This is a genomic window from Lactobacillus sp. ESL0785 (genome assembly GCF_029395455.1).
In the GTDB taxonomy this organism is placed as follows: domain Bacteria; phylum Bacillota; class Bacilli; order Lactobacillales; family Lactobacillaceae; genus Lactobacillus.
Genome location: NZ_CP113916.1, coordinates 57672 through 115342, shown reverse-complemented (window position 1 = coordinate 115342; position 57671 = coordinate 57672). Strand labels below are relative to the sequence as shown.

Annotated in this window: 49 protein-coding genes, 3 tRNA genes, 3 rRNA genes and 1 riboswitch (2 of these 56 cut by a window edge); of the genes, 23 read left to right on the top strand and 32 right to left on the bottom strand. The window is 38.2% G+C overall.

Going from position 1 to position 57671, the window contains the following annotated elements; translation table 11 throughout:
• From OZY43_RS00560 to htpX, 3 genes are all read left to right on the top strand, one after another.
• On the top strand, nt 1-433 hold the 3' portion of the coding sequence (locus OZY43_RS00560; protein WP_277164961.1) for an SLC13 family permease. 668 nt of this gene lie to the left of the window's left edge; the window shows 433 of its 1101 coding nt (coding positions 669-1101); the start codon falls outside the window, past its left edge; the stop codon is at nt 431-433.
• Between the two features lie 105 nt (nt 434-538).
• Nucleotides 539-1099 (top strand): LemA family protein, encoded by a 561-nt coding sequence (locus OZY43_RS00555; RefSeq protein ID WP_277164959.1) that lies wholly within the window; start codon nt 539-541, stop codon nt 1097-1099.
• Nucleotides 1100-1117: 18 nt separating this feature from the next.
• The gene (htpX, locus tag OZY43_RS00550; protein WP_277166290.1) at nt 1118-2014 is read left to right on the top strand and encodes a zinc metalloprotease HtpX; all 897 of its coding nucleotides are present in this window, start codon (nt 1118-1120) and stop codon (nt 2012-2014) included.
• A gap of 179 nt (nt 2015-2193) precedes the next feature.
• On the opposite strand, the gene OZY43_RS00545 is transcribed toward htpX, so the two are convergent.
• Nucleotides 2194-3567 (bottom strand): hypothetical protein, encoded by a 1374-nt coding sequence (locus OZY43_RS00545; RefSeq protein ID WP_277164957.1) that lies wholly within the window; start codon nt 3565-3567, stop codon nt 2194-2196.
• 192 nt (nt 3568-3759) lie between these two features.
• Complete coding sequence (locus OZY43_RS00540) at nt 3760-4692, bottom strand: helix-turn-helix transcriptional regulator (protein WP_277164955.1); 933 nt, start codon at nt 4690-4692, stop codon at nt 3760-3762.
• 122 nt (nt 4693-4814) lie between these two features.
• Nucleotides 4815-4904: riboswitch (TPP riboswitch) on the top strand.
• 49 nt (nt 4905-4953) lie between these two features.
• Between OZY43_RS00540 and OZY43_RS00535 the strand changes: the two genes are divergently transcribed.
• The gene (locus tag OZY43_RS00535; RefSeq protein WP_277164953.1) at nt 4954-6315 is read left to right on the top strand and encodes an ABC transporter ATP-binding protein; all 1362 of its coding nucleotides are present in this window, start codon (nt 4954-4956) and stop codon (nt 6313-6315) included.
• Between the two features lie 9 nt (nt 6316-6324).
• Nucleotides 6325-6978 (top strand): energy-coupling factor transporter transmembrane component T, encoded by a 654-nt coding sequence (locus OZY43_RS00530; RefSeq protein WP_277164951.1) that lies wholly within the window; start codon nt 6325-6327, stop codon nt 6976-6978.
• 260 nt (nt 6979-7238) lie between these two features.
• Here the strand turns inward: OZY43_RS00530 and rlmH are convergent, their stop codons facing one another.
• The 7 genes from rlmH to yycF form a co-directional block, all read right to left on the bottom strand.
• Nucleotides 7239-7718: a 23S rRNA (pseudouridine(1915)-N(3))-methyltransferase RlmH gene (rlmH, locus tag OZY43_RS00525; protein WP_277164949.1), complete on the bottom strand. Its 480-nt coding sequence runs from the start codon at nt 7716-7718 to the stop codon at nt 7239-7241.
• Between the two features lie 490 nt (nt 7719-8208).
• Nucleotides 8209-9426, bottom strand: coding sequence for a trypsin-like peptidase domain-containing protein (locus tag OZY43_RS00520; RefSeq protein ID WP_277166287.1), 1218 nt, complete (start codon nt 9424-9426; stop codon nt 8209-8211).
• 66 nt (nt 9427-9492) lie between these two features.
• Entirely contained in the window at nt 9493-10290 is a 798-nt protein-coding gene (locus tag OZY43_RS00515) for an MBL fold metallo-hydrolase (RefSeq protein WP_277164947.1), read from the bottom strand.
• Nucleotides 10291-10304: 14 nt separating this feature from the next.
• Complete coding sequence (locus OZY43_RS00510) at nt 10305-11129, bottom strand: two-component system regulatory protein YycI (protein ID WP_277164945.1); 825 nt, start codon at nt 11127-11129, stop codon at nt 10305-10307.
• 16 nt (nt 11130-11145) lie between these two features.
• The gene (gene yycH, locus OZY43_RS00505) at nt 11146-12471 is read right to left on the bottom strand and encodes a two-component system activity regulator YycH (protein WP_277164943.1); all 1326 of its coding nucleotides are present in this window, start codon (nt 12469-12471) and stop codon (nt 11146-11148) included.
• On the bottom strand, nt 12452-14299 hold the full coding sequence (gene walK, locus OZY43_RS00500; protein ID WP_277166284.1) for a cell wall metabolism sensor histidine kinase WalK: 1848 nt from the start codon (nt 14297-14299) through the stop codon (nt 12452-12454). Before walK ends, yycH begins: the two co-directional genes overlap by 20 nt.
• A gap of 68 nt (nt 14300-14367) precedes the next feature.
• Nucleotides 14368-15084, bottom strand: a complete 717-nt coding sequence (gene yycF / locus OZY43_RS00495) for a response regulator YycF (protein WP_277164941.1) — start codon at nt 15082-15084, stop codon at nt 14368-14370.
• 139 nt (nt 15085-15223) lie between these two features.
• Between yycF and OZY43_RS00490 the strand changes: the two genes are divergently transcribed.
• The 3 genes from OZY43_RS00490 to OZY43_RS00480 all read left to right on the top strand — a co-directional run bounded on the left by OZY43_RS00490 (nt 15224) and on the right by OZY43_RS00480 (nt 16137).
• Nucleotides 15224-15296: transfer RNA gene (locus tag OZY43_RS00490), tRNA-Lys, on the top strand.
• Nucleotides 15297-15458: 162 nt separating this feature from the next.
• Nucleotides 15459-15531, top strand: a tRNA-Lys gene (locus tag OZY43_RS00485).
• A 117-nt stretch (nt 15532-15648) separates the two neighbouring features.
• Nucleotides 15649-16137, top strand: a complete 489-nt coding sequence (locus OZY43_RS00480; protein ID WP_277164939.1) for a hypothetical protein — start codon at nt 15649-15651, stop codon at nt 16135-16137.
• A gap of 149 nt (nt 16138-16286) precedes the next feature.
• Here OZY43_RS00480 and OZY43_RS00475 read toward each other — a convergent pair whose 3' ends face one another.
• A complete protein-coding gene (locus OZY43_RS00475) occupies nt 16287-16910 on the bottom strand; it encodes an SdpI family protein (RefSeq protein ID WP_277164937.1) in 624 nt (207 codons plus the stop codon).
• Nucleotides 16897-17172, bottom strand: a complete 276-nt coding sequence (locus tag OZY43_RS00470; RefSeq protein ID WP_277164935.1) for an autorepressor SdpR family transcription factor — start codon at nt 17170-17172, stop codon at nt 16897-16899. The genes OZY43_RS00475 and OZY43_RS00470 overlap by 14 nt, the downstream gene beginning before the upstream one ends.
• Before the next feature lie 180 nt (nt 17173-17352).
• Here OZY43_RS00470 and OZY43_RS00465 point away from each other — a divergent pair, with 180 nt between their 5' ends.
• From OZY43_RS00465 to OZY43_RS00425, 9 genes are all read left to right on the top strand, one after another.
• Nucleotides 17353-17679, top strand: a complete 327-nt coding sequence (locus OZY43_RS00465; RefSeq protein WP_277164933.1) for a PadR family transcriptional regulator — start codon at nt 17353-17355, stop codon at nt 17677-17679.
• Nucleotides 17660-18310 (top strand): DUF1700 domain-containing protein, encoded by a 651-nt coding sequence (locus OZY43_RS00460; protein WP_277164932.1) that lies wholly within the window; start codon nt 17660-17662, stop codon nt 18308-18310. Before OZY43_RS00465 ends, OZY43_RS00460 begins: the two co-directional genes overlap by 20 nt.
• Before the next feature lie 3 nt (nt 18311-18313).
• Complete coding sequence (locus OZY43_RS00455; protein WP_277164930.1) at nt 18314-19342, top strand: DUF4097 family beta strand repeat-containing protein; 1029 nt, start codon at nt 18314-18316, stop codon at nt 19340-19342.
• Nucleotides 19343-19446: 104 nt separating this feature from the next.
• On the top strand, nt 19447-20532 hold the full coding sequence (locus tag OZY43_RS00450) for a DUF4097 family beta strand repeat-containing protein (protein ID WP_277164928.1): 1086 nt from the start codon (nt 19447-19449) through the stop codon (nt 20530-20532).
• A gap of 181 nt (nt 20533-20713) precedes the next feature.
• Nucleotides 20714-21478 (top strand): 1-acyl-sn-glycerol-3-phosphate acyltransferase, encoded by a 765-nt coding sequence (locus OZY43_RS00445; RefSeq protein WP_277164926.1) that lies wholly within the window; start codon nt 20714-20716, stop codon nt 21476-21478.
• A gap of 12 nt (nt 21479-21490) precedes the next feature.
• A complete protein-coding gene (locus OZY43_RS00440) occupies nt 21491-22330 on the top strand; it encodes a glycosyltransferase (protein ID WP_277164924.1) in 840 nt (279 codons plus the stop codon).
• Nucleotides 22331-22349: 19 nt separating this feature from the next.
• Nucleotides 22350-23297, top strand: coding sequence for a glycosyltransferase family 8 protein (locus tag OZY43_RS00435; protein ID WP_277164922.1), 948 nt, complete (start codon nt 22350-22352; stop codon nt 23295-23297).
• A complete protein-coding gene (locus OZY43_RS00430) occupies nt 23294-24154 on the top strand; it encodes a lysophospholipid acyltransferase family protein (protein ID WP_277164920.1) in 861 nt (286 codons plus the stop codon). The genes OZY43_RS00435 and OZY43_RS00430 overlap by 4 nt, the downstream gene beginning before the upstream one ends.
• Before the next feature lie 99 nt (nt 24155-24253).
• Nucleotides 24254-24484 (top strand): cytochrome b5 domain-containing protein, encoded by a 231-nt coding sequence (locus OZY43_RS00425; RefSeq protein ID WP_277164918.1) that lies wholly within the window; start codon nt 24254-24256, stop codon nt 24482-24484.
• Nucleotides 24485-24531: 47 nt separating this feature from the next.
• Here OZY43_RS00425 and OZY43_RS00420 read toward each other — a convergent pair whose 3' ends face one another.
• Nucleotides 24532-25677 (bottom strand): glycerate kinase, encoded by a 1146-nt coding sequence (locus tag OZY43_RS00420; RefSeq protein ID WP_277164916.1) that lies wholly within the window; start codon nt 25675-25677, stop codon nt 24532-24534.
• 97 nt (nt 25678-25774) lie between these two features.
• Between OZY43_RS00420 and citG the strand changes: the two genes are divergently transcribed.
• Nucleotides 25775-26596 carry a triphosphoribosyl-dephospho-CoA synthase CitG gene (citG, locus tag OZY43_RS00415; RefSeq protein ID WP_277164914.1) on the top strand — a complete coding sequence of 274 codons (822 nt, stop codon included), beginning with the start codon at nt 25775-25777 and terminating at the stop codon, nt 26594-26596.
• A 58-nt stretch (nt 26597-26654) separates the two neighbouring features.
• On the opposite strand, the gene OZY43_RS00410 is transcribed toward citG, so the two are convergent.
• A complete protein-coding gene (locus tag OZY43_RS00410) occupies nt 26655-28535 on the bottom strand; it encodes a flavocytochrome c (RefSeq protein ID WP_277166281.1) in 1881 nt (626 codons plus the stop codon).
• A gap of 116 nt (nt 28536-28651) precedes the next feature.
• Between OZY43_RS00410 and OZY43_RS00405 the strand changes: the two genes are divergently transcribed.
• Nucleotides 28652-29578 carry a LysR family transcriptional regulator gene (locus tag OZY43_RS00405; RefSeq protein WP_277164912.1) on the top strand — a complete coding sequence of 309 codons (927 nt, stop codon included), beginning with the start codon at nt 28652-28654 and terminating at the stop codon, nt 29576-29578.
• Nucleotides 29579-29621: 43 nt separating this feature from the next.
• Here the strand turns inward: OZY43_RS00405 and OZY43_RS00400 are convergent.
• The 5 genes from OZY43_RS00400 to OZY43_RS00380 all read right to left on the bottom strand — a co-directional run bounded on the left by OZY43_RS00400 (nt 29622) and on the right by OZY43_RS00380 (nt 35477).
• Nucleotides 29622-29694 (bottom strand) — tRNA-Asn (locus OZY43_RS00400).
• Nucleotides 29695-29705: 11 nt separating this feature from the next.
• A 5S ribosomal RNA gene (gene rrf / locus OZY43_RS00395) occupies nt 29706-29822 on the bottom strand.
• A gap of 83 nt (nt 29823-29905) precedes the next feature.
• Nucleotides 29906-32816: ribosomal RNA gene (locus OZY43_RS00390) — 23S ribosomal RNA — on the bottom strand.
• 217 nt (nt 32817-33033) lie between these two features.
• A 16S ribosomal RNA gene (locus OZY43_RS00385) occupies nt 33034-34601 on the bottom strand.
• Together the 16S, 23S and 5S rRNA genes with 1 tRNA gene alongside form the textbook arrangement of a ribosomal RNA operon.
• A gap of 465 nt (nt 34602-35066) precedes the next feature.
• A complete protein-coding gene (locus OZY43_RS00380; protein WP_277164910.1) occupies nt 35067-35477 on the bottom strand; it encodes a peptide deformylase in 411 nt (136 codons plus the stop codon).
• Nucleotides 35478-35720: 243 nt separating this feature from the next.
• Here OZY43_RS00380 and OZY43_RS00375 point away from each other — a divergent pair, with 243 nt between their 5' ends.
• Entirely contained in the window at nt 35721-36785 is a 1065-nt protein-coding gene (locus OZY43_RS00375) for a serine hydrolase domain-containing protein (RefSeq protein ID WP_277166409.1), read from the top strand.
• Between the two features lie 108 nt (nt 36786-36893).
• On the opposite strand, the gene OZY43_RS00370 is transcribed toward OZY43_RS00375, so the two are convergent.
• The 3 genes from OZY43_RS00370 to OZY43_RS00360 all read right to left on the bottom strand — a co-directional run bounded on the left by OZY43_RS00370 (nt 36894) and on the right by OZY43_RS00360 (nt 42364).
• Nucleotides 36894-39734, bottom strand: coding sequence for a DEAD/DEAH box helicase (locus OZY43_RS00370; protein ID WP_277164909.1), 2841 nt, complete (start codon nt 39732-39734; stop codon nt 36894-36896).
• A gap of 917 nt (nt 39735-40651) precedes the next feature.
• The gene (locus OZY43_RS00365) at nt 40652-41479 is read right to left on the bottom strand and encodes an exodeoxyribonuclease III (protein WP_277164907.1); all 828 of its coding nucleotides are present in this window, start codon (nt 41477-41479) and stop codon (nt 40652-40654) included.
• A gap of 42 nt (nt 41480-41521) precedes the next feature.
• Complete coding sequence (locus OZY43_RS00360; protein WP_277164905.1) at nt 41522-42364, bottom strand: fructosamine kinase family protein; 843 nt, start codon at nt 42362-42364, stop codon at nt 41522-41524.
• A 149-nt stretch (nt 42365-42513) separates the two neighbouring features.
• Here OZY43_RS00360 and OZY43_RS00355 point away from each other — a divergent pair, with 149 nt between their 5' ends.
• Complete coding sequence (locus OZY43_RS00355; protein WP_277164903.1) at nt 42514-43524, top strand: D-2-hydroxyacid dehydrogenase; 1011 nt, start codon at nt 42514-42516, stop codon at nt 43522-43524.
• Nucleotides 43525-43617: 93 nt separating this feature from the next.
• On the opposite strand, the gene treC is transcribed toward OZY43_RS00355, so the two are convergent.
• Both treC and treR read right to left on the bottom strand, forming a co-directional pair.
• On the bottom strand, nt 43618-45279 hold the full coding sequence (gene treC / locus OZY43_RS00350; RefSeq protein ID WP_277164901.1) for an alpha,alpha-phosphotrehalase: 1662 nt from the start codon (nt 45277-45279) through the stop codon (nt 43618-43620).
• A 9-nt stretch (nt 45280-45288) separates the two neighbouring features.
• On the bottom strand, nt 45289-46014 hold the full coding sequence (gene treR, locus OZY43_RS00345; protein ID WP_277166407.1) for a trehalose operon repressor: 726 nt from the start codon (nt 46012-46014) through the stop codon (nt 45289-45291).
• A gap of 197 nt (nt 46015-46211) precedes the next feature.
• On the opposite strand from treR, the gene OZY43_RS00340 reads away from it, so the two are divergent.
• A complete protein-coding gene (locus OZY43_RS00340; RefSeq protein WP_277164899.1) occupies nt 46212-48134 on the top strand; it encodes a PTS glucose transporter subunit IIABC in 1923 nt (640 codons plus the stop codon).
• Nucleotides 48135-48206: 72 nt separating this feature from the next.
• Here the strand turns inward: OZY43_RS00340 and OZY43_RS00335 are convergent, their stop codons facing one another.
• From OZY43_RS00335 to OZY43_RS00325, 3 genes are all read right to left on the bottom strand, one after another.
• Nucleotides 48207-48971 carry a pyrroline-5-carboxylate reductase dimerization domain-containing protein gene (locus OZY43_RS00335; RefSeq protein ID WP_277164897.1) on the bottom strand — a complete coding sequence of 255 codons (765 nt, stop codon included), beginning with the start codon at nt 48969-48971 and terminating at the stop codon, nt 48207-48209.
• Nucleotides 48972-48995: 24 nt separating this feature from the next.
• Nucleotides 48996-49859 (bottom strand): aldo/keto reductase, encoded by an 864-nt coding sequence (locus tag OZY43_RS00330; protein ID WP_277164895.1) that lies wholly within the window; start codon nt 49857-49859, stop codon nt 48996-48998.
• Between the two features lie 90 nt (nt 49860-49949).
• Nucleotides 49950-50645, bottom strand: a complete 696-nt coding sequence (locus OZY43_RS00325) for a YjjG family noncanonical pyrimidine nucleotidase (protein WP_277164893.1) — start codon at nt 50643-50645, stop codon at nt 49950-49952.
• 141 nt (nt 50646-50786) lie between these two features.
• Between OZY43_RS00325 and OZY43_RS00320 the strand changes: the two genes are divergently transcribed.
• Entirely contained in the window at nt 50787-50972 is a 186-nt protein-coding gene (locus OZY43_RS00320) for a hypothetical protein (protein ID WP_277164891.1), read from the top strand.
• 53 nt (nt 50973-51025) lie between these two features.
• On the opposite strand, the gene OZY43_RS00315 is transcribed toward OZY43_RS00320, so the two are convergent.
• The 6 genes from OZY43_RS00315 to OZY43_RS00290 form a co-directional block, all read right to left on the bottom strand.
• A complete protein-coding gene (locus OZY43_RS00315; protein WP_277164889.1) occupies nt 51026-52876 on the bottom strand; it encodes a cation:proton antiporter in 1851 nt (616 codons plus the stop codon).
• 185 nt (nt 52877-53061) lie between these two features.
• Complete coding sequence (locus tag OZY43_RS00310) at nt 53062-53925, bottom strand: NAD(P)-dependent oxidoreductase (RefSeq protein ID WP_277164888.1); 864 nt, start codon at nt 53923-53925, stop codon at nt 53062-53064.
• 84 nt (nt 53926-54009) lie between these two features.
• Nucleotides 54010-55359 (bottom strand): hypothetical protein, encoded by a 1350-nt coding sequence (locus tag OZY43_RS00305; RefSeq protein ID WP_277164886.1) that lies wholly within the window; start codon nt 55357-55359, stop codon nt 54010-54012.
• An 18-nt stretch (nt 55360-55377) separates the two neighbouring features.
• The gene (locus tag OZY43_RS00300) at nt 55378-55638 is read right to left on the bottom strand and encodes a SemiSWEET family transporter (RefSeq protein ID WP_277164884.1); all 261 of its coding nucleotides are present in this window, start codon (nt 55636-55638) and stop codon (nt 55378-55380) included.
• A 603-nt stretch (nt 55639-56241) separates the two neighbouring features.
• Nucleotides 56242-57036 carry a TraX family protein gene (locus OZY43_RS00295; RefSeq protein ID WP_277164882.1) on the bottom strand — a complete coding sequence of 265 codons (795 nt, stop codon included), beginning with the start codon at nt 57034-57036 and terminating at the stop codon, nt 56242-56244.
• Nucleotides 57037-57336: 300 nt separating this feature from the next.
• Nucleotides 57337-57671, bottom strand: the final stretch of a protein-coding gene (locus OZY43_RS00290) for an alpha/beta hydrolase (RefSeq protein ID WP_277164880.1). It continues 505 nt past the right edge of the window; 335 of the gene's 840 nt are visible here — the last part of the coding sequence; its start codon lies beyond the right edge, outside the window — the gene reads right to left on this strand; it ends in the stop codon at nt 57337-57339.

Below are 57671 nucleotides of genomic sequence, written 5' to 3'. Positions count from 1 at the left end.
TATTCTAGCTTTGTTAATTAATCCGCGAATTTTACTTAAAATTGATTTCGCTCTGTTATTAACTTTTACCTGCTTTTTTATTTTTATCAGCGATATCCAACAAATTCCGATTGTAGTTGCCATTATTCATACAATGATCAATTCGGAAAGTTCAACGTATTTTACTTCCATTTTATCAAGTCAGATCATTAGCAACGTACCCGCAACTATCTTAGTTGGTAAGTTCACACCTTACGCTGAAGCATTGTTCTTAGGCTCTAATATTGGCGGTTTTGGTTCACCAATTGGCTCTATGGCTAACATGCTGGTACTCAAGACTTTTACTCAAAACGCAACTGTTTCAAGAAATGAATTTTTCAAGAAATGGTCCATGATGCAGTTTATCGGTTTATTCATCTTAACAATTACCGGCTGGCTGTTACTACTAATTTAAAAAGGGCAATTAAACTATTATAGATGCGCAAGTGCATCTTTTTTTAATACCCAAAAAGACAATAATCAGTTATAATTAAGCAATATCTATCAGGAGGTTTAACCTATGTCAACATTAACTTGGATAATTTTAATTATCATTATTTTATTAATTGGAATTTATATTACTATCTATAATGGACTGCAAAAAGCCAAGGTCTACACGGACGAATCCTGGAGCCAAATTGACGTGCAATTAAAGCGGCGCAACGATCTAATTCCCAATTTAGTTGAAACCACTAAGGGCTATGCAAAACACGAAAAAGAAACTTTAGAACACGTTGTTGAACTACGTAATCAGTTAACTAACATTCCAACAGGGGAACGAACAGAAACTCTTAAAGTATCTAATCAAATTTCGGATGCCTTAAAGTCAATCTTTGCTTTGCAGGAAAACTATCCTGATTTAAAAGCTAACCAGAACTTTATGAAACTGCAAGAAGAATTAACCAACACCGAAAACAAGATTGCATATTCACGGCAGCTTTATAATTCATCTGCAGCCTTATATGATCAAAAGCTATTAACCTTTCCATCAAATTTAGTTGCTAGTATCCATGGCTTCAAGAAAGTTGATTACTTGGAAGCTAGTGCAGCTGAAAAAGAAGTGCCTAAGGTTAAGTTTTAAACAATAGGTCGTTAAATGATGTTATTTCAACAAATTACCCGCAACAAACGCAAAACTTACATAATTATGATCTTATTTGCGGTAATTTTAGCACTTGCTGGTGCAGGGTTAGGTTATCTTTTTGGTAACAGTCCTTGGGGTGGTATGATAATCGCCCTCATTATTAGCGCTATTTATCTCTTCATTGTAATGCGCGATCCGGCCAACATGGTAATGAGCTTGAACCACGCTCGCGAAGTTAATGAACAAGAAGAGCCAGAACTTTGGCACATTGTTCAAGATATGGCACTTGTCGGTCGCGTCCCAATGCCGCGTGTTTATATTATTGACGATGCCAGTCCTAATGCCTTCGCAACTGGTCGTGATCCTGAACATAGCGCCGTTGCTGTTACCCAAGGTTTACTCAAAATGATGAACCGCGAAGAACTTGAGGGCGTTTTGGGTCACGAAATTTCCCATATCCGCAATTACGATATTCGTTTATCAACTGTTGCTGCAGTCCTTGTTGGTGTTATTTCTTACTTATCGGGAATTGCTAGCCATTATATTTGGTGGTTCGATGATGACCGCGGTCATGATAACGATGATAATAATAATCTTGTGCTGATTTTTAAAATCATCGCGATTATCTTTGTCCTTATTTTAGGACCATTGTGTGCTGGTTTGGCGCAGATGGCTTTATCACGTAATCGTGAATATCTAGCCGATGCTTCATCAGTTGACCTCACACGCAACCCACAGGGCCTGATTTCAGCTTTAAAAAAGATCGCTGGCAGTAAGCCAATGAAAAAGGCAGATCCTAGCAGTGCCGGAATGTATATCGCAGATCCGTTACATAAAAAACACGGATTTTCTCATCTTTTTGACAGTCATCCCCCAACAGAAGACCGCATTAAGCGTTTAGAAAAAATGTAATGTATCTAAAAAACAGATCAAGAATTCTTTGTTAGAAAACTTGATCTGTTTTTTTGGTTAGTCAAAGTTACTTAAAAGTCACTTTACATACACACTAAGTATTAATAATTGTAATCAAAAAGAACGTCACTTTACTGACGTTCTTTTCAATAGTTTAAATATTAATCATTACAAATTAATTAATTTAAACCTAATTCTTTATTAACTACTGGAGCTGCTACAGATGAAGCAATACCACCAGCACCTAAAATAATCACACGTCTAACTTCATCAAGTACACGTTGAGCCAGATTTAATCCTGAGTGTGCAGTTACTAACAATAGATCACCAACTAATGGGATAATACCAACGCCAGGAATCGCACCTAGAACACCAAGACCTACTTCACCAGCAATAACAGCAACTTCAGTGATTGCATGAGCTATAAACGTAACAACTTGAGTTAACGCATCAATTCCAACAGAAAGCAAAGTTGCAGCTGAGCTAGCAAGACTATCAATTAACTGCTTATTTGCTTCATTAACTTTAGCCTCTGCTGGATCAGGATCTGATGGATCTGTTTCTGATGGTCCTGTCCCTGATGTAGCATCAGTTTGTGATGGATCTGTATTAATTTGGGCTGTAGGGTCAGACAAGTTAGCATCTGTTGCTGCTTGCGCATTTTCCTTATCAGATTCGCAAACTAATGCATTAATACCATTAATTATAGGCCCAAGAATTGAAGCAATTACAGTTGGCGCTAAAACAATTGCCCGCCGTGCTGTACTCCATGCATATTGGAATCCATGCCACAACGTGTTAGCACCAACAACAACTGCATCAGCAATTAAAGGTGCAATTCCCACAACAGGAATCATCCCAGCGATACCTAAAATCATCGTAGCTAGGTAACCTAGCACGTTAATTGGTTCAGCAAGCAAACTTTCACCAGCATCAGCAATACCGTTAATTTCATTGGCAATAATTAACAAATTGGCAATTGCAGTATTCAGATCAGACATAGTCGGCTTAGTTTTATCACCATCAATGGCAGTAGAATTATCTCCTGGCTTAGTTGCATCTGCAGGTTCATCAGAATCTGCTGGTGTAGTTTGACCTGCTTCGTTATTACCAGCAGCATCTGGGTTGTCGGTAGCATTATCAACAGGTGCTTCTGGCTGAGTCGTTTGACCATCATCACCAGTCACCGGTTGTGAAGTCGAATCACCATTACCAGCAGTCACTGGTTGTGAAGCTGAATCACCGTCACCAGCAGCTACTTGATTGCTATCGCTACCCGTATTTGCTACAGGTGCAGTTGCATCAGTATGATCTGTTGTTGCTGCATTAGCGGCTTCTGGTTTCTGACTTACTGAATCATTGTCCTTATTTGTTGCAGGACTTTGATTAGTAGTATCAGAAGCAGTTTTCTCATTCGAGACAACTGCTGTAGTTTGTGCGGCAGAATCATTCGATTCAGCTGCATATACTTTCGTATTTCCATTAGTTACAAAGAGCAGCGACGCACTAAAAAGCGACGCAGCAATAGCTAATGGAATAGCATTATGACGCATTATATCCCTCCTATAAATTTAATCAATTACTATCTTTAAACAACTACATTATGAATAATACAACACCTGTTATTTTTAGTCAAACAGTGAATTAATTATGTCCCAATTAAGAAGTAAAAAATATTAAATTTTTAGCCTTTTTTTCAGCCAAATTTCGTAAATTAAAAAGCAAGGATCATTTTCCTTGCTCAATTACTTCAAATTAATGTTAGCCTGGCGAAATAATTCTGCTCGCATTTGTACTGGTGTTTCATGATAATATTCGCTAAATTTTTTATAAAAAAATGACTTGCCATTATAACCTACACGCGCAATAATCTCCTTAACAGAAATATCTGGCCGCGCCAACAAGTTACGGGCTTCCTGCATGCGCCGTTCATCTACATGTTCGACAAAACTCTTGCCAGTTTTTTGTTTTACTAAACTAGAAAAATAATTAGGATTAAAACCAAAATGCTTTGCCGCTGCAGCCAAAGTAATATTGCTAAAATTAGCATCAATATAACTTTCTAACGTAGCATCAGCAAATTGCTGTGTAGGCTCTGATGCAGCCGCAAAATTCCGATTACGAATTGCAGAAACAAGTAACAGCTGCAGCTGCGCCATAATCACACTTTGACTAAATAAATTATGCTTTAAATATTCATCAATTATTCGTTCAATTATTTGTGCCGGTTGTGCAAGCGGCGTACTTTTCAGATATAAAAGCCGGTTAACCTTTAGGTTATTACGTAATTGTTCTACAATCTGCTTTTCACGTGGTTCATTCGCCGCCAGTTTTATTAATGACTTCTGCACATCAGCCTTAAATTCCAACTTGACCAAAATATCCCGTTTAGCTTGTTTACCAATTTCGTAATCACACTTTGGCATCAATAAAATCAAGTTACCTGTTTCCAATGCAAAAGTTTGCCCATTGACCTGCAAGTTAGTTTGACCACCTGCCGCATAAAGCAGCATAGCGGTAGCTGTCTGATAACGATGTAAGCCTGTATTATGATTTTCAAGATATGTTGTAAATAAATTAAAGTTGCTGCCGGCTTGCAGACACAATTCGTTTGTATCTTCATTGGTTGCACTCAAAATGCTCGCTAAATATTGCTCTAATTTAACCGCTGCCATCATTTCACCTTCTTGTTAATATTTTAATAATTTTATTATATAACAAAAATACATTTTAATGATAATTATTTTTTGTGGCTAATTTAGACAAGTAGACAAAAAAAGTACTTTCATGTACAATCAAATTAATAAGATTGGGGTGCCGCAAGGCTGAGAAGATACCCATTGAACCTGCTATGGATAATGCCAGCGAAGGGAAAATGAATGATTTTTTACGTCGTCAGAGCAGTAGCCCTGACGATTTTTTTAATTTAGGACAGAACATTGACGATTACAAGTAACGATTTAACTTTTTCATACGACCAAAACACTAAAATTCTCGATCACGTTAACTTGAAAATTCCCGCAAGAAAATTTTCTCTCTTAATTGGTCCTACCGGTTGTGGTAAATCAACTTTGCTCAAGATTTTAGCCGGATTATATCCAAAATATGCCGGTAAAGTCACCGGCACCATCAACCTCGGTGGCTTAAAAACCGCAATGATGTTTCAGAATGCGGGTGAACAATTTACAATGGCAACACCGCGTGAAGAAATTATTTTTGCACTAGAAAATTTACAAATTGACCGCTCTCATTATGAAGAACGCTTAACAGCTGGGATTAACTTTGCTCAAATTACTAACTTACTTGACCAAAAGATTAACACCATGTCTGGCGGTGAACAGCAACGTGTAGCTCTAGCTGTCCTAGTTGCCATGGACGTTGATTTACTATTGCTTGATGAACCCTTTGCCAGCTGTGATCCGAAAGCTCGCAGCTTTTTAATTACGAAGCTCGCCCATTTACGTGACCAAGGCAAGACAATTTTATTAAGCGACCATATCTTAAGCGGCTACCGCAATATCTGTGATCATCTGTTTCAATTTAAAAAGCAACAAGTATTTGAAGTATCTCCTACTTACAAGCAACAGCTCCTAGATGTTGAACAACAGCAGTCTAGTTATTCGTTTACCTTACCGGCACCAAGTGAAAATATCTGTTTTAATTTAACTCAAACAGAGTTAATTCACAGACGATGCTTATTGCAACAAGACAACTTAAAAATTATTGCTGGTAAAACCACACTAATTACAGGCGCAAATGGTGTTGGCAAGACTTCGCTTTTCAATGCCCTCACTAAAATGATGCCTTACAACGGCAGTTTAACTTACCACGGTAATGAATTACGTCACCTGAAGACAAGAAAATATCTCCTACATGTTGCACAAATTTTTCAAAATGCACGCGATCAATTTTTAAGCGTTACGGTTAACGACGAATTGGCATTAAGCAAAAAGCAACGCACTAATCACTACTTTACTGACGCTAAAATTGCACAAGCCTTAGATTACCTTGAATTAGACAATCACCTTGACCAAGTAGTTTATTCGTTATCAGGCGGACAACAAAAGAAATTACAAATTCTTTTAATGTTAATTGCAGACCAAGACGTGCTGCTAATTGATGAACCACTAAATGGCCTCGATCACTTATCTAGCCAAAAAGTGATGCATCTACTAAAAGAAAGCCAAAAAAATCGTGGTCAGACCTTATTAATCATCAGCCACGAACTAACTGGTCTTGCCGATTGGTGCGATTACCATCTGGTCTTTGCCAACCAGCAGCTAACTTATACAACTAAGTGAGGTGTTGTTATGAATCCTAGTTTTAAATTTATTTTAGCCCTAATTATTTCACTTGAAATTTCATTCAGAATTAGTTTAACCACTAATTTTCTTATTATTGCTTTAGCACTCATCTATCTCTTAATAAAGCACATTAAACTAGCCAATCTTTTTGCTCTCCTGTTCATACCACTTATTGCAGCAGTTACAATTTTTGCGACACTTTACTGGTTTACACAAACACCGAACCTCAGAAATGCTTGGGGGTTATCCAGCCGGATTTACGTCTATGTTTTAACCATCAGCTGCGTGACTATCGATACCAGTGCCGAAGAATTAGCCCGTTCATTTGAGCAAAACTTCCACTTACCAAGTAAATTCGCTTATGGCGTCTTAGCAGCCCTTAATATTGTCCCTCACATGAAACAAGCCGTGAAGCAAATTCGTACAGCTGGAATGATGCGCGGTACCTACCTTAGCTTTTGGTCCCCAGTTTTATACTTCAAGGCTATCCTTGTTGCCCTTAATTCTGCTGATAATTTAGCCCAAGGCATGGAATCGCATGGCTATCAAGAAGATACCCCACGGTCAACAATTGCGGTTGTACCGATTAAAACTAGCGATTGGCTCGAAAGTATAATATTAATAATTTTGCTTAATCTTGCTTTATTCACATTAAAATAAGTAAGAAGGTATAGTTTAGATGAAACATCAGCTAAAAAATTGGGATGTATTGGAAAAAAACAACCACTAGCTGTCAAAAAGCAGAAAAGAATTTACCTAATAGCAAATACTGACAGCCCAAGAAAAGTATTAAGTTGGTATTTAAGCCTGCGCAAACATTTACTGCTAAAATAACCGCTAATTTAAAATACAAGTAAAAAAGTGCAATCAAAACTGATTGCACTTTTTTATTATTAACGTTTTTTTCCTAAAAATTAATTCTACTTGTGATACGGACTGCCACTATTAATCATAAAGCCACGATAAATTTGCTCAATCAGCACTACTCGCATTAATTGATGAGGCAGCGTCAATTTACCAAAACTGAGTAGATCATCAGCACGTTTATTAACCGCGGAGCTAGTTCCAAGACTGCCGCCAATGACAAACGTAATGTCCGAATGACCATAAGTTGCTAAATCATGCAGCTCACGTGCAAATTCTTCACTGCTGCGCTCTTTGCCCTTAATTGCAGTCACATAAACATATTCTTTGTCTTTAATTTTACTTAAAATCCGGTTACCTTCAATTTCTTTAACTTTTTCCTGTTCCGCCGCACTAAGTTTTTCCGGTGCTTTCTCATCAGGCACTTGAACCAACTGTACTTTAGCAAAGCGACTCAATCGCTTTTGATATTCCGTTATTGCATCCTTAAAATATTTTTCTTTTAATTTTCCCACACAAACAATTTTAATATTCATACTTTCTATTTTATCCCCTAAATCCCAATGTTTCCACTAAGCTTTTCCACACTTGTGTAAAAGCTTAAACTACATTTTGTGGTTATTAATAATTACTAGCCGCTAAATTGTGGTCACAAATTTTTTTGAACTTTTTTATCCAAAATTACCCACACACATACTTTTCACATGTAGATTCACAAACTTTTTGCCTTAGAATACTGTTATTACGTCAAGAACAACTGTTTGAACAAATATTTTTTCACTAATATTTACACACAATTAACAGATTATCCACAGGCATGAAAAAGCTTTTTCAGCTATTTTATGCACAATTCACAGAGTTTTCCACAATTGTTAACAACTTGGATGATTAAAAATTATTCTTGACAACCTCTATTTCCGAATGAAAAAATGTTTCTCATTAAAATTATTAGCAAAAGGGCTATACTCAGCAAAAAAACCGCCTTGTATAGCCCTTTTTATATTTAATTAATGAATATTAACGACTTTAATCAGCTTGTAATTTAACGCGCAAATTAACGGTTTTTCCACTGCGATTAATCGTTAAATTGACGGTATCACCGACTTTATGATTATACAAAATACTGTGTAACGAAGCAACATCAGAAACAGACTTGTTGTCAACTTTAATAATTACATCGCCCACTTTAATTCCAGCAGCTGCCGCTGAACCTTTTTTAGTAACTGAAGCAATATAAATTCCATTCTTCAAGTCTGACTTAATATTTAAGTGCTTGCGATAACTGGCAGGAATCCCTTGCAGAGCAATTACCTTAACCCCTAATTGCGGACGGGTAATTTTACCATTTTTAACTAATTGATTGACAATCGTTACCACCTCATTAGATGGAATAGCAAATCCCATCCCTTCAACTGAGGTACCATCACCTGATTGAGCTAATTTCATCGAATTGATCCCAATTACTTGACCAGCCGAATTGACCAAAGCACCACCAGAATTACCCGGATTAATTGCCGCATCAGTCTGAATTACCGTTTGCTGGTTAGCTGACGAAGTTGTAATACTCCGTGCTGGCGCTGAAATAATCCCTTGTGTAACCGTAGAAGCATACTCACTACCTAAAGGTGAACCAACCGCAATCACTGTTTGACCCGCTTGTAAGCTCTTAGAATCACCAAATTCGGCCGTTTGTGTAACATAACCGCCATCAATTGCTAAAACAGCCAAGTCAGTTGTCGCATCAGTACCAACTATTCGGGCATTAACGGTTTTACCATTTGATAACATCACTTGAACTTTGTCACTGCCTGAAACAACGTGATTGTTAGTAACAATATAGCCCTTGCCATTGGACTTCATATAGATAACGCCCGAGCCTTCACTGTAAGTTTGCAATTTACCCTTACTATTATCATTATTATCGTTATCACCAAAAATATCAAAAAGTGAGTTACTATTATTATTCGACTGACGTTTCATATTAATAACAGACACTACCGCACCCTTAACATCGTTGTATGCAGGTGTCATCGTACCACTATTTTTAGCGCTATTTTTGGATGTTTTCGCACTACTAGAACTGATACTTGTCTGTGCTGCACCATTATTTGAGTTCGCATTGTTAATTTGATCAAGCGCAACATAAGAAGCGCCGCCACCGATAAGTCCGGCAACAACACCCACTACGGCCGTTTTTAAAAAAAGATTATTCTTTTTGCGACCTGAACTTTGTTCTTCCATCATCATATCTCCTTTTGCATATCAAACCTAATATACTAATAATTTTTGAAAAAAGTATGAACAAAATAATTAAATTTGTACTAAATCGGTGGGTTGCTCCGGATTAGTCAGCTTAATCTGAACATCACTGGGTAAATTAGCATCCCCATTAACCAAAACCTGCTTAGCTGCTTCATAAGCAAGCTGAGCAGTATTATTATGCTGACTGCGATGCGCCAGATAAATCTGCTTGGTTTTAGAAGAAACCACATCTAGCAGCGCTTGTCCCGCCTCATCGTTAGATAAGTGCCCCTCATCAGACAAAATTCGCTGCTTAAGTTGCCACGAATATGGCCCATTACGCAACATCATATCATCATAATTAAATTCCATTAGATAGGCATCAGCATCTTCGATTACCCGCTCAACTTTTTGTGATACATAACCCGTATCCGTCAAAAAAGCCATCCTTTTTCCACCACTAGTAAAAACATAATACTGCGGTTCCGCCGCATCGTGACTAGTAGCAAAAGCAGTCACATCAAGATCACCAAAAGTCTGCGTTTGTCCCGGCTCAATTGTATTTATTTGTTCAACTGGCAATTTACCGATTTTATTAGTTGCAATTAAGTACCGCCAAGTGCCGCTATTACTGAAGGCCGCAATTTGTGGATACCGCCGCATAAGAACTCCCAGTCCCTTACTATGATCAGAATGGTCATGACTTAAAAATACCATATCAATCATTGCAATATCTACACCTACTTGTGCCAGCAGCTCCTTGATCTTTTTTCCAGATAAACCAGCATCCATTAAAATCTTATGTTGTGGGGTCTCGATGAGACTGGTATTACCCGTTGAGCCACTAGCTAATATAGAAACTCGCACCTACTTTTTCCTTTCTAATTTTTCTGAACATTATACGAATTACCTGCCTGCAAAATTTGAGCAGTAAAGGCATTAACCCGCTTTACAGTAATATTCTTCGTTGTTTTATTTTCTACCCAAATCAACCAGGTTGGTAATAGTATTGTGCTGCCACGCACCTCTGTCAATTTAGAATACCCCAATTTAATTTGCATTACACGAGAATTATTAGTAATTTCACGATCAGTGTACATTGCTTTAATCGCATGCCATGCACTAATAACTAATTGCGGCTCACGCACTGCACTAACTGGTCCCATATAAGAGAGTGTATAGTTCGTAATTTCTTGATTGTGAACATTAATTATCAGTTGGGCATTACTATCATATATTTGACCATAATCTGTCCCCTGCACAAAATAATACGTATCAGAACTCGACATGCTTGGTTCATACTTAAATTTAGCCCCAAAAGGAACATTTTCTGAATCATTCTTGAAATTCTCAATCTGCTTAAAAACTTGCTTATGATTGCCACTTAATATTATTTGTTCTTTAGGTGTGCCGGTTAATGTATTGTCACTTTTAGAAAAGTGAGTACTAACTTTAGTCAAACTATTCATTTTTTTAGTAAGATAATCATGCTTTTTGGCTGCCAAATAATATCCTGACTGCTGTTTATGCGAAATATGCGGTGGGACATCAATACCATCAGCTCGCATTTCAGAGCGAATACTAGTCATCGGCGTGCCGTCTGTATTACTTAGGCTAATCGGCGATCGCCAGATTTCAATCATCAGATACAGGTCAATTAATAAAAAGATAACCAAAAATAGCCATTCAATTCTTTTACGATCCAACTTAGTTCGCTCCTTCCTACTGATTGTTAGTTTTAGCTACCGGCTGCAAACTTTGCCTTTGCCACTCTGCTAAACTCTTCCATTCATTATTAGCTTTAACATAGTATGTCGGGATCAGGTTCACTAAATGGCCGTGACTATTATCCTTAGTCAGCCTAAAGGCCACAATTATCCGCTGAATTTGCGAACGTTTCATGCCACTAGCAAATAACTTTTGCAAAACAGTATCAGTAGCTGGTAAATTACGCGTTTGGCCATCAAAGGGGATCGGAATTTGCAAATCAATATTGTTAAATGCAACTTGCATCGCCTCTGTCGTCAACATTGTCTTAACTTGAGGTGTATGTTGGCCCAAAAAGACAGGAATTCCTTCAATATAATTAGTGTAACTAGTTGCATCACCATTAGTATCAAAAAATCGTAAATCCTGTTCGCTCAAACCTAATTTGTGAACGTAATTAACACTAGCAAATAAACGTTCATTCTTAGTTACAGCCTTATTCTTTTCATACCGCGTGTACAAAAAATCATGGCGCTTAGTATTGGCCTTGGGCACTCTTAGCTTAGTGTAATAATTAAGCGTATATGTAATCCAACCTTTTTTACTTGACCGCGCAGTTACATTGGCTGTACCTAAAAGCCGCGATACAAAATAAGAATCTGTCTGTGTATTGGTCAAATAACTATAAACGCGCCAGCGACTAGCTTGAGTATAAAAGACTTCATAACAATTCTTCAACCGCACAAACTTAATCGGTGTTTTACTATGCGCCCCACGAGCGTAACTACGTAGTTTATCAAAATTAGCGCGAGCCAAAGCAACACGGTAAACAGTGTAAGTCTTGTCATTGCCAAGATATAACCACCTATTACTACGCGAAATAAAAATCCGACGAAAATGGGCGTTATCATTTTGCAAGTTCTTTCTTGTAAATAAATTAAGACTAATTTCATCAGGAAAAGTTAATTGCAGATAATCTGCATCATTAAGCAGTTGCTCATATTTAAACTGCGTTGTACTAACTTGAGTACTTTTTTTAAATTTAATTCCCCGTAACTCCCGGATAAATTCGAGTGGGATATTCTTTTTAGCATCATATAACCGATAGGGCTGGTCCTCCTTAAATCCGTACGAGCTAGTAGGAATATATAGATCATAAATTGAATTATTTCGGCGGCCACGCGCTTGCTGAGTTAGATTATTAGTTTGACTAATATGGTTAAAGTACTGATCATTAGTCATAATAAAAATCCACAGGATAATCGACAGGACAAAAACCGCCAGTGTACTTAGTAATAACAGAAAGTCTCCTAATTTAAATTTAGACCTCATCCCAATCATCCCCTTCACTCATCGGTTCATATGGTAGTGCAATATAGAAGATTGACCCCTTGCTTTCACTACTGTCAGCCCAAATCTGACCATGATGGGCATCTACAATTTCTTTAGCAATTGCTAAGCCCAACCCTGTACCACCTTGAGCACGCGCCCGAGCCTTATCAACACGGTAAAAGCGATCAAAAATTTTGCCCAAGTCTTCACGGGGAATGCCCAAGCCTTGATCAGCAATACTTAAAATTATTCGGCTCTGTTCTTGCTGCAATCGTACCTTAATCACACCGCCATCAGGAGAATATTTAATTGCGTTATTCATAATATTATCAATTACCTGAGCCATCTTATCAGTATCAATTTCAACCCATAAAGCTTGGGTCCCTAATTTACGCTTAATAGTATATTTCTTCTTGCCCTCTTTTTCATCGGTTTTGACAATCATATCGAAGCGATCCAGAATGTGGGCAACAAAATCATTAAAGTTCACCCATTCCAAATCAACCTTAGACACTCCACGGTCCATCCGCGACAAGCTGAGCAATTCATTAATCATCCTGATCATGCGCTCTGTTTCTTCTTGCGTAACCTGCAAAAATTGTGGCGCTACCTGCGGATCTTTCCATGCTCCCTCATTCAAAGTTTCAATATACGCATGCAAACTGGTTAGCGGTGTTCGCAATTCGTGCGAAACATTAGAAACAAACTGCTTTTGTGAATTTTCGTTTTTCTGCTGCTCAGTAATATCATGCAGAACACAAACACTACCAGAAACAAAACCAGTCACCCGTTTAATCAAGGAAAAACTAGCATGTAAAATTACCTCATCACGCGTTCCCGCATGCAATGTAATTACGATCCCTTTTTGACCAGAAATAAGGTCCTGAGAAGTTTCTTTTAGACCTAATACTGTCGCAATTGGCTTATTAATAATGCGTTCTTTAGTGGTATTCAAAAAATTCAGTGCCATCTGGTTAACAACGCTGACATTGCCATGACGATCTGTTGCTAAGACCCCATCACTCATATGGGACAAGACACTATCAAGCCGCCTTTGCTCACTTTCTGATTCTTCCTGTGAACGCTCAATGCGAACCGATAATGTATTGAATGATTGACCTAATTGTCCCAACTCATCATTAGAATAAATTTTTACTTGGCTTGAATAATCACCATCTGCAATATTTAAGGCTTGGCTCTGCATTTCCTCAATTGGCTTGGTAATCGCATGGGAAACAACTAGTGACAGGATTGCCCCCATCACTGCAGCAATTAACGACGTCACGAGAAACATAAAAGAAATATTACGCAAATTATTAAAAACGCCCTGCATTGAAGCTCGCACATAAATCGCGCCCACTGTGTTAGCCGAACCGTTACTGCCAGTTAACGGTGTTACTTGCACCATATGATCATTAATAACTTTGGTAGCCTCCCGACCAGTCGAAGTTACTTGCTTAACTAAAAAATTATTAACCCGCTGACCAATTCGGCTTTTATCATTCAAGTTAGAAACTGCACGAATAACGTCCTTATTATCAACCACAATAATTTCACTAATTGTATTAGTCCCATTGCTGTAGTCGCTGACAATCCGGTTCAAATTAGTGTTCGCCCGTTTATTATCCCGTAAAAGCTGTACAGATAGCTGGTTAGTAACAATCAATGGGACTTGAATTGACGACTGAAAATTTTCAATACTATTTTGTTCCAACTGCCGCGTAAAATATGCACCAATGACCTCAATGGTGGCAATAATCATCGCCATAAAAACAATGGCCAGAGTTGTATTAATAGAAATAAATAAATGTTTAAATTTGCTTTTGATTTTTTTCATCATTGTACATTATTAGATAGTAAAAAAAGCCGCGCACTAAAAAATAGTCCGGCAGGCTTTTTTCTTCATTATTCTTCATTTGGTTGTTTGACGTAATAACCTACACCACGACGGGTTAATAAAATCTGTGCTTGAACAGGATTATCCTCGATTTTTTCTCGTAAACGGTGAACTGTCACATCAACGGTCCGCACATCACCAAAATAATCATAACCCCAGACAGTCTGCAGTAAATGCTCTCGCGTCATTACCTGTCCCATGTGTTGTGCTAAGTAATAGAGCAATTCGAATTCACGGTGGGTCAATTCGATCTTTTTGCCGTTTTTTTCAACAATATAAGCATCTGGCATAATTACCAAGTTGCCAATTGTAATGTTCTTAGTCACTGTATCTTGATTAGCGTCTTCAACTTTTTTAACAATATCGCGGCGACGCAAATTGGCCTTGACCCGAGCAACCAGCTCACGATTAGAAAACGGCTTGGTCACGTAATCATCAGCGCCCATTTCTAAACCCAAAACTTTGTCAATCTCGGTATCCTTAGCTGTTACCATGATAATCGGCATATCGTGGGTCTGTCTAACTTCACGAGCAACTTCTAAACCGTCTTTTTTAGGCAGCATCAAGTCCAAAATCATTAGATCAGGATTGTATTCATCGACTTTCTTAACTGCTTCTTCACCATCATAAGCAGTGTCAACATCAAAGCCTTCTTTAGTTAAATTAAATTTGATAATATCAGAAATAGGTTTTTCGTCATCAACAACGAGAATCTTCTTTGGCATCGAAAGTCCTCCTTTTAGTTACATTATACTGGTTTTTAGCCTTTTAGCCAAAAAAATTAGTGAAATTTAACAAAAAAGCTTGCAATTCAGAAAGAATGATAGCATAATAGTTTCTGTTGGTTATTTCTAATAATAACTTGGGTGGCTAGCTCAGCTGGCAGAGCAACGGACTCTTAATCCGTGGGTCCAGGGTTCGAACCCCTGGCCACCCATTAACCTAGAAGACAGCGATCATTTATTTGATCGCTGTTTTTGTATTGTCGTAAACCATATTTTTTAAAAAATTATGCTAATTTTAAATTTTTTAACTAAAAATGCTTGTCAAAACTAAAATTAATTGCTAATATATTTAATTGTCAACAGAAATATGACTTGGGTGGCTAGCTCAGCTGGCAGAGCAACGGACTCTTAATCCGTGGGTCCAGGGTTCGAACCCCTGGCCACCCATCTAATAGAAATAGCACTGCAAGTAATCGGTGCTTTTTTTATTGCTATTTTATAAAAGCGCTTTATAAAATATATCCTCCTGAATTTATTTCAGACATATTATTATCGGGTAAGAAAATGAGATTCAAAAAAATAATTATTGCTTTGTCAACTGCATTCTTAATGATTGTCCTTGCTAAAACTCCAACAACTGTTCATGCAAAATATGTTGGTCTTTACGCAACCCCAACTGAACTAAGAGGCAACTGGTACCAATATGTCGATAACGGCTATGGTACTTATAAACTCAATCACTGGCACATTTTCAAACATGCAATTAAGCTTAATGGTAAAACTTTAATTAGCAGCCAAAAACATGGTACCAAAAAGTTGTATGTTACACTTTGGCATGAAAAAGGCGGCATAGTTTACAGTTTTAACAAAGCAAATTATCATTATCAAGACCTTGGTGAATTTTGGCTGTCAAAGAGAAAAATTCATGGTCGCCGTGTTATGAAGAGCTATTACAACATGGGCTACTTTGAAGTTTACACTAGGGCTAAATTAAGACATAATTATTGTTACGAAGTTAAGGGTAGTACTTACTTAAAGAAGCTTGGACAATAATTCCTAAATAAAATTTTATTTGCAAACAGGCTGAGCGATCCCAATGGATCGCTTTTTTTGTTTCATTAAACAAAAAGTGCCCTATCAGTAAGTTGATGTTTAACTACCAATGAAGCACACTAATGATCTCTACCTTATAGAAACTATATTTAGCTATTTTTCTTTGCTAAGTAATATGAATAAATTATCGGTAAAATTCCTACAGCAATTAAAACAGGAACCACTAGCCACGGAATTTGATAAAAAGATAAGACCATTAAGACTAGCCCAGATAACACACTAACCCAGCCGGCAAAACGATTAGTTTTGCGCCAATTTTCTGAATTAGACAATGTCCACGGCAAGCGAATACCAGCAGCATGATTTGGCTGCACTTTGGGTAAAAAATTCCCTATCAAAATCAAAATAATTCCTAATAACAGAGTAATAATCATGCCGATTTTTACATGATAACCTAAATTAAAAGCATAAATACTAAAACTAACTACTGTCGAAATTAACGGTATCAACCATAGACTAACAATCATAAATTTATGATTAACCTTTTGCTTAAGAACTTTTACCCCAACAAACCACTGCAATATTAGCATTAGTACGGGTAGGCCCCAAACTACAATATTCTTATTTAGCCAACCATTAGCTTGATTATTTAGACCAAAATGGGTTGCTAAAGTACTCGGTAACTTAGACCAAAAAAGCAGTCCTATTATTAATGGAACCAAAATAAGTAAACTTGTCACTAACATTGTTCTACGATAATTATTTTTCATCATTATCTCCTTTTAAATCAATTAACCATGTCATTATTTCTTCTAAAATTGATGTATTTAACGAATAATAAATAAAATTTTTTTCTCGTTCTTCAAAAACTAAATCAGCCTTCTTCAAAACATTTAAGTGATAAGAAATTGTTGCCTTGGTCATGTTAAAATGAGCAGCAATTGCGCCAGCTGACAGACGATCAGCCTTTAACAATTGTAAAATTTGGCGCCGTACGGGATCAGATAAGGCTTTAAAACTAGCTTCAAAACTCATCCAGTAACCTCTTTTCTAAGTATTTAGATTATTTTCTAATTAGATATTTATCTAAATACTAATCCCTACTAGTAATTTTTGCAAGCGGATACAAAAAATAAATAATTATGCCTAGATTTTCTTGACAATCTATTTTCACTGTAATACTATATCTTATATAATATTGGAGGAAGAAATAGTATGACAATACAAATACCTACCCGACTTTTAGACGGCGCGGTGTTATCTTTTCTCAAAGTTGAAGACCTTTACGGTTATGCCCTAACACAAAAAGTACAGGCAGTTTTTGACATTTCAGAATCGACAATCTATCCCGTTTTAAGACGATTAAAGAAAAATGGTTATTTAGAAACTTATGATGAGCCTTACCAAGGTCGTAATCGGCGCTATTACCGTTTAACTGACCCCGGAATTAAGTTACTGCAAGAAATTCAGACAGAATGGCAGCAATTTAGTGGCAAAGTTAATCACATTTTAGGAGAACAACATGGAACAGGTAATAAATGATTATATTTTAGAAGTTGAAGGCAATTTGTCAGCTTTACCCAAACAAGACCGCAAAGATGTCATTGAATTTTACCGTGAATTTTTATTAGATGGTGAATTTAACGACCGGACGGCAATTGAAAAGGAGCTAGGTACCCCGCAGCAATTGGCTCGCAAAATTGTGGGTGATTATTCAGTTAACGAGTCAGGTGAAACAAATACTGAACACAGTACTACTCCATCTTCATCGTCTAGCAATGTGAAAACTATCTGGCATATTATTGTCGGTATTTGTGCGGTTCCAACAGGAATAATCATTGGAATTCCGATAATCTGTATTTTTATTGGCCTTCTTGCTGGACTAATTGGACTATTTATCGGTTTCATTGGTCTAGTGGTAGGTATATTAGCTGGTGGTGCTTTTGCAGCACTTATCAGCTTTAACTTTCTCTTTACTAGTAACTGGGCCGTTGGACTATTTTATCTTGGCGCTGGATTAACTTTAATTAGTATTAGCCTGTTTCTGATTCCAATATTGATTATTATCATTCGCTTTTTAATTGCTAAATGTGCTCAATTTGCCCGTTTTCTAGGTAAAAAACTATTTAAAAAGCACTATTATCAAACTAAATCGGCAAATAAGGAGGTCTAACTAATGAAAAACTTTTACAAAATTGGTGCTGGTGGTTTAATTATCGGCTTAATATTACTCATAATTGGTTTTAGCAATCATGGCTTGCAAGCAGTTACGGGCAATAGCCTAGCTCATTGCCACGTTGTATCGAACCAAAGTGCAACTAGCAAAACTAATCCCCTTAAGCCCTTCAACCAAATTGATCTTAAGGACGCTAATATTAACAATACTAACACCACAATTTATATTCATTCCGGCAAAAAATTTCAGGTTAAAACAACAACTAATGCTGCCAAATTTACAACTAAAGTAGTTAATCATAAATTAACTATCGTAGAAAAAGACGCTCAACAAAAGCAAATTAATTTCAACCTGAAGAAGGCTAAAAATACCGCACAGATTGAAATTACTATTCCAACTACACAAACTTTGAATGAAGTTAATACCTTGCTTAACCACAGCAATGTTAAACTCGCCAACATAAACATTAAAAGGCTCTCACTCGATCAAGAAGAAGGCAATGCAACACTAAATAATGTTAAGGTTAGCCAATTTTCATTCATCAAATACGCTGAAGGTAACGTTTCTGCCACAAATTCCACTCTTAACAATACTGATTTTGAATTCGATGGCCCGTTAACGCTAACCAAAGTTACCTTAACCGGTAAGAATTCACTTAAAGCAAATGATAATGACATCAAAATTGCTGATTCCCAGATTAATAATATTAATTTAGACACTAATCAAGGAAAATTATCTGCCCAAAATAGCGTATTTGCTTCCAGCAAGGCCACCTTTAATAAAGGTAATATCCAGTTAACGAATTGCTCAGTCACTGGTAACAATTCATTTGTCATTACTAAAGGTAACTTTTCTTTAACACCAATGCCAACTAAAACTAACTATTCACTTGCTGCAAATAATGGTCAATTAACTTATGCCGGCCATGCAATTACAAACGCAGAAGCCAGTAATTTCACCCAACAAACACCGCATGCTAAGAATAACTTAATTGTCAAAGTCGCTACAGGTGACATTACCCTTAAATAAATAATTATTACAATATGGTAACTATGCTTTCTTAAATAATCAACTAATAATTAAAAAGTATATAATTAGGTAAGAAATTATTTTTTGAATGTGGGAGAGCTAACATGTCCCAGATAACTGATAATTATATTAAAGAATTAGCGCATTGTTTAACAGCTCTACAATTGGGCAAGCAGTGTGATGCACTCGAATTTTACCGTGGCTTTTTACTTGATGGTGACTTTCAAACAATAGAAGAAATTAAAAAGGAGCTTGGCAGCCCCAGCGAATTAGCCCAACAGATACAGGCTGATTATCATCAAAGTGCCTCAGCAGTAGCTGCTTCATGCGTGCAGGATTTAGCTAGTGACAATTATGTTCGCGGCTTTCATCTTGAAAAAAATCCTGTCCGTAAACGAACCCTTGCACCCGGAATTTTTACCCAAATCAAGCTTAATTTACGCAAGGCTAATCTCTTTATTCATTCTGGTAAGCAATACCAAGTTGTGATCATGGACTACAATAGTCGGCCCATCAATGTCAAAGTCATTAACCAAACCCTCTTAGTTGATGAACAACCCGCCAAACAAGGCAAGCAGCTAATCACAATTAATTGGAAAACGCCAGCTAGTCACGTAGAAATCACCGTTCCTAATAAAGACACATTATCTAAGATCAGTGGTCACAATAATAATGGTGTTATAACAATACAGAACTTGCAATTGCAAAATGTTACTTTATTGCAGGATAATGGTAATACATTACTTAATAATGTAACAATTAAGCAGGAATTTACCCTTCATTCACAAAACGGTGACCTGACAATTACCCAAACTACAGCTCACGAAATGTCATTAAGATTACGTAACGGCAATATCAATATTGAACGTAGCTGTATTAAATTATTGCTCCTACAAATGCGCAATGGGAATTCAAATATTAGCCAGTGTAATCTGACCTTAACCTTAGACACACAAAATGGCGATATTAAAATCGCACGCAGTCAACTAACCAGCGAAAATCTGATTAGATCAAAAGCTGGTAATCTATTTTTAAAGCAGCTTGCTCACGATGCCAGTTACCATTTACAATCAACACATGGCGATATTTTTTATCACCAATCAAGTGTCGGTAGCAAATTGTCCAGTAAGATTGCCTCAAATGATTCTTTAAAGGTCATTTCAACAGATGGCGATATCAATATTATATAATATAACCAATGTAATCATTTGCTTTCATTCTGCAACCAAATTATTTTCTCTAATAATTTAGCTGCAGTTTTTATATTCTCACTCAAAGTTATTTCGATTTCGGTCTTAATTCCGACCCACTTTTTAATCTTGCGCAATTCATGATAAAATTACTTAATGACATTTTTGAAGGAAGGCGTTTATGGTTAATCGCAAATATTATTATCAGCAAACGACTGATGATATTGTTGCCAGCAAGCAGCAGAATTATCAGTTACCTAGCAACTATGCCATTTTTCCGACAACTAGGCTTAAAAAAATCTGGGCCAAAGTTCTACGGCCTCTTGCGTGGCTAATCAGTCACATTTACACTAAATTCATTCTGAAAGTTCACTTTGTCGGTCGCGAAAAGCTAACTGCCAATAAAAAACAGGGCTTCTTTATTTATGGCAACCATACGCAGACATTTGGCGATGTTGTCATGCCGCTAAGCATTCTCCCTGCCCAAGATTATTATGCCCTTGCTGCACCAGCTAATTGGGGCATCCCTATCTTAGGCAAATTAGTTTTACCTTACTTTGGTCTACCTGTTAGCCACGAACGTAACCTTTTTAGGCAGTTAATTACGGCTGTTAAGCAAGTAATTACAGCTAAAAAAGTCGTCGTCATTTATCCTGAAGCCCATGTTTGGCCGTATTACACTAAGATTCGTCCTTTTCCAGCTACTAGTATGCACTTTCCTGTAACATTAAATGCTGCAAGCTATGCCATGACGACAACCTATCACAAACCTAAATTTGGCCATAAGCCACACGTGATTGTCTACCTCGACGGGCCCTTTTACCCAGATACTCATCTGCACAAAAAACAGGCGCAGGAAAAATTACATGACCAAATCGTAACTGCTATGAATAAACGCGCAGCTACAAGCAATTACAACTATTGCACTTATCACAAAATAAATTAAGGAGTTCTTTTAATGAATATTCTTTTTTGCGGCGATCATCAGGCTGAGGACGGCATTCTAATTGCCATCCTTTCCTTATTAAAGAATGCTGGAACCGATGAGCTGCATATTTACATTCTAACAATGTATGCCCAAAGTTATAAAAAGAAGTTTCAGCCCTTCAGTAAGCATGCCGCTGATTATCTAAGTTCACTTTTAACTACCAAAAATCCGCAAAGCACTTTAAAACTAATCGATTGTACCGGCTTATTTGCCAAAGAGCCACCGTTAGCTAACATGGGCACCCATTTTACCCCCTATGCAATGCTCAGGTTGTTTGCTGATGAAATTCCACAATTACCAGATAAAATTTTGTATTTGGATGCCGACGTGATTGTACGGCGCAGCTTACAAAAATTCTATCATCAAGAGCTAAATGATGCTGAATTTGTTGGTGTTCTTGACTATTGGGGCCGGTTTTTCTTCCATAATTTTCACGAACATAAAACCTTCGACTATATCAATTCAGGTGTCTTATTACTCAATTTACCAAAAATTAAAGAAACTCGGCTCTTTGGCCGCATTCGGCGATTATTACAAACTAAAAGCGTTTTTATGCCAGACCAAACCGCTCTCAATTTTTACGCCCAATACAAAAAAATTGCACCAAGGCGTTATAATGAACAATATAAATTAAAACCTGACACTGTCATCCAGCACTTCTCAACTAGTTTTCGTTTTCTGCCCATTTTTCACACACAAACAGTTAAACCATGGGACGTTGAGCGAGTTCATAAGGTACTGAAGCTGCACGAATACGATGACATTTTGAACCGTTACTTGCAATTACGTGGTAACCTTGTTCAAGATTAATATTTTGGAGAAAAATTTTATGACAATTCCCGTTTTTTATTCTATCAGTGATGACTTCACCAAATATGCGGCAGTTTCACTTAATTCGCTAATTAAACATGCTAGTTCCGACAAAGATTATACTGTTTATTTTCTTAGCCAAGATTTATCAAAAGCTCATCAACAGGATCTTCGTAATTTGGGCACTAACAACGTCCACATTGATTTTCTAACAATTGATGATCAGATTGTTGCCCCTATCCAAAATCGCCAGGAGAACTATCTCCGAGCTGATTTTTTCACGATGTCAATTTTTTATCGTTTGTTCATTCCGGACTTGTTTCCCCAATATGACAAAGCAATTTATATCGATAGTGACACGATCGTCAATGATGACATTGCTAAGCTCTATGAAACTGAATTAGACAACAATTTATTTGCGGCCTGCACAGATTCATCAATTCAGTATGTTGCCAAAATGGTTGCCTACATTAAAGATGTTTTAGCACTTGACCCGAAAACATACATTAATTCAGGTATGTTAATCCTTAACTGCAAAGCATTCCGTGAAGAAGGCTTTATCAGCCACTTCATGAAACTACTAGAGCAATATCACTTCGACTGTATCGCTCCAGATCAAGATTATCTTAATGAAATCTGTGATGGTCGCATTTTGCATCTTGATCCGAAGTGGGATGCCATGCCCAACGACAACACTGAACCGCTTGAGCATCCCAGCTTAATTCACTACAACCTCTTCTTCAAGCCATGGCACTTTACCAATATTCAGTATGAACAATACTTCTGGGCCAGTGCCAAAGAAACCAAATTTTATCCTGAATTACAGGCAGAACTTGATAATTATACCGACAGTGAACGTGAAATTGACCGCCACAAGCTTGATTTTATGCTCACTAAAGAAGATAAAACAATTAAGGACCCACATAATTGGGCTCAAGTAAAGAAACAAGGACCTGTTACTTTATGATCATTGGCGACAATCGCGAACGTGTAATTCACAATATTAAAGAAGCAGCTAATCAGGGTAACTTAAATGCTAAAGTTGAAGTTGGTGACCCCGTGCTCTCACTACCAGAACGCACAGAACTAGTTAACGCTTTCTGGCATGAGCGACAAACATTGAAAGGCAAGCTAAATAATTGCATCGGTCATACTTTTTATAGTATTTTAACCAAAATTTTTACTGCCTCCACCGAATTTACTGGGCTTGAGCATCTGAATGAACTGCCACAGGGCGGTGCTATTATCACGGCTAATCATTTTAATCAGATTGACTCACTGCCAATTAAACGCTTAGCTAGCAAAACACACCATCAGTTGGCAATTGCTATTGAAGATACTAACCTCAAACTGCCCGGAATTTTATGCTATTTGATGAAATATGTTGGTACCATCCCGTTAGTTAAAAGCACCGGCTACATCAAGAGTACTTTTCCTAAGCATCTTCATGATGCACTAACCCAAAATAATTGGGTACTTATCTATCCTGAACAAGAAATGTGGTGGAACTACCGAAAGCCGCGAAAATTGCAGCGTGGTGCCTACTATTTTGCAGCCAAACAAAATGTGCCGGTTATTTCTACCTTCATTGAATTACAAACTTTACCCAAATTAGAAAAAGATCACCCTAATTTTTACCAAACTAGGTATGTAGTCCATGTTTTACCCACAATTTATCCTGAAACTAGTGTTGATCCCAATCAAGATTCTAAGCGTATGCTGAAGCAAGATTATCAACAAAAAGTTGCGACATACGAACATATTTACCATCGTAACCTTGATTATACTTTTACCCCTTGGGACATTGCTGGTTGGCGTAAATAATAAAAATATGCGAGCATATAAATAGACTTATTTATTTAATTGACTTATTCTAATAGTTAATAAGAGATGTATCGCTCTGAGCAGAAAGGAGTGTTCTTCATGGAGAAGTTCACAAAAGAATCTTTAGCAAAATTTGATGGTAAAAACGGCAACTCAGCTTACGTTGCAATTGATGGTAAAGTTTACGATGTTACCGGTAATGCTCACTGGACTGACGGTGAACACCACGGCAATTTAGCAGGTCGCGATCTGACTGATGAAATTGCTCAAGCACCTCACGGTAAAAGTGTTTTGGCTAAGTTAAACCAAGTTGGTACTTACGAAGACTAATTACCAATTATTAAAAAAGCAGATGTCTTAATTGACACCTGCTTTTTTTATTTGACCAGCGCTTTAATTAAACGAGCGATATTTTCCGCTGTCATCATGACATCCCGTTTAGCGTTCCTAAGTGCCGCAGGCAAAGCTTCCGCCCCTATTGGCGTTGCAAAAATCGCATTAATTATATCCTGATTATACAATTTAGCAATACCTAGGCCAATATTGCCAGCAAGGGCAATAACTGGTACCTTAGGCATGATCTGTTTAGCTGCTAAAGCAACACCATAAGGTGTTTTACCAAATTTCGTCTGGTAATCAATCCCACCTTCACCCGTAATGACCAAGTCAGCACCTCGTAATTTTTGTTGTAAACCACTAAATTGAATAACTATCTTAATTCCTTGAGCCATTTTTGCATCTGTAAAAGCGAGTAACCCGCCACCAAGACCACCGGCAGCACCAGTACCCGGAAGATTTGCAATATCTACCTGCATGGCCTTTTTGATAACTGCCGCATAATGTGCAAGATTACTATCTAACTTCGCAACCATTTCCGGTGTTGCTCCTTTTTGCGGACCAAAAACATAACTAGCTCCAGTAGGACCAATCAGTGGATTAGTCACATCTGAGGCAATCACAACTTTCACTTGTGCCAGCCGGGGATCAACTGTACTGGTATCAATTCTAACCAATTTACCCAATTGGCCACCACCAAAAGGCAATTCCTGATTATCTTGATCCAATAATTGATAACCTAGTGCCTGGGCCATACCCGCACCACCATCATTAGTCGCTGAACCGCCAATGCCCAAAATAATTTGATCCACACCGTGATTCAAAGCACTAATAATCAGTTGCCCCGTGCCAAAAGTTGTCGCAATTAATGGATTATGCGTTTCATCAGTGACATATTGCAGCCCACTAGCTGCTGCCATTTCAATTACTGCAGTATTAGAGTTGCCAAGAAGGCCATAAGTCGCCGTTACGTTTTGCCCTAACGGTCCAACAACTTCTTCTTGAACAAACTGACCAGCAGTTGCGGCTGTGAGGGCAGCTACTGTTCCCTCGCCACCGTCAGCCATTGGCACAAGTACATATTCGGCTTGCGGCAAAATTGGCTGCATCCCCTGTTTAATAGCATTAGCAACTTCGGCAGCAGTCAAGCTTCCCTTAAATGAATCTGGCGCAATCACAATTTTCATGATTGGTTTCCCTTCCTAATCAAAATTGACTAATCACGAACTTATTTTTACAATATTTATATTAATCTACTATTTTTTTAAAATAAAGAAGTACCTCATGACAAATTCAATCACTCAAAATGCATTGCGTGCACTTTTATACGAAGTCGCCACTGAACCCAAACCTGGTCTTGTTGATCCTCATCATTCTGGACCTCATCCCGACATGAATATTTATACCTTTATCGATAGCAGCTTAAGTTTAACGCAATATCTTACTGATGCCGTTATAATTGGTCGTAATTTTAAGCAGACCGACTTAAGACAGATGTTTTTTCTGTTACGACAAAAGGGAATTAGCGCTGAAAAAGCAATGTTTACGGCAACGGAAGGAATTAACACTCATAAAGGCGCAATCTTTGCCCTTGGTATTTTCACCTGTGCCGAAAGTTACAGTCAAATTCAAAATACTAACTTATTTACGACCATTCGCCACATGTGTTGCGGTTTGGTTAAACATGATTTAGGAAATCTGCACCAACCACAAACTGCTGGTGAACAAGAATTCATCAAATATGGTTATGGTGGCGCCAGAGCAGAAGCTGAACAAGGTTATCCACTCGTTGAAAAAGTAGCCTTACCATTCTTAAAAAATAGTACCGGCAGCTTGCAAGTCCGTTTGCTTGATACCCTCATGAAAATTGCTACCGTAGCTAACGATAGTAACTTAATTAAACGTGCTGGCAATCCACAAGTAATTAATTGGCTGCACCAACAAGCAAAAACATACCTAGCTTTAGGCGGTTATGCAACACCACAAGGCCGAAAAAAATTGCAGGAGCTTAATCAAGCATGTCTAGAGCACAATTATAGCTTAGGTGGCTGTGCTGATTTATTAATTGTGACTATTTTTGTTGGTTTAGAACAAGAAATTTTATAAAAATAAGAGCACTCATATTCAATATGAGTGCTCTTATTTTAGATTACTTTGTTACTAGTTAATGTTCTGAGGCGCCAGTTGCAGTATCAGTTGTTTCAATTTCACTGCAAGCTGTATCCGCAGCAATCCGACCGAAAGTAAAGATATCAGCTAGTGAGTTACCGCCTAGTCGGTTACCAGCATGCAAGCCGCCGGCGACTTCACCAGCAGCATACAAACCACTAATTACTTGCTCATGATCATTAAGAACTTGCGCTTTGGTGTTAATCTTCACACCACCCATTGTATGATGGATAGCTGGCTTACGTGGAGTAGCATAGAACGGCGCTACTTCACACTTCAAATGAAAAGCACTCTTACCAAATTCTGGGTCTTTACCAGCATCAACATAGGAATTATACTTTTTAATCGTTGCTACTAAAGTAGCTGGATCCATTCCTGCTTTTTGCGCTAATTCTTCAAGCGTATCTGCCTTCAACAATGTTCCAGCAGCAACTTGAGCATCAATCGATTCTTGCGTTGTGTTATAAGCTGTATCTTTAATTTTTTCATCAGCAATTAAATAGAACAAACCACCATTGGCAATTGCAGCTTGAGCTAAAGTATCACGTTCCGCAAATTCATTAACAAACCGCGCACCCTTTTGGTTTACCATGATAAAGTTCTCAGGTGGTGTTTGCAGACCCGTAAACAATTCACCCGTCTTAGGATCAGAAACCGGCATTAATTGAATGAAGCCCATGCCGATTAATTGTGCGCTAGCTTCTTGACCCAAAGCAATGCCATCACCTGTAATTGCCGGAGAATTAGTTGTTGCGATATCATCATCAATGTGTTTCCAGTAGGTATTGTACTTCTGCACCATTGGTGTGTTAGCACCAAAGCCACCAGAAGTTAGAATTACCTTTTGTGCTTTAATTGTTACCTGACTGCCGTTTTCTTGCTTAGCAACTACGCCAGTAACTTGACCATTATTGATAATTAAATGCTTGGCTCTAGTTTCAGTTAAAACTTTGGCACCGTGAGCCTTAATCCAATCACCAAGAACGTGAATAAACGCATAACCCATTGGTTCTACTGGTTTATGACCTCTGCGCCACAATGCACCAACAGGCATCGTTACGTCACTGCGGTCAAATTTAACGCCAAGATCAGTCAACCACTTAACTGAATCCAGAACATTATTAACTAATTCTGTAACCAAAGCATAGTTGCCATGAATTTCGTGACCATTTAGGTCCGTTCTTTTACCACCTAAATAAGTCTGAATCTCATGTAATAAAACAGAATCAAATAGATAGTCCCCATTAGACTGAACATAATCATTAATTTGTTGTTGTAACTTTTTAAAATCTGCTTGATATTCTGGATCGATATCAGTAAGTGGTGTTGCAGCTAACTTAACCAAGCTTTCCTTTTCACCCGGAAGAGCCTTAAATTGCTTTTGCCAATCTGGTTCTGCAGCATTTAATGGGCCGCCAGCACGAGTAGTATTACCACCAATTTGCGGATATTTTTCTAGAACAATAACTTTTTTATCATTCTGAATTGTGCGCGCTGCGGCTGCAAGACCAGCACCACCGGCACCAATCACAACCACATCAGTTGTATATTCAACATCTTCACTGTCAGCATTACTTGGTTTAGCACGGTTTTGCCATTCGGCAGCATCGCCACCAGCCTGCTCAATCGCTTGCGCAACACCAGAAATTACCCCATTACTAGAAATTGTTGCCCCACTGACAGCATCAACATTCAAAGTTTGATTAGCAACGATTTGCTTAGGCAGTCGAGCAAAAACTTCATCAGCTACACCCTTAGTTTCACCACTAGAATCAATCTTAATATCCTTAATTTTGTCTTCAGAAAGTGTCACTTTCATCGGCATGAAGCTTGAACCATGGCCTTTGGCCTTAACATCATATGTACCTGGTTTCATCATTAATTCTCTTCCCCTCTTAAACACTTAATAAATAAATTTTACTAATTTTGTAGTAATAGGTAAAATACTTTTATGACAACCATGTCATAACAATTTTGTTATCAGGAGAAACAATGAAAAATCCAGAAATTTTATTACACTACATTGATGTCCTACTTAAAGAAAGTAATTTTACCAAGGCCGCACATGAACTGTACATTTCACAACCATATTTAACTCAACTGATCAAAAGATTAGAACATAAATTAGGTACTCCAATCATTAATCGCCAAAGTATTCCCTTTACTCTGACTAAAGCAGGAATAATTTACTATAAGTATCTTGAAACAACTATTGCCAACAAACAAACTTTATTTCAGCAGCTTACGCCTTATGTGCACCCAGACCAAGAAATAATCCGAATTGGTATTCTAGATAGTCTCGGCACCTTTTTATTACCTGAACTGCTGCCTGGCTTCTTGAAAACAAACTCAAATATTAAAATTCAACTATTTGAAACTTCACCCAGAATAAGTGAAGCTCAATTACTGCATGAACAAATTGATTGTTATATTGGTCAAACACCTGAATCACTTAATCAAGGATTAGATTTTTACGTTAATGGCGGTGAAAACTATTTCGTAATAATTCCGCCCAACTCACCACTTTTTAAAAAAGGTAGATTTATTCTTAAGCCGAATGAATACAATATCCAGGATATTCTAAACCAGCCATTTGTTGTTAGTTCAAGTAATTCCGCTATTCGTCATCAAGTTGACGGTATCTTTCAAAAATTTCACATTGAACCAAATATAATTTTGGAAAGCAATAATATTATTACAACTACTAACTTAGCAATTAAGGGAACTGGATTAACTATTTCAGCTGCAAGTATCATTAAAAGGATGGCACAAACGCCAATTAATCTACTACCGCTAAACCCTAATCTGATACAAATAAAATATTTTATTGCAATCAAGCATGGTATCAAAATTAAGAATGGTGTTAAAAAGCTAATTACCAAATTTCAAGAATTAAAAATTCAACCTAATATTAAATAGTACACAAAAAAGAGGATCCAATAGATCCTCTTTTCCTTGCTTGCTCCGGCTGTCAGACTCGAACTGACGACATCTTGATTAACAGTCAAGCGCTCTACCAACTGAGCTAAGCCGGAATATTAAAAAAGCACGGCAGCGTCCTACCCTCGCAGGCAGTCTCCCACCAACTACTCTCGGCGTGAAGAAGCTTAACTGCTGTGTTCGGCATGGTTACAGGTGTTTCCTTCTTGCTATTGCCACCGTACTTTTTCTGTTTGAGTTCTTACACTCAAAACTAAATATAATCTCTTAAAAAAAACTTACTTACAATCCCAGATTGCTCAAGCTCTGGTCAAGTCCTCGACTGATTAGTACTAGTCCGCTCCAAGTCTCACGACTCTTCCACTCCTAGCCTATCTACCTCTTAGTCTTTGAGGTGTCTTACTACTTTCGTATGGGAAATCTCATCTTGAGGGGGGCTTCGCACTTAGATGCTTTCAGCGCTTATCCCTGCCATACTTAGCTACCCAGCTATGCCTTTGGCAAGACAACTGGTACACCAGCGGTATGTCCATCCCGGTCCTCTCGTACTAAGGACAGCTCCTCTCAAATTTCCAACGCCCACGACGGATAGGGACCGAACTGTCTCACGACGTTCTGAACCCAGCTCGCGTGCCGCTTTAATGGGCGAACAGCCCAACCCTTGGGACCTACTTCAGCCCCAGGATGCGACGAGCCGACATCGAGGTGCCAAACCTCCCCGTCGATGTGAACTCTTGGGGGAGATAAGCCTGTTATCCCCAGGGTAGCTTTTATCCGTTGAGTGATGGCCCTTCCATGCGGTACCACCAGATCACTAAGCCCGACTTTCGTCCCTGCTCGAGTTGTCTCTCTCGCAGTCAAGCTCCCTTATACCTTTACACTCTGTGAATGATTTCCAACCATTCTGAGGGAACCTTTGGGCGCCTCCGTTACTCTTTAGGAGGCGACCGCCCCAGTCAAACTGTCCATCTGACACTGTCCTATATCTCGCTTAGAGATATTAGTTAGAGCAGCCATCAAACAAGGGTAGTATCCCAACATTGCCTCTGATAAGACTAGCGTCCTATCTTCTCTGGCTCCTACCTATCCTGTACATGTTTAACAGCTACTCAATATCAAATTGCAGTAAAGCTCCATGGGGTCTTTCCGTCCTGTCGCGGGTAACCCGCATCTTCACGGGTATTATAATTTCACCGAGTCTCTCGTTGAGACAGTGCCCAAATCATTACACCTTTCGTGCAGGTCGGAACTTACCCGACAAGGAATTTCGCTACCTTAGGACCGTTATAGTTACGGCCGCCGTTTACTGGGGCTTCAGTTCGAACCTTCGTCTTACGACTAAGCTCTCTCCTTAACCTTCCAGCACCGGGCAGGTGTCAGCACCTATACGTCGTCTTACGACTTTGCAGATACCTGTGTTTTTGATAAACAGTTGTTTGGGCCTATTCACTGCGGCTGGCTCTTACACCAGCACCCCTTCTTCCGAAGTTACGGGGCGATTTTGCCGAGTTCCTTAACGAGAGTTCTCTCGCTCACCTTAGTGTTCTCCACTCGACTACCTGTGTCGGTTTGCGGTACGGGCGCGTTAGCTCTCACTAGAAGCTTTTCTTGGCAGTGTGACTTCCAAACCTTCGCTACTTTAATTTCGCTCCTCATCACGACTCATGATTATTAAAAGCAAGCATTTAACTCACTCTCTCACTTATCGCTTGAACATGGCTTCCAGCGCCATGCGTTCTTTGCCTCCTGCGTCCCTCCTTCGTTTTTAACGATCTAACGCAGTACAGGAATCTCTACCTGTTGTCCATCGGCTACGCCTTTCGGCCTTACCTTAGGTCCCGACTTACCCTGGGCGGACGAGCCTGCCCCAGGAAACCTTAGTCTTTCGGCGGATAGGATTCTCACCTATCTTGCGCTACTCATACCGGCATTCTCACTTCTAAACGCTCCAACTATCCTCTCGATTAGCCTTCACCGCATTTAGAACGCTCTCCTACCACGTGTATTACTACACATCCACAGTTTCGGTACTATGCTTAGCCCCGGTAAATTTTCGGCGCAGCGTCACTCGACTAGTGAGCTATTACGCACTCTTTTAATGATGGCTGCTTCTAAGCCAACATCCTAGTTGTCTACGCAACTCCACATCCTTTTCCACTTAGCATAGATTTTGGGACCTTAACTGGTGATCTGGGCTGTTTCCCTTTCGACTACGGATCTTATCACTCGCAGTCTGACTCCAGTGCTTTGATATCTGGAATTCGCAGTTTATCTGAATTCAGTAACCCCTGACGGGCCCTTCGTCCAAACAGAGCTCTACCTCCATTATCATCCTCGCACCAGGCTAGCCCTAAAGCTATTTCGGAGAGAACCAGCTATCTCCAAGTTCGTTTGGAATTTCACCGCTACCCACAGCTCATCCCCGCAATTTTTAACTTACGTGGGTTCGGTCCTCCAGTGCGTTTTACCGCACCTTCAACCTGGCCATGGGTAGGTCACTTGGTTTCGGGTCTACATCAACTAACTATCTCGCCCTATTCAGACTCGCTTTCGCTACGGCTCCGTCTTTTCTGACTTAACCTCGCTAGTTAACGTAACTCGCCGGTTCATTCTACAAAAGGCACGCCATCACCCTTTAATGGGCTCTGACTACTTGTAGGCACACGGTTTCAGGTTCTCTTTCACTCCCCTTCCGGGGTTCTTTTCACCTTTCCCTCACGGTACTGGTTCACTATCGGTCACAATTTAGTATTTAGCCTTGCGAGATGGTCCTCGCTGCTTCAACCGGAATTCCTCGTGTTCCGGCCTACTCAGGATTCTGCTCAGCGTACTTTCAATTTCGCTTACGGGGCTCTCACCCTCTCTGGCTTATCTTCCCAGATAATTCTGCTATCTCCTGTACTACCTTCTTGCAGTCCTACAACCCCAATTGATAAATCAACTGGTTTGGGCTCTTTCCTCTTCGCTCGCCGCTACTAGGGAAATCGATTTTTCTTTCTCTTCCTGCAGCTACTTAGATGTTTCAGTTCACTGCGTCTTGCCCTAACTGACTATCTATTCATCAGCTAGTAATATGATCTCTCATACTGGGTTCCCCCATTCGGATACCTCCGGATCTCTGCGTACTTACCGCTCCCCGAAGCATTTCGCTGTTTGTCACGTCCTTCTTCGCCTTATTGTGCCTAGGCATTCACCGTGCGCCCTTCTTTTCTTGACCTTACTCAAGATACTCTCTCGGTCGCTCTTGCAATCTGTTTCTTTTCTTCAATGATTGTGTCTCGGTTTTTTTCTTGGATTATATTCAGTTTTCAATGTACTAACTCTTTTTGAGGTACTACCCTCAAAACTAAACAATGTTCGCGCCTTTCGTGTGCTTCCGTTGCTCCTAGGCTTCCTCTAGTATCTCTACTCTCCACCTATTCGCTCTTCCTTAGAAAGGAGGTGATCCAGCCGCAGGTTCTCCTACGGCTACCTTGTTACGACTTCACCCTAATCATCTGTCCTACCTTAGACGGCTGACTCCCCGAAGGGTTATCCTACCGGCTTTGGGTATTACAGACTCTCATGGTGTGACGGGCGGTGTGTACAAGGCCCGGGAACGTATTCACCGCGGCGTTCTGATCCGCGATTACTAGCGATTCCAGCTTCATGCACTCGAGTTGCAGAGTGCAATCCGAACTGAGATTAGCTTTAAGAGATTCGCTTGCCTTCACAGGTTCGCTCCTCGTTGTACTAACCATTGTAGCACGTGTGTAGCCCAGGTCATAAGGGGCATGATGACTTGACGTCGTCCCCACCTTCCTCCGGTTTGTCACCGGCAGTCTCATTAGAGTGCCCAACTTAATGCTGGCAACTAATAATAAGGGTTGCGCTCGTTGCGGGACTTAACCCAACATCTCACGACACGAGCTGACGACAGCCATGCACCACCTGTCTTAGTGTCTCCGAAGAGAACTTCATATCTCTATGAATTGCACTAGATGTCAAGACCTGGTAAGGTTCTTCGCGTTGCTTCGAATTAAACCACATGCTCCACCGCTTGTGCGGGCCCCCGTCAATTCCTTTGAGTTTTAACCTTTGCGTCGTACTCCCCAGGCGGAGTGCTTAATGCGTTAGCTGCAGCACTGAGAGGCGGAAACCTCCCAACACTTAGCACTCATCGTTTACGGCATGGACTACCAGGGTATCTAATCCTGTTCGCTACCCATGCTTTCGAACCTCAGCGTCAGTTACAGACCAGAGAGCCGCCTTCGCCACTGGTGTTCTTCCATATATCTACGCATTCCACCGCTACACATGGAGTTCCACTCTCCTCTTCTGCACTCAAGAAAGGCAGTTTCAGATGCAATTCCCCGGTTGAGCCGAGGGCTTTCACATCTGACTTGTCTTCCCGCCTGCGTTCGCTTTACGCCCAATAAATCCGGACAACGCTTGCCACCTACGTATTACCGCGGCTGCTGGCACGTAGTTAGCCGTGACTTTCTGGTTGATTACCGTCAAATAGATAACAGTTACTCTATCTATCCTTCTTCACCAACAACAGAGCTTTACGATCCGAAAACCTTCTTCACTCACGCGGCGTTGCTCCATCAGACTTGCGTCCATTGTGGAAGATTCCCTACTGCTGCCTCCCGTAGGAGTTTGGGCCGTGTCTCAGTCCCAATGTGGCCGTTCAGTCTCTCAACTCGGCTATGCATCATCGCCTTGGTAAGCCATTACCTTACCAACTAGCTAATGCACCGCGGGTCCATCCTCTAGTGACAGCTCGAAAGCCGCCTTTCATAGCTAGATCATGCGATCTTACTTCTTATTCGGTATTAGCATCTGTTTCCAAATGGTATCCCAATCTAGAGGGCAGGTTACCCACGTGTTACTCACCCATCCGCCGCTCGCGCTTTTATCTTCCTACCCGAAGGTATTCTGTTAAAATTGCTCGCTCGACTTGCATGTATTAGGCACGCCGCCAGCGTTCGTCCTGAGCCAGGATCAAACTCTCATTTTTAAATGTTTGTTTGAATGTTTGCTCATTCGTTCCAAGATTTGCATCTCGGATTTATTTGCTTGCGAAATTGACTTCGCTTTTTTGTTTTGGGTTCTTACACCCGCACACTTTTTGCGAAAACATTGTTCAGTTTTCAAGGTACTACCCGCTGATGCATTAGCTGCACCAGCGCTTTTTTATTTTAACAGAAGCAATTTCTTTTGTCAAGAACTTTCTTCTGCAACGCTCTTGATGAATTCTCGCTTCACTCAACAGCGTTTATTATCTTACTAAACCTTTCACTCTTTGTCAACTGCTTAGCTTGATATTTCTTTCGCCTTCAGGCTCCTTTGCTTTCCGCTCTCTTGCCCGACGACAGTTATTAATACTACCAACTTACTCTCTCTTTTGCAAGCTTTTTTTGCCATTTTTTTGAAATTTATTTTAAATCGTTGATATATCAGCTCTTATCATCACACAAAAATATCAGATCAAAATTCCTGAACAGTGATCTAACTCATGTTGAATCGTTTCTGCAGTAAATCCAGTAAAATCCTGCACCTGTTTTTTGAAATTTATATCCCAATATTCAACTAAAATTTTTTGATATCTTTTCGTAGTCCGTAAACCTGCTAGTGAAAGACAGCCTTCTTTAGTTGAATATGTCCCTGACCATTCCTTAATTTGCGGATTGATCATCACAATTGGTAAACTTCCCATATAAAAAGCAATGATCTGTTTATTAATCCCGATCATATTCGCAGCTAATCCTGCAGCTGCATTCCTCTTAGCTACTAATGTATCTCGCAAATCGATTGCAACTTGCCGATCTTGTTCAGTAGCAGGAAGTGCTTTTTGGCTCAGGAATAAAACATCTTTAGTAATTTCTCTGATCATTATTTAAAATTCCTTCCATATATAGCTCATTTTATATCAAAACTAATGACTCAATTATGTCAATTTGTATCCTAACAGAAAATAGATTGTTATAGAAATTTAACCTTTTTGCATATTTTTATTAACACGAACGTTTTATAATACAACTAATATCTTCGAGGGGAGCAAAATTAAATCTTGAAAAATAAAATTATTACATTAGCAGCTGCTTTAACTTTAGGTGTAGTTGCACCACTTGCTAGCGTGGCTACCCAAGCAGAAGCTGCAACTACTACAACAGGTAATCAGAATGATATGCATGACTTCGTCAGAAGTACATTGAAGCAACATCACATGCGCGGTAGTGTTGCCGTGATTAAAAACGGTGTCCCTCAAGCTATTAGTTATGGCTATGCTTGGTATGGCAAGAGAATCGGCAATGGCAATAACAACGTCGTCTACCCCACAGCATCACTGCAAAAAGTAATTACCGGTGCCATGATTATTCAACTAATCAACGAAAATTTAAATACTAATAAGTCGTTTTCTCAATATACCAAAATTTCTCGTTGGTATCCTAACTTAAAAAACGCTGATCAAATTACTGTTGGTAATTTGCTAACTCATACCTCTGGAATCACCGCAAGTAAAACTGAAATTAACCGCGGCTATAACTACTCCGAAGCTAATGCCGTTAATTGGGTTGTCAATAATATTAATGCTTCGCCAACTGGCCAAGTGGGAACTTATCACTATAACAATAGTAACTATATCTTATTGACTGGCATTATTCGTCAAATCACTGGGCAATCCTATGAAACCAATTTTCAAAATCGAATTGTTAAAAAATTAGGTCTACAAAATACTTACCTGTATCAAGATGTTCCCCATAACCTGACCGATCCAATTTCTTACTACTCAAATGGCGGTAAAAACTACCAACAATCAAGTTATGTTACACGTTCGCTGGCATCACAAATTCCGGGGGCTGGCAACCTATTCTCAACTCCCGAAGATTACTATAAAATTCAGGTTGGTTTAACCGATGGAACTATTTTAGATAAAGATGATTTTAATTATTTAACTCACCTAAAGAGCAAAATCACTGATTATTCCGGTGGTATGTACTTGAAGAATAATGACAATTTGAAGCTCGCTTATGGTAGTCTTAACAGTACCCATTTTGGTACTTGGGTACAATTGACCACTGATAATCAAAATGGCATTGTAATGTTCCTCAATCAAACTGATGATCAAGAAAATGACCAAAAGGATGTTGGTTACGCAATTTTACAGCACTTAAAGCAAAATACATTTGTTTCAAGATAAATAGTTAAATTTAAAAAAGCACTCAATTTTTGTAGTGCTTTTTGGCTGCTTATAATTTCAAATATTATTACCATATAAAAAATGCGCTTTTTACCACAAGCGCATTTTTTATTCTGCAAACAATAATTCATACATTTTGGCTTCAAGTGGGTGCTGCAACAGTAAGTTCATCCCCACTGCTGCCTTCTTTTTTGGTCCCAGCAGTTCTTCTTTAACCGTTCCCTGTTGAATAGTAGCTTCCCCCAAGTAGAAAAACTGCTTGCCGATTGCATCACTTTTCTTCACAAATAAATGCAACTTCATCTGTGGTGAATTAAGCAACCGCTGAACTTCGGCTGAATCAAGGTGACGCGGTGAACGCGTATACCAACGCAAACTACGGCCATCTTCTAATGTATTATGATAAACCGCGTTCCGTTTTTCAACGGAATCTTTCTGGTAAGTAATAAAAATCGGTGTCTCGTGTTCATCTACTCGGTAACCATACATTGGTGCTGACACATCCTTGGGCCAATTTAATAATCGACACACATCCTTACGGTCATACTGCTGATATAACGTAAATTGCTTACAATTGTTATACTCATGATTAAGTGCTAATCCCGTCTGCACGACATCTGCAAATAATTTCTTAAATACGATATTTTCAGCTAAGGCTTGCTGTAAGACCGGCGTTAGTCGGTAACTTAACAAATCTTTATGCTCAACCAAAGCCTGTCCACCATATTGGGCCTTTTTAGTTGTCTTCCCTTGCTTAATATCAAAGAAATCTAGCGATAAGATTGCTTCAACCGAATTTAAAACCGCTGCATTAACGTAAGCATGTTCACAATGCAGCATTTGTTCGTACTCAGTTTGACTAACCTGCCCTTTTTCAAGCAGTAATTGCAGCAAGCACAATTCATGCGGTCGCTTACCATTCATCAGTTCCTTAGTCACAAATGATAAGACCGCACTTTCATACTTACTAAGAGTAATCGACTCACCCATTTTGCTTAAAAACTGGCCATAATGCTGCAAACTATGATTATCAGCAAAAACTTCTGGCGAAGTTGACCCATACTGATAAAAATCAAATAACAGCGGTGGATGTCCAATCTTTTCCTTTAAGTCGCGATAAGATTGCCGCAATTCTTTTAAGCTATCAAGTTTTACCTGATCAAGTGACGCCAAAATCTTTTCCGAAGCAATACGGCTAAAATTAATCGTTGACACATCAATTAATCCTGGCAGTGTACTTTCTGCACGAGCCTTGTCCTGACTGCGACTAGAATCTTGATTAAGTGCAATTGGAATTAAATAGTTATTTTTATAATTGCCAATAAAGTCAATCACCGTCACATAATCCTTGCCCGGATACTTACGCAATCCCCGTCCTAATTGCTGGATAAAAACAATGCTAGACTGCGTATTACGCAGCATCACAATCTGGTTAAGTGCAGGAATATCTATCCCTTCATTAAACAGGTCAACCGTGACAATATATTCAATTTTACCTGCTTCAAGCTGCTTAACAACTTGCGTCCGCCGCGTTTCACTATCCTCATTAGTTAATGCAACTGCTGGATGACCTTTAATAGTAAACATGTGCGCTAATTCGCGAGCTTCCTCCTGCCGACTGCAAAAGACTAAACCACGTGCTTTTGTCCCGCAATAACCATAATAATCTAGTTGCTTTAACACATACTCAACACGTTTAGGCGCTATCAAATTACGTAAATTAGTCGTTTCATCGATGCTTTCACCATCAACTTCATAATCTGCAACGCCTACATAATGAAAGGGTGCTAACATCTTGGCTTCTAAAGCATCCCGCAGCCGAATTTCGTAAGCTAAATTATAGTCAAACAGCTGATAAACATCCTGATTGTCCATTCGCTCCGGTGTAGCTGTCATTCCCAACCAAAACTGCGGCGTAAAATAATTAAGCACTTGCTGGTAACTCGGTGCTGCTGCTCGGTGAGCTTCATCAATTAAAATATAATCAAATTCATCTTTGGCCAAGCTAGCCAACATATCTGGCTGACTCAAAGTCTGTACGGTAGCAAAAAGATACTTCCGATTAAGCTGATGCTTATGCCCCGTCAACAGACCATAATCTTGCTTGTTACCACCAATTACTTGATAAAAACTTGATAAAGCTTTTTTAGCAATTTGCTCACGGTGAACAACATACAAAAATTTTCGCGGTGCAAAATCTTTAACAGCAAAAGCACCAAGATATGTTTTCCCAGTTCCTGTTGCCGAGACAACCAATCCTCGTTTTTGCCCAGCAGCAACTAACGCTTGTAATTCCTTCAAAGCTGCAGACTGCATCTTGTTAGGTGTAATTGGATCTGCTGCTTTTACTTGCGGCAGTGATTGCCGTGACGGTTTCACCCAATTATCCTCATACTCCTGCAGCCATGCTAAAGTCAGCGGCACACTATTTTCTTGTAATTGGTGCAACTGCAACGCAAGTTGATTAGTCAACGTTGCATTTTCCTTCGAACTAACCTTTAGGGCCCATTCATAATTGCTGAGTAATGCTGCTCGCGTAAAATTAGCGCTGCCGATAATTAATGTTTGCCAATCGTCATGTTCAAATAAATAGCCTTTAGCATGAAAACCTTTCTTAGCAGCAATTTTAACGGTTAAATTAGGGATTTTCATTAATTCACGAAAAACTTTAGGATCGTTAAAAGCCAAATAATCACCAGTAATTATTGTCCCCGTGATCCCTTTAGCAGCTAAATCAGCCATGACTACTTTAAACGGCACCAGCATGTCCTGCGTCACAAAGGCCACTGCCCAAGTAAAACTACGACAAGTTAATAGTTCTTGCCGTAAAGTTAGCCAGATTTTGTCATTTTGGGTATTTTGCAAAAGTTTAGGGCTTAATAATTCATGACCGGGATAGGTCGCATCATATAGGCCGTTTAAAATCGCATCTTGCAGTGGTTCATTCATCCATATCGCCTCAAGCTAATTTTACACAAAAGCGGAGGCAAACATCAATTTTTAGGATAAAAAAACACTTAACTTAGTTCAAAAACTAACAAGTGAAATTATCACTTGTAATTTAGACTAACGTTAAGTGTTTCTTTATTTATTTGGCATCATTCGTATCCTTCTTGCGAAAAACGTCAAAGAAACCGCTGACACTATAAAGAATGTCAGCAAACATGCTTAATACAGCTTGCATAATAGCAGCAAAAACCATAACACATCCTCCTCTCAACAATAATTAACTTTCTTAGTAAGAAGAAAGCAATTACATTTTACGCTTTTCAATATTTCAAGTCAAAACAATATTGCAATAAATTTTTATAGATTAAATGAATACTTGGATAAAATAGAGCTATTAATTATATGTCAATTTCAAGTAAAATTGGGCAATGATCTGCCAGCCAGAATTGTTAGCCTTAACTGTCCAAACTCGTTGAGCTCACCAAGAAGAACTCCTTCGACAGCATCATTGACTTTTCTAAATATGTCAGTAAAATTCTTGCAAATATGCCAAGTATTTTGCATCCCAAAGTTGCTTTAAATGGCACTAGCATATCCGAGCCACAACAATTTTCAGGATTAAAAAAAACACTTAACTTAGATTAAAAACTAACATTAAGTGTTTATTATTTGGCATTAATTATTTACGAAGAATACCAAAGAAATTGCTGACACCTTTAAGAATATTAGCAAACATTTTTAATGCACTTTGTACAATATCAACCCAGGTCATAACACATCCTCCTCTCAACAATAATTAACTTTCTTAGCAATAAGAAAGCAATTACATTTTACGCTTTTCAATATTTCAAGTCAAAACAATATTGCAATAAATCGTAAGATAGTAAATAAATACTCAGATAAAATAGAGCTATTAATTATAAGTCAATTTCAAGTAAAATTGGGCAATGATCCGCCCGTGCACCTGTATCCATCATTTCTGAACGCTTAACCTGTCCTGCAATCCGGTTACTTGCAAGCCAATAGTCAATCCGCCAGCCAGAATTGTTAGCCTTAGCTGTCCGAACTCGTTGAGCCCACCAAGAATAAACTCCTTCGACAGCACCATTGACTTCTCTAAACGTGTCAGTAAAGCCCGCAGCCAATAGCTTGGTAAAGTCAACCCGCTCTTCATCAGTAAAACCAGCCGAATGATGGTTGTTATCGGGATGCTTTAAGTCAATTTCAGTATGAGCAACATTATAATCACCACTGGCTAAAACTGGTTTTACCTGGTCCAACTCTTGTAAATACGCCAAGTATTTTGCATCCCAAAGTTGCCGTTCACTGAGTCTTTTTAAACCATTACCAGAATTAGGCGTATAGACTTGGGTGACAAAGACGTCAGGAAATTCCAAGGTAATAATTCGCCCTTCTTGATCCATCGGTTCTGGAGCCCCGATTGTCGGATAAGTTACTTGTGGCGTTAAGTCTTTTTTATATAAGTACATTGTGCCCGCATAGCCCTTACGTGCTGGCTCTTCTGAGGAACGCCATACATACCGATATTCAGGAAAGTGTGCGCGCAAAATTTCCTGATGCTTCTTAGTCGGACCAGTTGCGCGTAATTTTGTTTCCTGAATTGCCAGCACATCTGGATTTTGGTCATGTATTTTAGTTAACACCTTGCGTGTTTCTTCAGCACGAGCAGAAGTACCAGTCAGGGCAGCATTAAGCGAATCAATATTCCACGAAATTAAGATCATAATTTTCTCCTTTTTTAATTGTTTCTTACATTATAAAGGTTTTTAAAAATGACTCAAAATTTCATCAACTGCTCCGCCGTAACTTTCACCAAATAAGCAAAGATGCATACATAAGTAATAAAATCTATACCAATCTAGCCGCTGCGCTAAATTCATATCAAACGGATATTCTTCGTAATATGACTGGTAAAACTGATTGTTAAAGCCGCCAAAAACAGTTGTCATTGCTAAATCAAATTCTCGATCACCGTAAATTGCATCTGGGTCAATTAAGTAAGGCTGACCCTTTTGAAATAATACATTGCCGAACCACAAGTCACCGTGACATAAACTAGGCGTTACCTTATGTTTAGCATAATAATCGCTAAACTTCGCAACCAGCCGTTGAAAATGTTCCGCGCGAAAATCATTCCAACGACCTAACTTCTTCGCCGCTGCTACTTCGGGTACTAACCGCTGGTGAACATAAAAGTCAACCCAACTTTTGTTCCAATTATTATCCTTAATCAGCACCCGATTTTTAGTAACATCACCGAAGCCAAAAGCTTCAGCATGCTTTTGATGCAGCTTAGCAACCTGTCGACCTAAAGCAGCTTGACTACCAACATCTGTTTCCAGCCAGTTCAATAGCAAGTAAGCATCACCATCAATTTGACCGTGAAATAACGGCTTTAATGTATTAACCCCAGCTTGCGCCATTTCTTTTAACCCACGAATTTCATGATCAAAATAAGTAACCGTATTATTAGGCTGGACTTTCATAAAATATGTTTGCGTGCTAGCTTTCACTTGATACGCTTGATTAGTATCACCTCCGTGAATATTTTTACATGATACGATGTTTTCTACTGGTAATTGCTTAAGCCAGGTACTTGTTAATTTCAATTTTAATCACCTTTACTTCGAAAAATCCCTAATTTAACGGCTTAATTGATAAAATTAATTTTTTCACAATTTTATGCTTTCATTCATTCTTAACAAGTGTATAATAGCACAAGAGACAATAATATTTATTTTATGGAGGTCAAAATTTTATGACTAAAATTTATGCTTATGCTATTCGTAAAGACGAAGAACCATATGTTAAGGAATGGCAAGATGCTCACAAGGACATCGATGTCGATTACACTGACCAACTATTAACTCCTGAAACTGCTAAGTTGGCTAAGGGTGCTGATGGTGTTGTTACTTACCAGCAACTAGACTATAAAGCTGACACAATCGAAGCATTAGATTCCTTGGGTATCCATAACTGGTCATTGCGGAATGTTGGTATTGACAACATCGACTTAAAGAAGGCTAAATCATTAGGCTTCAAATTGACTAATGTTCCTGTTTATTCCCCAAATGCAATTGCTGAACATGCTGTTATTCAAGCTGCACGTCTTTTACGTCAAGATAAGCGGATGGATGAAAAAATTGCACGCCACGACTTCCGGTGGGCACCAACAATTGGCCGGGAAGTTCGTGACCAAACTGTCGGTGTTATTGGTACTGGCCATATCGGTCAAGTATTCATGAAGCTGATGGAAAGCTTTGGCGCTAAAGTTATTGCTTATGATATTTACAGAAATCCTGAATTGGAAAAGCAAGGCTACTACGTTGACACTTTAGACGAAATTTACGCTCAAGCTGACGTTATTTCTCTGCACATTCCTGATACTCCAGAAAATGTTCACATGATCAACGACGAATCCATCAAGAAGATGAAAGATGACGTTGTAATTATCAATGTATCACGTGGTCCATTAGTTGATACTGATGCAATTATCCGTGGCTTAGATTCCGGTAAAATTTTCGGTTTTGTAATGGATACTTACGAAAACGAAGTTGGTATCTTTAACAGTGATTACAGCAACAAGGAATTACCAGACAAGCGGTTAGCTGACTTAATCGACAGACCAAATGTTTTGGTAACACCACATACTGCTTTCTACACAACACATGCTGTTCGTAACATGGTCATTAAGGCTTTCGACAACAACTTGAAGTTGATCAAGGGTGAAAAGCCAGACACTCCAGTTGATCTAGACAAAGAATTTTAATTTACAAGTTCATTTCCTTTCTTACATATAACTAAAAAATATAACTTAAAAATAGACATTGAGTAAATCTACTCAGTGTCTATTTTCTTTAGATTAAATTTTAATTGCTAATGCTTCATATGGTACAAGCTTTAAAGCCGCTGTTAATGTAAAGTCTTTTTTATGATAATTACTAATCAACACCGTGCCCGCCTGCTCTTGGTATTGCTTAGGCAATGTTACAGTATGTTCTTGACCATAAAAGTTAGCAAAGACCAATAATTTTTCTGTTTTATTATCTAAAAAGCGTTCATAGGCTAAAACCTGCGGATCTTTTTGCAAAAACATCTTAATATGACCATCAGAAATTAATTCTTCTGTTTTACGTAATTTAATTAACTTTTGATAATAATTAAAAATTTCGCCATGCTTCAATTCAGCCGCAACGTTAATCTCATCTTGATTGGTTGGCATTAGCCATGGCTTAACCTGACTAAAGCCAGCATATTTGCCGCTGTCCCAATGCATTGGTGTCCGCGCATTATCACGAGATTTAGCATGAATAATATCAAAAGCAGCCGCAGCACTGAGACCTTGCTTTCTTAATTCATGATAAGCATTCAGCGTTTCAACATCCACGTAGTCTTTGATTGAAGTATAGGCTGGATCAATCATGCCTAATTCTTCACCCATATAAATATATGGGGTACCACGCATTAATTGGATTGCTGTTGCTAACATTTCTGCAGACTGCAAGCGATATTTCCCGGGATCACCAAAACGATTAAGTGCTACTGATTGGTCATGATTGTTCCAAAACAGAGCATTCCAGCCGCCACCTTGATCCATCTTTTCTTGCCAAGCAGTAAAAATCGCCTTTAATTTCATGAAATCAACTGGCTCTTTTGTCCATTTATTGCCATCACGATAATCGACCTTTAAATGGTGAAAGCTGAATACCATCGATAATTCATGCTCATCCGGTTTAGAATAAGCAATCGAGTTGGCAATCGAAGTCGACGACATTTCACCAACTGTAATACTATCAGGATCTTGCCCAAAGCTAGCAGCATTCAATTCTTTTAAATATTGATGTACAACTGGCGTATCTGTATACAAAGACTTTTCTGTAGTCGGATCAGTCGCATCAAGTAATTTCTTAGCTTTACCTGTTACATTAATTACATCAAAGCGAAAGCCTTGTACTCCCTTATTTCGCCAAAAGTTTACAACAGCAAATACTGCCTTTCTTACCTCTGGATTATGCCAATCCAAATCCGCCTGACTTGGATCATATAAATGAAGGTAATAGTAATCAGTATTACCAAATTTAGCCCAAGCAGGGCCGCCAAACTTACTCCGCCAATTAGTGGGCAGACTGCCATCAGCCTTAGCTTTACGTAAATAAAAAAACTTACGATATTTCGGATCACCTGCCAAGGCTTTTTTAAACCATTTATGCTCAGTTGAGCAGTGATTTAATACCATATCGAGCATTACACCGACATTGATTTCTTTCAGCTTAGCCACCAGCTCTTCAAAATCCTGCATACTGCCAAATCGGGGATCTATTTTGCAATAATCAGCAACGTCATAGCCATTATCATGCTGTGGGGAAACAAAAAATGGATTAAACCATATCATATCAACATGTAGTTTTTTTATGTAATCAATCTTTTGAATAATGCCACGAAGATCGCCAATTCCATCACCATTAGAATCATAAAATGATTTAGGATAAATCTGATAAATAACTTTTTTACCTAAATTAATCATACTTTCCTCCTATGGCTTAATTTCATGTCGACGCGCAAAATCAACAAACACAAATTTTTCTGGATCATGAAAAGAAAGTGTTAATTGAAATAACGTCGTATCATTCAAAAAACTACGACTAGCAACTAAAACAACTAAGTTACTGGTTAACTGCATTTTATTTTGTAAATCATGAGCCACTTTTTCAACGGTAATTTCTTTTGTGGCATAAGATATGCTCAAATTAAGCTCATTTTCAAGATAATGATAAATAGAATTTTCAGCTGCACTTAATGGTAAATTCTCTATCGGTGGTGCAAACAAAAAATCACAATCCAATACTTCTGGCTGATGATCAATAAAGCGCAGACGTTCTACATAAGTACCTGGACACGAACTTTTTTCAGGAAACTTATGTTGAAACAATTGGGGCAGATGCGTCATCTTTTTAAGCGTCAGTACCTTAGTCTGCGCATGCATTCCTAATGACTTATTTAACTCCGCAAAACTAGTAATCCCCGAAATGGGAAAAGAATACCTATCTAAATCAAGGACAATTGATCCTTTACCACGAATTGTCTGAATTAAGCCCAGAGAATTAAGTTGCGCCAAAGCCTTACGAATTGTTTCGCGAGAAGTCCCGTAAAGTAATTTTAACTGACTCTCACTAGGTAAATATGTCCCTACTGTAAATTGCTGATGCCTAATCTTAGCAGCAATATCTTGCGCAATAATCTTAGCCTTTGATTCCACAATAATCTTTCCTCTCATCAAACTGCTTTTATTATATCGAGTAATGTACAGACAAGTAAAGAAATTATCACAATTAATTTTTATAATTCTTTAAATATCAAGGATATTATTTTAATTTTGTGTTTGACAGCTTGTCTAGACAAGTATAATATTTAGCTTGTGCAAGCGCTTGATAAGTTATAAAGGAGAGAAGAATAACTATGGATAAAGAAATTGCAATTTTAGCTCCTGCTAACGGGAACGTAATTGCTCTAAGCAAAACCAGTGATCCTATTTTTAGTAAAGAAACAATGGGTCAAGGCTTCGGACTAATTCCAGCAGATAATCAAGTTGTTGCTCCAATTAGCGGTCAAATTACAACAATTGCAGAAACTAAACATGCAATTGGTATCACTACTGCAAATGGGCTCGAACTTTTAATTCATATGGGAATAGACACTGTAGAATTAAAGGGTGCACCCTTTACAATCTCGGTTCACGAGCAAGATACCGTTAAAGCAGGACAGCCAATTGCTACAATGAACTTAGACTCAATTAAGAGTAACAATTTAGATCCAACAATTATTGTTGTTATCACTAATACTAACGATATACTTGAAAGTCTAGATATTACTCCGGGAGAAACTAAGGCAGCTAATACTGTTGCTCATGCTTACCTTAAGCCAGTAACGGCTGCTACTAGTAAAAAATTATCTTATGAAGAATTAGCTGCTTTTATTATTGCTAATGTTGGTGGACCAGAAAACATCAACAATGTCATTCATTGTATTACCAGATTACGCTTTTACTTAAAAGATGAAAGTAAGGCTAACGATGATGTCTTAAGAAACCAACGTGGTATCTTAGATATTCTACATTCTTCCGGTCAATACCAAGTTGTTATCGGTGACGGCGTTGCTAATTTATATGATGAAGTAATTAAAAAATTACCTAATCTGGATGATTCAAGCACTACAACCAACAATCAAAATACTGGCAAAAATCCAGTTTCACGGGCAATTAATAACCTAATCGGCTTCATTACAGGCTCAATGAGTCCCGTTATTGGCGTAATTGCTGCTTCAGGGATTATCAAAGGAATTTTAGCTTTACTTACCCTACCGCAGTTAGGCAGCTTACTTAATGTAAAAAGCGTACCTTACATTACCATCAGTGCAATGGCTGACGCCGCATTCTACTTTTTACCAATTTGGGTTGGCTTTAGTGCAGCTAAACGTCTAGGTAGTGATCCGATTATTGCAGCTGTAATTGGTGGTATTATTACCATGCCGCAGTTAGTTACTTGGGGTACTGCCGGTAAAGTAATGTTTAATTTTGCTGGCTTAAACTTTCAATTTCTAAATTATACATATTCAATTTTTCCAATGATCCTAGCTGCTTGGCTTGCCTGCAAATTAGAAAAATGGCTAAAGAAAGTTTTGCCAACTTATTTACAAATGATTTTTGTGCCACTAATTACGGTACTAATAGTTGCAACGATTACTTTAGTTATTACCGGACCGGTTATTCAAAGTATCGCCAACGGAATTGCGGTCTTCATTAACTGGTTAGTTTCAGTTTCCGGTTGGCTTGGTGGCTTCATTATTGGTGGCTTTTATCAAGTATTGGTTATCTTTGGCTTTCACTGGGGTGTTGTACCCTTGGTTGCACAGCAAATTGCAAGCACTGGTCAAAGTGCCATTAATGCAATCATATGTTCAACAATGATTGGCCAAGGTGCTGCTGTTTTAGCCGTCGCAATCAAATCTAAGAAAACTGATATTAAGGAATTAGGCTTTGCCGCAATGATTAGTGCATTTTGTGGTGTTACCGAACCCGCAATGTATGGTATCAACTTACGTTATCGTCGAGTATTTATCTCAGGTTCAATCGGCGCTGCATTTGGCGGTTTAATAACCGGATTAATGCACGGTACAATGTATGGCTTTACTGGCGGCTTAATTGGCTTCTCAAGCTTCTTCAATCCTAAAAATCCAAGTAATTTGAGCAGCTTCTACACCTTTTTAATTGCCAGTGCCGTAACCATTATTATTGCCTTCATTGTAACTTGGTTCTGGGGCTATAATGATAGTATGGCTATGGGTAAGAAAGTTGCCAAAGCAAAGCGTCCAGGTACAATTTAATTAATATTTCTTGAATTCAAAAAGGCATAATGTTTCATATGAAACATTATGCCTTTTTATTTAATATTCTACTTAATTAGCAGAGGCATTAATTGCCTTAATTAAAGCATTTCTGAAGCCTTGCTCTTCTAATTTAGTAACTCCTTTAATCGTCGTTCCACCAGGAGTTGTAACTTCATCTTTCAATTCTTCAGGTAGTTTTCCAGTTGCCAAGGCTAATTTAGCAGTTCCCAAGATCATTTTTTCAATCATTGGATAGGACTCTGCTCGCTTAACCCCATTTTGCACGGCTGCATCACTCAACGCTTCAATCATCATATCAACATAAGCTGGTGCACAACCAGAAACTGTGCCATAAATTCCCAACAATTTTTCGGGGACAACATAAACATCGCCCAATTTAGCTAACATCGTCTTAACTGTCGTAATTACCTCCTGCTTTTCATCTGAGATAAAACTAACAGCTGTTATGCCTGTACCAATTTGAACTGGCGTATTTGGGACAATTTTAGCAAAAGCCGTATCAGCTGGGATTGCAGCATTAATTTTAACTAAATCACCACCGCCAGTTGATAAAATAATGCCATGATAAGTTGTGCCTAAATCAACAATGATTTGCTCAACAGTTGGTCCACCAACAGCCACAATAACCGCTGCACAGCCAGCAAAATCAACATAATCATTAACCAACTGCAATTGATATTGTGTCGCCACTTTTTCAGCTGATTGGTGCCCACCACTATAAACATAAAGATCAGTACTTGCAGTCCCTGCCTGCAATAGTCCCTGAATAAGTGACGTGCCAATTTTACCAGTTCCAATAAATCCTATTTTCATTAATGATCATCCTTAACTTAGTTATTAAAAATTGGTTTGATCTGGATCAACTGCAGTTTTTGCAGCTCCGTGCAACCCATCTAATTTAAACATATCGGTGTTACTAATTTTAAAATCAAATATTTCTGTATTTGCCGCAATATATTTTGGGTGAACTGACTTAGGCAATGGCAAAAAATGATGTTGAATTGACCAACGTAACAGTAATTGTGCCGCCGTTTTATCGTACGCTGCAGCAATTGTTTTTACTGTTTCATTGTTCAATAAGCCGCCTGTCCCCAGTGGACTATATGCTTCATTTAAAATAGTCAATTCATCATCATATGCCGTTATACTTTCTTGCTTATCACTAGGATTAAGATATATTTGATTAACAGCTGGGCGAATTCCAGCCGTCTTAAGTAGCTCATCAAGGTGCTTACGTCTAAAATTAGAAACACCTATGGCCCTAATTTTACCCGCTTTTAACGCATCCTCCATTGCCCGCCAGCTTTCAGCATTAAGCTCAGCCCAATGCTCACGATTTGCGGCAGGATTAGGCCAATGAATTAAGTAAAGATCTAAATAATTTAATCCCAACTTTTCCAAACTGGTATCAATTGCCATTTTGGTCTTTTGATAACCATGATCTGTATTCCATAACTTAGTGGTCACAAATAGATCATATCGGTTAATGCCGCTCTCTTTAATGCCCTTACCAACACTTTCCTCATTACCATACGCAGCCGCCGTATCGATCATCCGATAACCTGCATTAATTGCAGTTAAGACTGCATTTTCAGCGACAACACCATTTGGTGTCTGCCAAGTTCCAAAACCAACAACTGGAATTTTCACTCCATTATTTAGTTCATAAGTATCATTTAATGAATTAACTTTAACCGTCATAATTTCAACTCCTTCCTAACTTTACCACCTTCATTATAACTAATTCTACGCCATTAAGATGCTAAAAATATTTTAAACTTATTTTTATAGTTACAACTTATTGCTCAATATATTAGCAAATCGAGCATAATTATCTACTTCATATAATGGCTGTAATTTTAGTACGTTATTGCGGTGACGATGATTAAACCAAATACTCGCCATGCCATAATTAGTAGCTCCCAAAATATCTGACTGCAAACCATCACCAAAAAAGAAAGTATTCTCAGGACCAATTGTAGTTTGCCTAAAAAAATAATCAAAAATTCGTTTATCGGGTTTGCTAAAGCCAGCTTCTTGTGAAGTTACAATTAAGCTAAAGTAATCTTTGATTCCTGCAAGTTCTAAACGGTGGTTTTGAATAAATGTCTCACCATTACTTAAAATTGTTAATCGATAACCTAATTTTTTTGCTAAGCGCAATGTATCCTTAACGCCCGGCAACAACTGGTGTGCTTGAGCAAAAAATGTCCGATATTCTTGCATAATTGCCAAGCCATTTACGTCAATCCCCAAGTTATTTTTTAAGAAATCATGAAAAGTAATCCGACTAAGTTCATCATAAGTAATTTGTCCTTGTTCTAACTTACGCCATAAATTCTGATTATAAGTATGGTAAGCCTTGTGCAATTTGGTTGTTAGATGCCAGTGATGTGCGTTAAACAAATGCTGCAGAGCAAAATTTTCGGTTGCTGCAGAATCAATTAACGTATCATCAACGTCAAAAATTATTTGTTGATAGTTCACGTGATTTTACCTTTCTAAATTATTTCCCAGGAAATATTTAACTAGAAAAAAATTAACTATTTTTAAAGTTGAGTTAATTACCTTATTCTTCTTCAAAAGCGGGTTATAATTAACTTTAATTTATGATGGAGGAGCAAGCAAATGTTAACTCTTTTACTACTATTTTTAATTACTTGGTTGTTAGTCAAATTAGGTATTGGCGTCTTTAAAATTTCTTTCTTTCTTTTAACTTGCGGTATTATCTTCGTATTCTTTATTCATCTTCTGTTACCACTTCTGCTTATTGCAGCGGCTATTAGTCTGATTGCAATGATGGTCAACTGGTAAACAATAAACGTAAAAAAGCAGGCAGCTTAACAGTTCCCTGCTTTTTTAATTCCTTAATTATTTAATAGCAAGCGTAACCGAGAAACTACATCACGTGGTCCAGCCATAATTAGGTGGTCATTCAACGCCAATCTAGTTGCATCATGCGGATCAATAAATTTACCTTTACGCACGATCTTACTAATTACTACTTCATCAATTTCTGGTAATTCCGATAATAAACTGCCATTAAAGCGGGCATTAGTCATTGTTACTTCAAACAAACTAGACGTTGAAGAAGTAATAAATTGCAAAACTTCTGGTGATTCGATCGCTGTTCGAAAGACACCCACACCAGTATCAAAAGTATTGAAGTATTCAATCTTCAAATTATTCAATTCCTTTTCCATTGATTCAGCTTCATTGGGATCAGGATCATCCATTCGTACCAAGACACGTTCAACACCGTACTTTTTAGCAGCTAAGGCTAAACTATAATTAATTTTAGAATGAATATCAGTAATTACGAGAATATCGGTATCAAAAATCCCTTGCCTGATTAACTCTACCGGTTCCATCGTTGTTAATAACGTCACTGGCGCCGAATTCTTATAAGTTTCATAACTCTCCTTGTGCCGGGTATAAAGTCTTGTCGTGTACCAATCATGTGGTAATTGATGGCATGTCGCTACTGAACTAACAGTTGTCCCAATAATATGGACAATTGTCTTAGGCAGTTGCTCATCTTGTGGCTGGTATAATTTCTTGAACAGCATAGGTCCCAGCAGACAGGTAATCACCGCAGCCAATGTCAAAGCACCACCTTGTTGATTATTTAGTGCATGAATATTTTGTGCAACCGCAACACCAGAAATAACCAAGGTCATGGTCGTTTCAACTAAAAAGGTTCCAGCTAACGCATTCCGCTTTGAAAATAACCGTTTAAAGCTATAATACGCAGGTAATTTAGCTAACAAAAATGCAAGCAGCAGTAATGGAATTAGCATTAACGTTGTCCTTGAACCCAATAATGACACCAGGTTTAATTTTACGCCGGTCAAAACAAAGAAAAAGGGAATTAAAAAGCCATAGCCTATTGCGTTCAGCTTTTCCTGTGTTGTTTCTTCAGGTTCCAGCAATTTAATCACAATACCAGCAAGAAAGGCACCCAAAATATTTTCGGCACCAACAGACATTGCCAAAACAACCAAAATTACAATTACTAAAAAAGCAAATCGCATATCTAATTGAGTTGTTGACTTCGTAATTTTGCCAAAAATATTAAAAAAGTTGCGAAAACGCGCCAATAAGAAAGCCGCAGCTAAAAATACTAACGAAATCAACCATAAAGTACCCCCATTGCCACTTTTAATTGCAGAATAAACAGTCAATCCCAGTAATGGAATAATCTCACCGAAAACGCCAAACAGCAATAAAGTTTGACCATAAGCCTGTCCTAGCAAATTATTCTCTTTCAAAATACTAATCATTACACCAAGAGAAACTGTCGCAAACAAAATTACTGATAAAAAAACATCTGAAAACAGCCCACAAATTTTAAACAAAACTCCCAAAATAATAGCCGTTACCAATGTTAAAGAATACCCAATTATTGCAACCTTAAGTGGCGTTTCCTTCGGCATCTTTTGGGCTTTTTTCGCCGCTAAAGCAGTTGTTGGTTTACTTTTTTTAAATAAAGAAAAATCAATTTCCATCCCACTTAAAAATAATAACATAATCGTTCCCAACGTACTCAATGTCGTCAAAACAGAATTAATGTGAATGATATTCAGGCAACTTTTGCCTAAAATAACACCAACAACAATTTCCGCAACAGTAGTTGGAATTAATGATATTTTTAACTTAGCTAGCAGTGTCGGAGTTAAAAAGGCGGCCACTGAAACAATAACAAGCGATAAATTCATTCATTTACTTCCTTATTTTAAAACTTAGTTAACTTATTTATTTTACCAAAATAAGAACTGAGTAACTAAGAATATTTTCAAAAACAAAAAAGAACTCAAACTGAGTTCTTCTTCACTGGCAAGCTAAATTAAGCAGGACTGTGCCAAATCTATGTAGTTAAAGTCACTAATTGTTTCTGCTTGCTTTATTGCCACCACAATTTAATTAATCCCTGTGTGCCCAAGTCACCCAAACCTTTTTCATCAACTAAAGTTTCGTATAACTCCTTGGCTTTTTCCGTTGCTGGTAACTTAATATCCATTTCTTCAGCGGTCGCCAAAGCAATCCGCAAATCCTTCAAAAAATGTTTACTAAAGAATCCCGGAGTATAATCACCCTTTAAAATACGCGGCGCATAGTTGCTTAAACTCCAATTCGCCGCACTACCTCCACCAACAGTTTTTACAACTGCTGGCAGATCAAGTCCAGCTTTTTGAGCATAAACAAGCATTTCTGTCATTCCCGTCATTGTACCAGCAATCATAATTTGATTAGCCATCTTCGTATTTTGACCGGCTCCTGCTGGACCAAAATATTGTGCTAAACTGCCAATTGCACTAAACACAGTCTGCAAGGCAGTAAAGGCTGCTTTATCACCGCCAACCATGATTGTTAACGTTCCGTTCTTAGCACCTAAATCACCACCGGAAACAGGTGCATCCAAAACTTGCGCTCCTAGTTTTTCCCCTTCAGTGTAAATTTTCTGGGCTAGGGCTGGTTTGGACGTTGTCATGTCAACAATAATTTTATCCTTAACATTCGCTGTTAGAATACCATTTTCGCCAAAATAAACCTGCTCAACATCGCGAGGAAAGCCAACCATCGTAAAAATCGCGTCAGCTGCTTCCACAACAGTCTTAGGATTAACACACCAAGTGGCACCTTGAGTCACTAAATTATCAGTCTTAGCTTTAGTTCGATTGTAAACCCACAACTCATGACCAGCCTTGAGTAAATTTAAGCAAATTGCATTCCCCATAACGCCGGTACCAATAAAACCAATTTTCATAATGATTGCCTCCTTAAAAATAATAAAAAAGCCAATAATGTTACTTATATCATAACACTATTGACTAAATTTTATTATCTAAGATTATCTTTCCACTTTAGGCTGCACAGCTTGTAAAGCTTCCAAACTATCTGCAACTTCACGCCAATTATCCTTATACGGACCATAAGCTGTGTGAATTAAGGTACCAACTGGTAATGATGGACATTCGTTTTCGGCATTTGTTCCCCAGTTTTGCCAGCCTGACTGTGGCCGTTGGACAATCTGAAATGCATTTGAAGCAGCGGAAGTTTGCCAAATCATTGCCTGACCTGTTTCCGTATTCATTTCCACACTCTTACTTGCAGGACCAGCAAAAACGGTTTGGTCAGTTACCTTACTTACATTAACTGGATCCCTACTAAAAAGCCACGGCCGATTATTCAGCTCTGCAAGAACAAAGGCTTGATCTCTTACTTCTTGTAATTCTTCTTGTTCTTCATCACTTGGCAGTGCATTTTCCCAAACTGAGAACAACCGCCAATACAAATCCCAATGGGCATTAGCCATATTACCTGTCAATGCCTTCTTAAAGTTTTCAAAACGGTCATTGCGCTCTTTACCATCATGAACTAATTCTTGAACTTTTTCTGCTAACTTACCAGAATATGGATCACCTTCACGGTACCACACGCCATCATAGGCTGCAAATCTGTCAAACACTAGTTGCCCAATACCACTCTCAAACTCATCACCAACCGTAATTTTATCAACAATTGATCTTCTATTAACTGTTGTTGCAAAATGATCAACATGATAAACGCGAGAGAAAAATGGTACATTATAATAGAATGACCAATCCAAATGAAATCTCTTACCGTGAAGCTCTGGCTTGATGCCATCCGGAATTCTGCCAGCTAGCCGGTACTTCTTCATCACTGGGCCATCTTCTAAAGGCGTAATATCAACAATGATATGTTCAGCTGGATTAATCAAACCATTATCTGGAGTAAAGAACGGACCATAAAAGCCGCCAATTGCATTATTACCTGATGGTACCAAGTCACGTTTTTCAGCAACAGACCAAAAGTGCCGTAATCCCCACTTCGAAGAGCCTTCACCTTGACCTGTACCGCGACATAATTCAAAATCAAATACGCCAGTATTCAAGTGAACATAACAATCATTTTCTTTATGATCTGAAATTTCTTTAATTCCTTTAACCTGATCAGCTACAAGTTCTTTTTCTAAAGTTAAAACTTCCGTGGACTGCTTGAATTCAATTATAGCCACAAAATTTGCATCTGTTTCATTATTTAGTCGTTGACAAACTACCTTTTGCCCATCATCAGTTGTTGCCAGCCATAAATCACCCTGAATATTAGGTACCGTAAATTTAACCGGTACTGGAATATTAATTTTATCTTCTGGATTAACTAAAGTAATTTTTACCATAATATATTCCTCCAAATATTATAAAGCTGTAAAAAATGTAATCAGACCAAAAATAACTCCAGCTGCATTACAAGCCGCTAACGGAATATCTCTATCCTTTTTAAACAAAGCATAAATAACCCAAAGAAAAGTATTAATTGCCGTTGCCAAAGGCTGAATTGGACTTCCCTTTACACCGTGCAGATTATTCATAATCTGCGGAATATATGAGACATACATAATAATTGCAGTAATTGAAGCTACCCAACCTAAAATAGTCATAATTTTTTCTAACTTCATATAATCACCTCACGCTTATTATCCCACTTGTAAAAAGCGCATTCAATATTAAAATGATCATTAGTAAAACAATTTTATTCTTATATATAATAATCATTTAATTATGTTGAAATTATTTATATAAGAAAGATGATAAAAAATAAGTACGGCTTGGTTAAAAAAACTACTTATCCTAAATCCTGGCATAGCACCTGGAGATTTATCACAGTTACTAAGCATAACCTTGGCAAATGAACAAACAATTATTACATGAAGTACCGAATTATAATAATTCAATGGCACTATCACCATAACAAAAAATATTTCTTAAACTATACATCATAAAGACTATTATTTTTAAGGTTATCTTTGCATGACGAAACAATAAATCACCATAAATTTCCTGTTCTATTTTCAGTTAACCAAAAAGGAATTGTTACTGAACAATTCTTTAATGACAGTAAGCTTGATGTTAAATATTCTAAAGGTTTTAGGCTTCGTTAGTTCTTACTGATCAAGCAGAATTTAAAATAAAAACCTTACTTAACATCTATTACAATTTAACAAAATTCTAATAAAAAATCTCCTTCATTGTGTGTTATCACATGAAGGAGATTTTTATTATTAAGAGCCAAGTGCCTTATAAAGTACGGCGGCCAAACAATATAAAACTGCAATATGAGCCGGATAGAAAATATAAAAGAAATACTTCATACCCGGACCCTTTTGACCGTTATAAAACCAAATCGGAATAATTGCAAAAATCATCATCCACTGAGTTGAACCAGTTAAACCATAAAGTAACGCGGTTGCTGCAATCAGCAGGCATTGGATTTTTTTATTGTTTCTAAATAGATATAGCAGTGGAATTAACAAAACCATAATATTATTTTCAGCTAAGAGAATTGCTGGAAAAATGCCCAGGGCAATTTGCTTAATTATTAACGGCAAGCCAGCTGCACCCACAAGAAGTGTCGTAATCCCTGAAAAAATAAACGGTAAGGCAAACCATAAAATTCCTAAACTAATATGTTTTGCCTTGTTGCCATCTTTAGCAGCCGCAAATTGATCGATACCTGTCATAAACATTGTCCCAATAAACAAATCACGGAAAATGTTGTTGATTAACACTACCTGTTCAAAGTGGACTGTTTTTTCCAAAATTGCTGTAAACAGTGCCATTAGCACCATTGAAATATACAGCCGTTCCATATATTTTTTCTTGTCATGCGTGTGGCTAAAGCCAACTACACTAGTAAAAAAGAAAATAGTGGCTACTGGCCGACCAAACCAGTCCAGCCAATTCGGTGCGCCCAGTGGATAAAACATCTGGTGAAAATGGTCAACTACCATTAAAATAATTCCGATTATCTTTAAGTCAAAAGTAGTTAAACCTCGTACTTTTTTAGCAATCTGCATATTGTTCTCCTTTTCCTAATACATAGCTGCTAAAGTTTAACACAGGGAGCCAAATGACCCAAATATCAGGCTTGGAATGTGAATTAATAAAAAAACTATTAATAATTGATTGGCATGATCGCTATTTCTTTAATTCTCTTGGTATTGGCAATAGTAATTAGCAGTTATATCTGTTAACTACTAAAATTACCAACTTAATTACTGACTTTACTGAACTAAAGACTGCTTAGAAGAAATTTAAGGCAAAAAAGCACAAGTTTCCAATGTGAAATTTGTGCTTATAAATAATATTATTTCAAATCAATTTATATCAAATTTAGTTTGCTTGAGCCATTCAATTGCCAAATCAAACCACTTAGCAACATGCTGATTCAGAAACTCTCGATCGGCATGTTTTTTATCTGTCGGCAAATAATCAGTTTGTTCATTGGCTAAGGATAAGCCGTGTGGACCCCAGCCAAAAATATGCTCTTCAAAGTCAACATCGTTCTCGGCTAAAGCTGCTACGTAAGACAAAGTATTCTGAATTGGTACTAACTCATCAGTCTTAGTTGCCCAAATGAAAGTCGGTGGAGTACTGGAGGTTACCAATTTTTGTGCTGCCCCATCAGTAAAATCACCTAACACTTGGGTAA

What these genes read in the sequence shown, in the direction of transcription:
- OZY43_RS00555 (WP_277164959.1), top strand. Translation starts at nt 539, where the DNA reads ATGTCAACATTAACTTGGATAATTTTAATTATCATTATTTTATTAATT.
- htpX (WP_277166290.1), top strand. Translation starts at nt 1,118, where the DNA reads ATGTTATTTCAACAAATTACCCGCAACAAACGCAAAACTTACATAATT.
- OZY43_RS00545 (WP_277164957.1), bottom strand. Translation starts at nt 3,567, where the DNA reads ATGCGTCATAATGCTATTCCATTAGCTATTGCTGCGTCGCTTTTTAGT.
- OZY43_RS00540 (WP_277164955.1), bottom strand. Translation starts at nt 4,692, where the DNA reads ATGATGGCAGCGGTTAAATTAGAGCAATATTTAGCGAGCATTTTGAGT.
- OZY43_RS00530 (WP_277164951.1), top strand. Translation starts at nt 6,325, where the DNA reads ATGAATCCTAGTTTTAAATTTATTTTAGCCCTAATTATTTCACTTGAA.
- rlmH (WP_277164949.1), bottom strand. Translation starts at nt 7,718, where the DNA reads ATGAATATTAAAATTGTTTGTGTGGGAAAATTAAAAGAAAAATATTTT.
- OZY43_RS00520 (WP_277166287.1), bottom strand. Translation starts at nt 9,426, where the DNA reads ATGATGGAAGAACAAAGTTCAGGTCGCAAAAAGAATAATCTTTTTTTA.
- yycH (WP_277164943.1), bottom strand. Translation starts at nt 12,471, where the DNA reads ATGATTGGGATGAGGTCTAAATTTAAATTAGGAGACTTTCTGTTATTA.
- walK (WP_277166284.1), bottom strand. Translation starts at nt 14,299, where the DNA reads ATGAAAAAAATCAAAAGCAAATTTAAACATTTATTTATTTCTATTAAT.
- yycF (WP_277164941.1), bottom strand. Translation starts at nt 15,084, where the DNA reads ATGCCAAAGAAGATTCTCGTTGTTGATGACGAAAAACCTATTTCTGAT.
- OZY43_RS00480 (WP_277164939.1), top strand. Translation starts at nt 15,649, where the DNA reads ATGAGATTCAAAAAAATAATTATTGCTTTGTCAACTGCATTCTTAATG.
- OZY43_RS00475 (WP_277164937.1), bottom strand. Translation starts at nt 16,910, where the DNA reads ATGATGAAAAATAATTATCGTAGAACAATGTTAGTGACAAGTTTACTT.
- OZY43_RS00470 (WP_277164935.1), bottom strand. Translation starts at nt 17,172, where the DNA reads ATGAGTTTTGAAGCTAGTTTTAAAGCCTTATCTGATCCCGTACGGCGC.
- OZY43_RS00465 (WP_277164933.1), top strand. Translation starts at nt 17,353, where the DNA reads ATGACAATACAAATACCTACCCGACTTTTAGACGGCGCGGTGTTATCT.
- OZY43_RS00460 (WP_277164932.1), top strand. Translation starts at nt 17,660, where the DNA reads ATGGAACAGGTAATAAATGATTATATTTTAGAAGTTGAAGGCAATTTG.
- OZY43_RS00455 (WP_277164930.1), top strand. Translation starts at nt 18,314, where the DNA reads ATGAAAAACTTTTACAAAATTGGTGCTGGTGGTTTAATTATCGGCTTA.
- OZY43_RS00450 (WP_277164928.1), top strand. Translation starts at nt 19,447, where the DNA reads ATGTCCCAGATAACTGATAATTATATTAAAGAATTAGCGCATTGTTTA.
- OZY43_RS00445 (WP_277164926.1), top strand. Translation starts at nt 20,714, where the DNA reads ATGGTTAATCGCAAATATTATTATCAGCAAACGACTGATGATATTGTT.
- OZY43_RS00440 (WP_277164924.1), top strand. Translation starts at nt 21,491, where the DNA reads ATGAATATTCTTTTTTGCGGCGATCATCAGGCTGAGGACGGCATTCTA.
- OZY43_RS00435 (WP_277164922.1), top strand. Translation starts at nt 22,350, where the DNA reads ATGACAATTCCCGTTTTTTATTCTATCAGTGATGACTTCACCAAATAT.
- OZY43_RS00430 (WP_277164920.1), top strand. Translation starts at nt 23,294, where the DNA reads ATGATCATTGGCGACAATCGCGAACGTGTAATTCACAATATTAAAGAA.
- OZY43_RS00425 (WP_277164918.1), top strand. Translation starts at nt 24,254, where the DNA reads ATGGAGAAGTTCACAAAAGAATCTTTAGCAAAATTTGATGGTAAAAAC.
- OZY43_RS00420 (WP_277164916.1), bottom strand. Translation starts at nt 25,677, where the DNA reads ATGAAAATTGTGATTGCGCCAGATTCATTTAAGGGAAGCTTGACTGCT.
- citG (WP_277164914.1), top strand. Translation starts at nt 25,775, where the DNA reads ATGACAAATTCAATCACTCAAAATGCATTGCGTGCACTTTTATACGAA.
- OZY43_RS00410 (WP_277166281.1), bottom strand. Translation starts at nt 28,535, where the DNA reads ATGAAACCAGGTACATATGATGTTAAGGCCAAAGGCCATGGTTCAAGC.
- OZY43_RS00405 (WP_277164912.1), top strand. Translation starts at nt 28,652, where the DNA reads ATGAAAAATCCAGAAATTTTATTACACTACATTGATGTCCTACTTAAA.
- OZY43_RS00380 (WP_277164910.1), bottom strand. Translation starts at nt 35,477, where the DNA reads ATGATCAGAGAAATTACTAAAGATGTTTTATTCCTGAGCCAAAAAGCA.
- OZY43_RS00370 (WP_277164909.1), bottom strand. Translation starts at nt 39,734, where the DNA reads ATGAATGAACCACTGCAAGATGCGATTTTAAACGGCCTATATGATGCG.
- OZY43_RS00365 (WP_277164907.1), bottom strand. Translation starts at nt 41,479, where the DNA reads ATGATCTTAATTTCGTGGAATATTGATTCGCTTAATGCTGCCCTGACT.
- OZY43_RS00355 (WP_277164903.1), top strand. Translation starts at nt 42,514, where the DNA reads ATGACTAAAATTTATGCTTATGCTATTCGTAAAGACGAAGAACCATAT.
- treC (WP_277164901.1), bottom strand. Translation starts at nt 45,279, where the DNA reads ATGATTAATTTAGGTAAAAAAGTTATTTATCAGATTTATCCTAAATCA.
- OZY43_RS00340 (WP_277164899.1), top strand. Translation starts at nt 46,212, where the DNA reads ATGGATAAAGAAATTGCAATTTTAGCTCCTGCTAACGGGAACGTAATT.
- OZY43_RS00335 (WP_277164897.1), bottom strand. Translation starts at nt 48,971, where the DNA reads ATGAAAATAGGATTTATTGGAACTGGTAAAATTGGCACGTCACTTATT.
- OZY43_RS00330 (WP_277164895.1), bottom strand. Translation starts at nt 49,859, where the DNA reads ATGACGGTTAAAGTTAATTCATTAAATGATACTTATGAACTAAATAAT.
- OZY43_RS00320 (WP_277164891.1), top strand. Translation starts at nt 50,787, where the DNA reads ATGTTAACTCTTTTACTACTATTTTTAATTACTTGGTTGTTAGTCAAA.
- OZY43_RS00315 (WP_277164889.1), bottom strand. Translation starts at nt 52,876, where the DNA reads ATGAATTTATCGCTTGTTATTGTTTCAGTGGCCGCCTTTTTAACTCCG.
- OZY43_RS00310 (WP_277164888.1), bottom strand. Translation starts at nt 53,925, where the DNA reads ATGAAAATTGGTTTTATTGGTACCGGCGTTATGGGGAATGCAATTTGC.
- OZY43_RS00305 (WP_277164886.1), bottom strand. Translation starts at nt 55,359, where the DNA reads ATGGTAAAAATTACTTTAGTTAATCCAGAAGATAAAATTAATATTCCA.
- OZY43_RS00300 (WP_277164884.1), bottom strand. Translation starts at nt 55,638, where the DNA reads ATGAAGTTAGAAAAAATTATGACTATTTTAGGTTGGGTAGCTTCAATT.
- OZY43_RS00295 (WP_277164882.1), bottom strand. Translation starts at nt 57,036, where the DNA reads ATGCAGATTGCTAAAAAAGTACGAGGTTTAACTACTTTTGACTTAAAG.